The sequence below is a fragment of the Acinetobacter sp. BD54 genome, assembly GCF_044778325.1.
Classification (GTDB): Bacteria; Pseudomonadota; Gammaproteobacteria; order Pseudomonadales; family Moraxellaceae; genus Acinetobacter; species Acinetobacter baumannii.
The window spans coordinates 1-57,671 of sequence record NZ_JANJEP010000014.1; the positions used below are offsets into that span (position 1 = coordinate 1).

General features: G+C 39.7%; 49 protein-coding genes and 1 pseudogene (1 of these 50 running past the window's edge). 20 read left to right on the top strand and 30 right to left on the bottom strand.

What is annotated here, in order from left to right; genetic code table 11:
* The 4 genes from NQ782_RS17420 to NQ782_RS17435 form a co-directional block, all read right to left on the bottom strand.
* Positions 1-3,593: Ig-like domain-containing protein (locus tag NQ782_RS17420; RefSeq protein WP_267581271.1), on the bottom strand; the 3,593-nt coding region annotated here is incomplete at its 3' end.
* 458 nt (positions 3,594-4,051) lie between these two features.
* Positions 4,052-5,554: a sodium:proton antiporter gene (locus tag NQ782_RS17425; protein ID WP_000526259.1), complete on the bottom strand. Its 1,503-nt coding sequence runs from the start codon at positions 5,552-5,554 to the stop codon at positions 4,052-4,054.
* 237 nt (positions 5,555-5,791) lie between these two features.
* Entirely contained in the window at positions 5,792-6,691 is a 900-nt protein-coding gene (locus NQ782_RS17430; RefSeq protein WP_057094298.1) for a neutral zinc metallopeptidase, read from the bottom strand.
* Between the two features lie 29 nt (positions 6,692-6,720).
* Positions 6,721-7,644, bottom strand: coding sequence for a DUF808 domain-containing protein (locus NQ782_RS17435; RefSeq protein WP_000146247.1), 924 nt, complete (start codon positions 7,642-7,644; stop codon positions 6,721-6,723).
* A gap of 207 nt (positions 7,645-7,851) precedes the next feature.
* Here NQ782_RS17435 and trpS point away from each other — a divergent pair, with 207 nt between their 5' ends.
* Positions 7,852-8,865, top strand: a complete 1,014-nt coding sequence (gene trpS, locus NQ782_RS17440) for a tryptophan--tRNA ligase (protein WP_000072941.1) — start codon at positions 7,852-7,854, stop codon at positions 8,863-8,865.
* 411 nt (positions 8,866-9,276) lie between these two features.
* Here trpS and sucD read toward each other — a convergent pair whose 3' ends face one another.
* From sucD to sdhC, 10 genes and pseudogenes are all read right to left on the bottom strand, one after another.
* Positions 9,277-10,167: a succinate--CoA ligase subunit alpha gene (gene sucD, locus NQ782_RS17445; protein ID WP_000114637.1), complete on the bottom strand. Its 891-nt coding sequence runs from the start codon at positions 10,165-10,167 to the stop codon at positions 9,277-9,279.
* A gap of 14 nt (positions 10,168-10,181) precedes the next feature.
* On the bottom strand, positions 10,182-11,348 hold the full coding sequence (gene sucC, locus NQ782_RS17450) for an ADP-forming succinate--CoA ligase subunit beta (RefSeq protein WP_001048573.1): 1,167 nt from the start codon (positions 11,346-11,348) through the stop codon (positions 10,182-10,184).
* 147 nt (positions 11,349-11,495) lie between these two features.
* Positions 11,496-12,929 carry a dihydrolipoyl dehydrogenase gene (gene lpdA, locus NQ782_RS17455; RefSeq protein ID WP_000082610.1) on the bottom strand — a complete coding sequence of 478 codons (1,434 nt, stop codon included), beginning with the start codon at positions 12,927-12,929 and terminating at the stop codon, positions 11,496-11,498.
* 62 nt (positions 12,930-12,991) lie between these two features.
* On the bottom strand, positions 12,992-14,188 hold the full coding sequence (odhB, locus tag NQ782_RS17460) for a 2-oxoglutarate dehydrogenase complex dihydrolipoyllysine-residue succinyltransferase (RefSeq protein ID WP_000179879.1): 1,197 nt from the start codon (positions 14,186-14,188) through the stop codon (positions 12,992-12,994).
* Positions 14,188-17,028: a 2-oxoglutarate dehydrogenase E1 component gene (locus NQ782_RS17465; RefSeq protein WP_001984866.1), complete on the bottom strand. Its 2,841-nt coding sequence runs from the start codon at positions 17,026-17,028 to the stop codon at positions 14,188-14,190. The genes odhB and NQ782_RS17465 overlap by 1 nt, the downstream gene beginning before the upstream one ends.
* 157 nt (positions 17,029-17,185) lie before the next feature.
* Positions 17,186-17,315: pseudogene (locus NQ782_RS17470) on the bottom strand (hypothetical protein).
* Between the two features lie 283 nt (positions 17,316-17,598).
* Positions 17,599-18,309, bottom strand: a complete 711-nt coding sequence (locus NQ782_RS17475; protein WP_000086385.1) for a succinate dehydrogenase iron-sulfur subunit — start codon at positions 18,307-18,309, stop codon at positions 17,599-17,601.
* A gap of 14 nt (positions 18,310-18,323) precedes the next feature.
* The gene (sdhA, locus tag NQ782_RS17480; protein ID WP_000500957.1) at positions 18,324-20,159 is read right to left on the bottom strand and encodes a succinate dehydrogenase flavoprotein subunit; all 1,836 of its coding nucleotides are present in this window, start codon (positions 20,157-20,159) and stop codon (positions 18,324-18,326) included.
* A gap of 12 nt (positions 20,160-20,171) precedes the next feature.
* A complete protein-coding gene (gene sdhD / locus NQ782_RS17485) occupies positions 20,172-20,537 on the bottom strand; it encodes a succinate dehydrogenase, hydrophobic membrane anchor protein (RefSeq protein ID WP_000833672.1) in 366 nt (121 codons plus the stop codon).
* Positions 20,537-20,938 carry a succinate dehydrogenase, cytochrome b556 subunit gene (gene sdhC, locus NQ782_RS17490; RefSeq protein WP_001984863.1) on the bottom strand — a complete coding sequence of 134 codons (402 nt, stop codon included), beginning with the start codon at positions 20,936-20,938 and terminating at the stop codon, positions 20,537-20,539. Before sdhC ends, sdhD begins: the two co-directional genes overlap by 1 nt.
* Before the next feature lie 954 nt (positions 20,939-21,892).
* Between sdhC and gltA the strand changes: the two genes are divergently transcribed.
* Entirely contained in the window at positions 21,893-23,167 is a 1,275-nt protein-coding gene (gene gltA, locus NQ782_RS17495) for a citrate synthase (protein WP_057093412.1), read from the top strand.
* 70 nt (positions 23,168-23,237) lie between these two features.
* On the opposite strand, the gene NQ782_RS17500 is transcribed toward gltA, so the two are convergent.
* On the bottom strand, positions 23,238-23,723 hold the full coding sequence (locus tag NQ782_RS17500; RefSeq protein ID WP_001981983.1) for a DUF1289 domain-containing protein: 486 nt from the start codon (positions 23,721-23,723) through the stop codon (positions 23,238-23,240).
* A 111-nt stretch (positions 23,724-23,834) separates the two neighbouring features.
* On the opposite strand from NQ782_RS17500, the gene NQ782_RS17505 reads away from it, so the two are divergent.
* Entirely contained in the window at positions 23,835-24,767 is a 933-nt protein-coding gene (locus tag NQ782_RS17505; RefSeq protein WP_000994655.1) for a rhodanese-related sulfurtransferase, read from the top strand.
* Positions 24,768-24,806: 39 nt separating this feature from the next.
* On the opposite strand, the gene NQ782_RS17510 is transcribed toward NQ782_RS17505, so the two are convergent.
* The 3 genes from NQ782_RS17510 to NQ782_RS17520 form a co-directional block, all read right to left on the bottom strand.
* Positions 24,807-25,928, bottom strand: a complete 1,122-nt coding sequence (locus NQ782_RS17510; protein WP_057093414.1) for a hypothetical protein — start codon at positions 25,926-25,928, stop codon at positions 24,807-24,809.
* A gap of 224 nt (positions 25,929-26,152) precedes the next feature.
* Positions 26,153-26,677: a YecA family protein gene (locus NQ782_RS17515; RefSeq protein ID WP_001274941.1), complete on the bottom strand. Its 525-nt coding sequence runs from the start codon at positions 26,675-26,677 to the stop codon at positions 26,153-26,155.
* A 75-nt stretch (positions 26,678-26,752) separates the two neighbouring features.
* The gene (locus tag NQ782_RS17520; RefSeq protein WP_000099358.1) at positions 26,753-26,959 is read right to left on the bottom strand and encodes a PA3496 family putative envelope integrity protein; all 207 of its coding nucleotides are present in this window, start codon (positions 26,957-26,959) and stop codon (positions 26,753-26,755) included.
* 358 nt (positions 26,960-27,317) lie between these two features.
* Between NQ782_RS17520 and rpoD the strand changes: the two genes are divergently transcribed.
* The 6 genes from rpoD (at position 27,318) to NQ782_RS17550 (ending at position 33,878) form a co-directional block, all read left to right on the top strand.
* The gene (gene rpoD, locus NQ782_RS17525; RefSeq protein ID WP_001281941.1) at positions 27,318-29,204 is read left to right on the top strand and encodes an RNA polymerase sigma factor RpoD; all 1,887 of its coding nucleotides are present in this window, start codon (positions 27,318-27,320) and stop codon (positions 29,202-29,204) included.
* Positions 29,205-29,301: 97 nt separating this feature from the next.
* Positions 29,302-29,589: a YbeD family protein gene (locus NQ782_RS17530; RefSeq protein ID WP_000887099.1), complete on the top strand. Its 288-nt coding sequence runs from the start codon at positions 29,302-29,304 to the stop codon at positions 29,587-29,589.
* Between the two features lie 184 nt (positions 29,590-29,773).
* Positions 29,774-30,427 (top strand): lipoyl(octanoyl) transferase LipB, encoded by a 654-nt coding sequence (lipB, locus tag NQ782_RS17535; RefSeq protein ID WP_000050858.1) that lies wholly within the window; start codon positions 29,774-29,776, stop codon positions 30,425-30,427.
* A gap of 80 nt (positions 30,428-30,507) precedes the next feature.
* On the top strand, positions 30,508-31,041 hold the full coding sequence (locus NQ782_RS17540; RefSeq protein WP_000626048.1) for a hypothetical protein: 534 nt from the start codon (positions 30,508-30,510) through the stop codon (positions 31,039-31,041).
* Position 31,042: 1 nt separating this feature from the next.
* Complete coding sequence (locus tag NQ782_RS17545) at positions 31,043-32,227, top strand: iron-containing alcohol dehydrogenase (protein ID WP_001118410.1); 1,185 nt, start codon at positions 31,043-31,045, stop codon at positions 32,225-32,227.
* A gap of 265 nt (positions 32,228-32,492) precedes the next feature.
* On the top strand, positions 32,493-33,878 hold the full coding sequence (locus tag NQ782_RS17550; RefSeq protein WP_000183443.1) for an APC family permease: 1,386 nt from the start codon (positions 32,493-32,495) through the stop codon (positions 33,876-33,878).
* 38 nt (positions 33,879-33,916) lie between these two features.
* Here NQ782_RS17550 and NQ782_RS17555 read toward each other — a convergent pair whose 3' ends face one another.
* On the bottom strand, positions 33,917-34,477 hold the full coding sequence (locus tag NQ782_RS17555; protein ID WP_057092933.1) for a flavodoxin family protein: 561 nt from the start codon (positions 34,475-34,477) through the stop codon (positions 33,917-33,919).
* A gap of 117 nt (positions 34,478-34,594) precedes the next feature.
* Between NQ782_RS17555 and NQ782_RS17560 the strand changes: the two genes are divergently transcribed.
* Positions 34,595-34,975, top strand: coding sequence for a helix-turn-helix domain-containing protein (locus NQ782_RS17560; protein WP_001002019.1), 381 nt, complete (start codon positions 34,595-34,597; stop codon positions 34,973-34,975).
* Between the two features lie 49 nt (positions 34,976-35,024).
* Here the strand turns inward: NQ782_RS17560 and NQ782_RS17565 are convergent, their stop codons facing one another.
* The 7 genes from NQ782_RS17565 to rplU form a co-directional block, all read right to left on the bottom strand.
* A complete protein-coding gene (locus NQ782_RS17565) occupies positions 35,025-35,498 on the bottom strand; it encodes a tRNA (cytidine(34)-2'-O)-methyltransferase (protein ID WP_000582207.1) in 474 nt (157 codons plus the stop codon).
* A gap of 76 nt (positions 35,499-35,574) precedes the next feature.
* The gene (gene cysG, locus NQ782_RS17570; RefSeq protein ID WP_057092935.1) at positions 35,575-36,948 is read right to left on the bottom strand and encodes a siroheme synthase CysG; all 1,374 of its coding nucleotides are present in this window, start codon (positions 36,946-36,948) and stop codon (positions 35,575-35,577) included.
* Positions 36,949-37,015: 67 nt separating this feature from the next.
* Positions 37,016-38,287 carry a serine--tRNA ligase gene (gene serS / locus NQ782_RS17575; RefSeq protein WP_000566834.1) on the bottom strand — a complete coding sequence of 424 codons (1,272 nt, stop codon included), beginning with the start codon at positions 38,285-38,287 and terminating at the stop codon, positions 37,016-37,018.
* 118 nt (positions 38,288-38,405) lie between these two features.
* Positions 38,406-39,194, bottom strand: coding sequence for an RsiV family protein (locus NQ782_RS17580; protein WP_057092937.1), 789 nt, complete (start codon positions 39,192-39,194; stop codon positions 38,406-38,408).
* A gap of 127 nt (positions 39,195-39,321) precedes the next feature.
* Positions 39,322-40,017, bottom strand: a complete 696-nt coding sequence (gene lolA / locus NQ782_RS17585; RefSeq protein WP_001056757.1) for an outer membrane lipoprotein chaperone LolA — start codon at positions 40,015-40,017, stop codon at positions 39,322-39,324.
* A 240-nt stretch (positions 40,018-40,257) separates the two neighbouring features.
* Positions 40,258-40,515, bottom strand: coding sequence for a 50S ribosomal protein L27 (gene rpmA / locus NQ782_RS17590; protein ID WP_000201632.1), 258 nt, complete (start codon positions 40,513-40,515; stop codon positions 40,258-40,260).
* A gap of 18 nt (positions 40,516-40,533) precedes the next feature.
* Positions 40,534-40,845: a 50S ribosomal protein L21 gene (gene rplU / locus NQ782_RS17595; protein ID WP_000271409.1), complete on the bottom strand. Its 312-nt coding sequence runs from the start codon at positions 40,843-40,845 to the stop codon at positions 40,534-40,536.
* 96 nt (positions 40,846-40,941) lie between these two features.
* Between rplU and NQ782_RS17600 the strand changes: the two genes are divergently transcribed.
* The 9 genes from NQ782_RS17600 to NQ782_RS17640 all read left to right on the top strand — a co-directional run bounded on the left by NQ782_RS17600 (position 40,942) and on the right by NQ782_RS17640 (position 51,976).
* Positions 40,942-41,241, top strand: a complete 300-nt coding sequence (locus NQ782_RS17600) for a hypothetical protein (RefSeq protein WP_000667118.1) — start codon at positions 40,942-40,944, stop codon at positions 41,239-41,241.
* A 47-nt stretch (positions 41,242-41,288) separates the two neighbouring features.
* Complete coding sequence (gene sdsA / locus NQ782_RS17605; protein WP_000234081.1) at positions 41,289-42,266, top strand: All-trans-nonaprenyl-diphosphate synthase; 978 nt, start codon at positions 41,289-41,291, stop codon at positions 42,264-42,266.
* A gap of 14 nt (positions 42,267-42,280) precedes the next feature.
* The gene (locus NQ782_RS17610; RefSeq protein WP_000547894.1) at positions 42,281-44,341 is read left to right on the top strand and encodes a site-specific recombinase; all 2,061 of its coding nucleotides are present in this window, start codon (positions 42,281-42,283) and stop codon (positions 44,339-44,341) included.
* 184 nt (positions 44,342-44,525) lie between these two features.
* Complete coding sequence (locus NQ782_RS17615; protein ID WP_001982009.1) at positions 44,526-45,152, top strand: phosphatase PAP2 family protein; 627 nt, start codon at positions 44,526-44,528, stop codon at positions 45,150-45,152.
* A 24-nt stretch (positions 45,153-45,176) separates the two neighbouring features.
* Positions 45,177-46,427, top strand: coding sequence for a multidrug efflux RND transporter periplasmic adaptor subunit AdeI (gene adeI / locus NQ782_RS17620; RefSeq protein ID WP_000986589.1), 1,251 nt, complete (start codon positions 45,177-45,179; stop codon positions 46,425-46,427).
* 12 nt (positions 46,428-46,439) lie between these two features.
* Complete coding sequence (adeJ, locus tag NQ782_RS17625) at positions 46,440-49,616, top strand: multidrug efflux RND transporter permease subunit AdeJ (RefSeq protein ID WP_000046678.1); 3,177 nt, start codon at positions 46,440-46,442, stop codon at positions 49,614-49,616.
* Positions 49,616-51,070: a multidrug efflux RND transporter outer membrane channel subunit AdeK gene (gene adeK / locus NQ782_RS17630; RefSeq protein ID WP_001174793.1), complete on the top strand. Its 1,455-nt coding sequence runs from the start codon at positions 49,616-49,618 to the stop codon at positions 51,068-51,070. Before adeJ ends, adeK begins: the two co-directional genes overlap by 1 nt.
* Positions 51,071-51,183: 113 nt before the next feature.
* Positions 51,184-51,534 (top strand): YbjQ family protein, encoded by a 351-nt coding sequence (locus NQ782_RS17635; RefSeq protein WP_000927245.1) that lies wholly within the window; start codon positions 51,184-51,186, stop codon positions 51,532-51,534.
* Positions 51,535-51,541: 7 nt separating this feature from the next.
* Positions 51,542-51,976, top strand: coding sequence for a YbjQ family protein (locus tag NQ782_RS17640; protein WP_000369287.1), 435 nt, complete (start codon positions 51,542-51,544; stop codon positions 51,974-51,976).
* Here NQ782_RS17640 and NQ782_RS17645 read toward each other — a convergent pair.
* Genes NQ782_RS17645 through NQ782_RS17655 form a run of 3 tightly spaced genes read right to left on the bottom strand, consistent with a single transcriptional unit; the run spans position 51,973 to position 53,971 of the window.
* The gene (locus NQ782_RS17645; protein ID WP_000371755.1) at positions 51,973-52,407 is read right to left on the bottom strand and encodes a nuclear transport factor 2 family protein; all 435 of its coding nucleotides are present in this window, start codon (positions 52,405-52,407) and stop codon (positions 51,973-51,975) included. The two genes, NQ782_RS17640 and NQ782_RS17645, sit on opposite strands and share 4 nt — an antisense overlap.
* 54 nt (positions 52,408-52,461) lie before the next feature.
* Positions 52,462-53,268 (bottom strand): SDR family NAD(P)-dependent oxidoreductase, encoded by an 807-nt coding sequence (locus NQ782_RS17650; RefSeq protein ID WP_001086059.1) that lies wholly within the window; start codon positions 53,266-53,268, stop codon positions 52,462-52,464.
* Positions 53,269-53,293: 25 nt separating this feature from the next.
* Positions 53,294-53,971, bottom strand: a complete 678-nt coding sequence (locus NQ782_RS17655; protein ID WP_000120759.1) for a hypothetical protein — start codon at positions 53,969-53,971, stop codon at positions 53,294-53,296.
* Positions 53,972-54,167: 196 nt separating this feature from the next.
* Between NQ782_RS17655 and NQ782_RS17660 the strand changes: the two genes are divergently transcribed.
* A complete protein-coding gene (locus tag NQ782_RS17660; protein WP_057092939.1) occupies positions 54,168-57,047 on the top strand; it encodes a valine--tRNA ligase in 2,880 nt (959 codons plus the stop codon).
* A gap of 66 nt (positions 57,048-57,113) precedes the next feature.
* On the opposite strand, the gene NQ782_RS17665 is transcribed toward NQ782_RS17660, so the two are convergent.
* Positions 57,114-57,671 carry the 3' portion of a hypothetical protein gene (locus NQ782_RS17665; RefSeq protein WP_000512922.1) on the bottom strand. The gene runs 129 nt beyond the window's last position, so the window shows 558 of its 687 coding nt (coding positions 130-687); its start codon lies beyond the right edge, outside the window; it ends in the stop codon at positions 57,114-57,116.

A 57,671-nucleotide genomic window follows, 5' to 3' on the forward strand; every position in this document is an offset into this window, starting at 1 on the left:
ACCACTGTTGCAGTGGTGCCATCAGGGTAAGTCACAGTCACGGTTGAACCAGGCTCTGCCTGACCGCTTACTGGGTCTGTTGCATTGATCGGATCAAGCACCGGTGCATTTGGTGCAACCGTATCAACTGTATATGTGTGTGTATTGTTAACACTGCTGCTGTTACCTGCTGCATCTGTAAACGTTACTTTGGCATCAATCGTCTTATCTGCATCCGCAGTCAAGTCACTACCTGGTACGCTTACTGTCCACGTGCCTGCTGTGCTATCTACAGTTGCAGTATACGTCTGGCCATTGATCACAACAGTGACCACTGTATTTGCTGCATCTGCCGGAACATTTTTCAATACGCCTGTAACAGTAACGTTGCCTGATGCTTCTGATGCATTAATCACATTGTCAGATGTTACTGAATCAACCGTGAAGTTAACACCATCTGTATTTGGGCCAACTGCATCGACAATAGCTGTGCCTGGTAATGATGGGTTACCTGCTGGATCGGTAGCAATTGCTGTAACTTCATCACCATCAACCAGGTTACCTGGATTTGGTACTGTCCAAGTACCACCCGGTCCTGCAACAACTGTTGTTGTACTGCCGTCTGGATAAGTCACAGTTACTGTTGAACCAGGTTCTGCTGTACCTGTAATTGGATCTGTCCCATTAACCGGGTTAATTACTGGTGCATTTGGTGCAACCGTATCAACTGTATATGTGTGTGTATCGTTAACACTGCTGCTGTTACCTGCTGCATCTGTAAACGTTACTTTGGCATCAATCGTCTTATCTGCATCCGCAGTCAAGTCACTACCTGGTACGCTTACTGTCCATGTACCTGCTGTGCTATCTACAGTTGCAGTATACGTCTGGCCATTGATCACAACAGTGACCACTGTATTTGCTGCATCTGCCGGAACGTTTTTCAATACACCTGTAACAGTAACGTTGCCTGATGCTTCTGATGCATTAATCACATTGTCAGATGTTACTGAATCAACCGTGAAGTTAACACCATCGGTATTTGGGCCAACTGCATCGACAATAGCTGTACCCGGTAATGATGGGTTACCTGCTGGATCGGTAGCAATTGCTGTAACTTCATCACCATCATTAAGGCCAGGGTTTGGTACTGACCAACTGCCGTCCGGTCCTGCTACAACTGTTGCTGTGTCACCATTAGGATAGGTTACTGTTACGGTTGAACCAGGTTCTGCTGTACCTGTAATTGGATCTGTCCCATTAACCGGGTTAATTACTGGTGCATCAGGTGCAGTGGTATCGATTGTATATGTTTGTGTATCGTTAACACTGCTGCTGTTACCTGCTGCATCTGTAAACGTTACTTTGGCATCAATCGTCTTATCTGCATCCGCAGTCAAGTCACTGCCCGGTACACTTACTGTCCATGTGCCTGCTGTGCTATCTACAGTTGCAGTATACGTCTGGCCATTGATCACAACAGTGACCACTGTATTTGCTGCATCTGCCGGAACGTTTTTCAATATACCAGTAACAGTAACGTTGCCTGACGCTTCTGATGCATTAATCACATTGTCAGATGTTACTGAATCAACCGTGAAGTTAACGCCATCGGTATTTGGACCAACTGCATCAACAGTAGCTGTACCTGGTAAAGATGGGTTGCCTGCTGGATCTGTAGCAATTGCCTCAACTTCGTCACCATCATTAAGGCCAGGGTTTGGTACTGACCAACTGCCGTCCGGTCCTGCTACAACTGTTGCTGTGTCACCATTAGGATAGGTTACTGTTACGGTTGAACCAGGTTCTGCTGTACCTGTAATTGGGTCTGTCCCGTTAACTGGGTCGATTACTGGCGCTGCAGGAGCAGCTGTGTCTAATGTATAAATTTGCGTATCGTTAACAGTGCTGCTATTACCTGCTGCATCTGTAAACGTTACTTTAGCATCAATCGTCTTATCTGCATCCGCAACCAAACCACTACCCGGCACACTTACTGTCCACGTGCCTGCTGTTTTATCTACCGTTGCATTATAAGTTACCCCATTAATAACAACTGTAACGGCCGTGTTAGTCGCATCTGCTGGAATGTTTTTCAGAACACCAGTAATCGTGACATTACCTGCTGCTTCTGATGCATTAATCACATTGTCAGCTGTTACTGAGTCAATCGTAAAGGTAACGCCAGCTGTATTTGGAGCAGCTGTATCAACTGTCACAACACCTGTATCTGTACCTACGTTACCTGCTGCATCTGTTGCAGTCACGGTAATGGTGTGTGGACCATCAGTTAATGCAGGAAGTGTATTGTCTGCAAGCGTCCAGGTGCCGTCACCATTGTTCACTGCCGGATAGTCAACGCCATCCACATTGACAACTACAGTTGCTGTCGGATCGTTCACTGTACCAGTAAGTGCTGGTGTGCTGTCGTTAGTGAGTACATCATCAAGTGCTACTGTCGGCGCAACTGCATCAACCACTGCCGTTGCTGGGCCTGATGTATTGCCAGCAGGGTCTGTTGCTACAGCTGTAACTTCATCGCCATCATTCAAACCTGGGTTTGGCACAGTCCAAGTACCATCCGGTCCTGCTACAACAGTTTTCGTACTACCGTCCGGATAAGTCACAGTCACTGTTGAACCAGGTTCTGCTGTACCTGTAATCGGGTCTGTCCCGTTAACTGGGTCAATCACTGGTGCATTTGGTGCAGTGGTATCAAGTGTATAAGTTTGTGTATCGTTAACACTGCTGCTATTACCTGCTGCATCTGTAAACGTTACTTTGGCATCAATCGTCTTATCTGCATCCGCAACTAAACCACTGCCCGGTACACTTACTGTCCATGTACCTGCTGCTTTATCTACAGTCGCATTATAAGTTACCCCATTAATAACAACTGTAACGGCCGTGTTGGCCGCATCTGCTGGAATGTTTTTCAAAACACCTGTAATGGTGACATTACCGGATGCTTCTGATGCATTAATCACATTATCAGAAGTAACAGGGTCAACCGAGAAAGTTACGCCATCGGTACTTGGTGGAGTGGTATCAGCAGGTACTGAAGAATCATCATCACTATCATGATTTGATGCTGCAGCGATAATACCGCCTGCAACTAGTGGAATAGCAGCCCATAACCATGGGTTCACGCCTGCATCATGATAAAGTAGAGGCTCAATTGAAGAAATAGGCTGGTAAATAACATCAGATACCAACTCTTGTGGAGCTTCTGCTGGTAGAGCTGCTGGTAAATCTTCACCTAAAAGTGCTTGTGGTTCCACGTCACTGTCAGCATCTGCGTCCGCATCACTATCAGCATCTGCATCATTTTCAGCATCTTTGAATTTTGCCCAAATCAACTGTCCATTTTCATCTTGGAAAACCAGACTGTTATCTTTAGGCTCAGCTGTTCCACTAAAGAAGCCTTCAATAACAATAGTCTCGCCATTTTTCAGACGTATGACTGCATTGGTACCCTCCCTATTCACTACCAATACATCACTGGCAGCCACTTTCACCAACACAACTGACGCTTCTGAAAGTTTTGCAGAAGTTCCCTCTGTGGTTACCAAGGTTTTATGATTATCCTTGGCAATAATTTGTATCTCAGGCATATCTATATTCCTTTTATATTATTGATTTAAATGATTTTATGTATAATTCTTTTTACTTAATGTTTTCGAGTTTTTGACCTACAACTTAAAAACATTAAGTAATGTGATCATTTTTACATTAAAAACTTTAAAATAAAAAAAACAAATACTAAAGTACTCAAAGAAAAAAAATTAATTAATACAAATTTTATATAAATAAAAATCTGATTTTTCTACTTATAATTTATTCAACAAGCTTATTAAATGTTTTATATATAAAACAAAATTAGTTTCTTATTATTGAACATTCATTGAAAATTATTTTAATTTAAATTTTTATATAACAAGTTTTAATATCTCAATAAAATAAAATATATTAATAATGATATATATAGAAAAAAAATGGCCTTAGATAATATTTTACTATTACACTAAAGCCTCTTTTTTATATTCAAATAAAATTATTTTTTTATTTACTTTTAGAAATTATCGGGACTTTCGAAACGTTTTACTTCTTGTAACTTATTTGGATCATGCATAGTTGCGATCCCGTCTTCTGTTTTTTGATCAACAATAACATCTGGGTTAAAGATAGTAATTGTTTCTCTTCCTAATGCATCTTCTCCAACTATATATTGAAAGCCACGGCGATTCATTTTATGGCATAGCTTTTGATAAAAGCCTTTAAGCCCTTCCGTTTCTTCATTAGGATTGTAATAAAACGCATTCATTACCGCAGGAAGGCCAAGTCCACACACTACACCAGATAACAATACGCTAATAAAGGTATATCCAATCAGAATACTACTATAAGGACTCAGCGCCGGAATATTCGCGACCGCCAAAATTAAAGCGAGTGAAATCCCTCCTCGAACACCACCCCAAGATAAAATAGTTAAACTACCATTGTAACTTTTGGTCTTACGCATTGTTGGGAAGAAAGCAAAAGACATAAAGTTTGCTGCAAAACGAGAAATATGCAGAATAAAGAAAGCAACTATTCCACCTAAAATCAGGCTAAAGTTTAAGTCAAGAATAAATAACTCAAGGCCAATTAAGGTAAATAAGAATGAATTGATAATCCCTTCTACCGTATGCCAAAAATGGTTAACCTCTCTGATCTCACGCTCTTCGCGAATTTCTTTCCATTTATTGCCGACGATTAAACCACCAATGACGCAGGCAATCGGTGCGGATGCATGGGCAAATAGAGCCACCAAATATGCTCCACTTGCAAGTAATGCAGTTGTTAAAATCAGAGATTCCATTTCGTGTTTACCACGCAATAAGCGTAAAGTACCTATCCCAAATGCCCACCCAATACCAACAGCAACCACAATTTCATAAAGCAAAGCTTCTAATGTAGCAACCAATGAAAAATGTTCACCCTGTAAAACATTCAGTAATGTCATAAATAAGGCAATACACATCGCATCGTTAAATAAAGATTCTCCTTCTAATTTAACAATGAGATGATGAGGAGCACGAATTGAACTTAAAACACCTTTAATACCGATCGGGTCTGTTGCACCCAATGCTGCACCTAATAATAGAAGAACCAAAATTGGTACATGATGTCCAACTAACAATTGGAAACCGTAAAGTAAGCTACCAAACAATACAGCGCAGATTACCAAGGCAATAGTGGCTAAGATACTAATCTGTTTCCAATAGCTTCTTAGATCTGAAATTTTAAATTTAAGTGCTGAAGACGTCAGAATAAAGCAAATAACACCATTAATTAAAAAATCATAGAAATCGATGTGACGTACGGCTTCCTCAATATTATGAATATTGATAGTAATGAATTGATTACCATTTAAAAGACTGGCTCCCCATTGCAAAATGAAGACAAAAATCGCAGAAACAAGAGGTACACCGATAGCCTGAGGAAAGCCCAAAATACGCTTATTAAATATGGTGGTCGCAATTGATAAGGCAAATACAACCGTAAATGCTTGTAATAAGAAAAAATTACCCATGAACACCCTTCTTCTGGGTCAATGACCAAATAAAAAATCTAGACAGCAGAACTGAACAGAACGAGAAAATAGGCACCTCATGTGTGCCCAAGCAATTAAAAAGTTGGAATACAAGTTTAACGAATTACGTTAATCATTCTATCAATTAGTTAAATTTCTTAACATTAATTATGTTGGAGGGATGATTAAAAAGATGAGCCTACTTAAACACCTTGTAAACTCATCTTATTTATAGATTTAGATAGAATTATTAAAAGTATCGCATTGGCTAATATCACCAGTTTTTAAACCGACTTGGAACCAGTGCATTCGCTGTTCACTACTACCATGAGTAAAGCTATCCGGAACGACCTGTCCAGTTGCCCGTTTTTGTAAGTAGTCATCTCCAATTTTTTGCGCGGCATCCATTGCTTCCTCAACGTCTCCCTGCTCTAAAAACTGAGTACGCTGTTGATTATGATTGGCCCAGATACCCGCTAAACAGTCAGCTTGTAATTCTTGACGTACAGATAACTGATTACCTTCTCTTTGACTGACTTGTGCTCGAGCCTGTTGTACTTGAGATGAGATACCAAGCAAAGTTTGAACATGATGTCCTACTTCATGGGCAACTACATAAGCTTGGGCAAAGTCTCCTGCCTGATCTTGTCTCGATAATTCTGTCTGATTTTGTTCGCCAGATATTCCCATCTGCTCACGCATATCTTTGAAGAATTCTGTATCTATATAAACCTTCTGATCTGCCGGGCAATAAAAGGGACCCATTGCAGACTGAGCTGTACCACAGCCTGACTGACTCATCCCACTAAACAAGACTAATTTTGGTGGTGTATAAGTTTTACCTAACTGTTTAAAAATAGGTGTCCACGTATCCTCTGTATCGGCTAATACTGTTCCAACAAAATCAGAAGCTTCTTTTTGCTCGGCTGTTAAACTTTCGGGTGCAGTTGCATTTGATTGTTGCGAAGCAGTAACCTGCTGCGTTGCCTGATATGCTTGTTGGGGGTCAACGCCAAAAAATTTCCATGCAACAAATGCCACAACCAAACCAATAATACTAATACCACCTGCCCTAACACCGCCTCCGCCTCGACGGTCTTCAACATTGGTACTGACTCGACGATCTCTCCAACGCATAATTTCCCTCTTCTTTGTAGATGGCCTGATTAACTAGAAGCTTTTGGCCACATTTTTTGTATCAAGCTAACAACAAGCAATACTATTGCACCAGCAACAATTCCTATTGCAAAGTTAATAAGCGTTGGGGTTAAAGCACCAATGATGTTGCCTACAGCTGGTATAGTTTCCACATGATCAACTGTATTTTCAGTAACATGATGGAGTAAAGGAATCGTATGATTAATAATCCCTCCACCTACCAAAAACATCGCAATAGTGCCGACGATAGACAATAACTTCATTAAAAGTGGCGCAAATGCAAGCAGCCCGCGACCAATAGTTTGTTTAAAAGAAGCAGCCTGTTTTGTTAAATATAGACCTAAGTCATCAATCTTAACAATCATGCCAACCAAACCATAAACGCCGATCGTCATCACAACTGCAATAATGCTGAGGACACTAACTTTAGTCATTAAAGTTGCAGTTGCCACAGTACCTAAAGAAATAACCACAATTTCAGCTGACAAAATAAAGTCTGTACGAATAGCTCCTTTCACTTTATCTTTTTCAAAAGTCGCCAAGTCTAACTCTTCACTATCAAACTCTTTTTGTGCTTCTTCTGAGGTTGAGGCTTTTTTATGTGTAATGGTATGAAGAACTTTTTCTACACCCTCATAACATAAGAATAGCCCGCCAAGCATTAACAAAGGATTAATCAACCAAGGAGCAATCACGCTAATTAATAAAGCTAGAGGAACTAAAATGAGCTTATTAACAAAGGAGCCTTTAGCAACTTTCCACACAATCGGTAATTCTCGATCAGCACGGACACCTGTAACCTGTTGTGCATTTAAAGCCAAATCATCACCTAAAACACCAGCAGTTTTTTTTGCTGCCATTTTGCTCATTAAGGCGACGTCATCTAAAATTGTTGCAATATCATCTAGTAGTAAAAGTAAGCCACTTGCCATTTCTTATCCAGGTTTGTATTTATTAAACTATTGTAAGATGATTTTTTTCAATTTTTGTAATTTTACTGAATAAATTCACAATATTATTTTAAGAAAAGTTTAGCCAATTGCTGACGAAAAAACTTTATTTCCCGTACAATAATGCCAATCTTTTATATTGCAGGGCTTATTATCCCTGATTAAGCCAATACCATAGTGGAATAAATAATGAGTAATGTTGATCAGCGTCCAATTATTTTGACAGGCGACCGCCCAACCGGACAACTTCACCTCGGGCATTTTGTCGGTTCTTTGCGTTCTCGTGTAGGTCTACAGGATAGCCATCATCAACATCTCTTATTAGCAGATGCACAAGCGTTAACAGACAATGCCGATAACCCAGATAAAGTTCGCCGTAACATTTTAGAAGTTGCTCTAGACTATTTAGCGGTAGGCATTGATCCAACTAAAACCACAATTTGTGTACAGTCATGCTTGCCTGCACTGAATGAACTTACAATGTTATATCTTAACTTTGTAACTGTAGCTCGTTTGGAACGCAACCCAACCATCAAATCTGAAATTCAAATGCGTGGTTTTGAACGTGATATTCCTGCCGGTTTCCTTTGCTACCCTGTAGCACAGGCAGCTGATATTACGGCTTTTAAAGCGACTGTAGTACCAGTAGGTGAAGATCAAATTCCAATGATTGAGCAAACTAACGAAATCGTGCGTCGTGTAAACCGACAAATTGGTCAAGACCTTTTACCTGAATGTAAAGCTTTGCTTTCTAATATGGCTCGTTTACCTGGTTTTGATGGTAAAGCGAAAATGTCTAAGTCATTAGGCAATACCATTGTTTTAAATGCTTCTGACAAAGACATCAAAAAAGCTGTAAATGCGATGTATACCGATCCAAATCATCTTCGCATCGAAGATCCGGGCCAAGTTGAAGGAAACATTGTATTTACTTATTTAGATGCATTTGATCCAAATAAAGAAGAAGTTGAAGAGCTGAAAGCACACTACCGCCGTGGTGGTCTTGGTGATGGTACAGTTAAAAAACGTCTTGAAGGTGTACTAAAAGAATTAATTACACCTATACGTGAACGTCGTGAAGAACTTGCTAAAGATCCTGACTACATTATGGATGTTTTACGCCAAGGTACTGATAAATGTCGAATCATTACTCAGCAGACTTTGGACGAAGTTAAAGATGGATTAGGCTTATTTAAGTTCTAATTTTTATATTAGAGATATAAATCGAAAAAGCCCTACGGGGCTTTTTTTTATAATTATATTTAGATTCAATAATTTAACTCTTTAGAATTTCTATATATTTATTATGATTCACACGCTTTTACCCTTTTAACGTGAAGTAACACTAATTAACGTGAACCTTAATGAACAAATAAGAATGCGTCACTAATATAACATGAGTAGGTTGATATGAACCTCACGACATTTCTCCTTAAGCCGAAACTGTTTTTAACAGATTCGTTGTTCTACGCAATGATCACCCCAATCATTGCGTATTTTTTTGTCTTTTTTAGCCAGATTATTTCTTACATCATTTTATTTAGCTTTCAATAATACAAAAAAATACCGCATCATTTTTCAGATGCGGTATTTTTTAAAGATTCAAGGAAACAATTAAGCTAAACCTTTCTCTTTTAATACTTGCAACATAGTTGAACCAAGCTCAGCTGGGCTACGAGTGTAAGCCATACCTGCTTTTTCAAATGCAGCGAATTTCTCTTCAGCAGTACCTTGACCACCAGAAATGATCGCACCAGCGTGACCCATACGCTTACCTTTAGGCGCAGTTACACCAGCGATGTAACCTACTACAGGTTTAGTCACGTTAGATTTGATGAATTCAGCAGCTTCTTCTTCCGCTGTACCACCGATCTCACCGATCATGATGATTGCATCAGTATCTGGATCGTCTTGGAACAATTGAAGAGCTTCAATTTGGTTCATACCTGGGATTGGGTCACCACCGATACCGATACAAGTAGACTGACCTAAACCAAGCTTAGTTGTTTGAGCAACAGCTTCATAAGTCAATGTACCTGAACGTGAGATGATACCAATACGACCTGGTTGGTGGATGTGACCAGGCATAATACCGATCTTACATTCACCCGGAGTGATCACGCCTGGGCAGTTAGGACCAACTAAACGAGTACCGTTACCGTTAGTTTCTAAATAACGTTTTGCTTTAAGCATGTCGATTGTTGGAACACCTTCAGTGATCACAACGATTAGGCCAACACCTGAATCAACCGCTTCAACGATTGAGTCTAAAACGAATGGAGCTGGTACATAGATTACAGATGCATCTGCATTTGTTTCACGTACAGCTTCTTTCATTGTGTTGAATACTGGTAAGTCAAGGTGAGTTGTACCACCTTTACCTGGAGTAACACCACCAACAACTTTTGTACCGTAGTCTAAAGCTTGTGCAGAGTGGAAAGTACCGTTTTTACCAGTAAAACCTTGTACCAATACTTTAGTGTCTTTATTAATTAATACGCTCATGATTGATACTCCCCTTACGCTTTAACTGCAGCTACAACTTTTTCTGCGGCATCAGACAAACCGTTCGCAGAAATTAATTTCAAACCAGATTCATCAAGTAATTTCGCACCTAACTCAGCGTTGTTACCTTCTAAACGAACAACAACTGGAACAGTTACATTTACTTCTTGAACCGCTGCAATAATTGCTTCAGCAATCATGTCACAACGCACGATACCACCGAAGATGTTGATTAAAACACCTTGTACAGACGTATCAGCAAGAATGATTTTGAACGCTTCGATTACACGCTCTTTAGTTGCGCCGCCACCAACGTCAAGGAAGTTTGCAGGCTGACCACCATAAAGTTTAATGATGTCCATAGTTGCCATTGCAAGACCAGCACCGTTAACCATACAACCGATGTTACCTTCTAAAGCAACATAGTTAAGATCAAATTCAGATGCTTTTAACTCACGCTCATTCTCTTGAGATTTATCACGTAAAGCAGCAACTTTAGGTAAACGGTAAAGCGCGTTAGAGTCGATACCTACTTTCGCATCTACACATAAAATTTCGCCATTTTCACGAACTGAAAGTGGGTTAATTTCAAATAAAGCGAAATCATTTTCAACAAATGCTTGATAAGCAGCTGTCATGATTTTCACGAATTGACCGATTTGTTTGTCTTTCAAACCTAAAGCAAACGCAACTTCACGTGCTTGGAATGGTTGTAAACCAACTAATGGATCAACTTCAACTTTGATAATTTTTTCTGGAGTTTCTTCCGCAACTTTCTCGATTTCTACACCACCTTCTGTAGAAGCCATGAAAGTAATACGACGGCTAGAACGGTCTACAACCGCGCCCAAGTAAAGCTCACGCTCAACTGGATATACGTCTTCAGCAACAATGATGCTGTTTACTGGTTGACCATTTGCATCTGTTTGATACGTTACAAGACGAGTACCAATGATATTGTTTGCAAATTCGATAACATCTTCTTTAGATTTTGCAACTTTAACGCCACCAGCCTTACCACGACCACCAGCATGAACTTGCGCCTTCATTACAGCGAATTTACCACCAAGCTGTTCAAATGCAGCAACTGCTTCGTCTGCATTGGTTGCCAAGATACCTTCTTGTACCGGCATACCATATTCTTTCAATAACGCTTTAGCTTGATACTCATGTAAGTTCATTTAGTTACCTACTTAACTTTGTTTGTTGTCTTCAATTTGCGCAACATTCTCATGTTGTATAAGCAAATTGCTGTCTACGTCTATCAACTTGATGATTTTTTAATCACACCATCGAATGTGAAAAAGAGCGGAGGACCGCTCTTTATTTTATTTACGCTTACGTTGAATCGCGTGAATTGCACGACCATCTACAGCAAGTGCAGCTTCATGAACAACTTCAGAGAATGTTGGGTGACCAAAAGTCATCAACTGAAGATCTTCAACAGAAGATACAAATTCAAGTGCAATCATACCTTGGTGAACGATATCAGATGCCGCAGGCCCAATCACATGCATACCTAATAAACGGTCAGTTTTTGCATCAGCAACAAACTTAACAAAACCTGCACCTTCACCAGCAGCTAAAGCACGACCATTTACAGCAAAACCGAATTGACCAGTTTTTACTTCATGACCTTTTTCTTTAGCTTGCTCTTCAGTTAAACCAACCCACGCCGCTTCAGGGTGTGTATAGATAACAGAAATGATTGTGTCATAGTTTACTTGAGCTGCATGACCATGAATACGTTCAACAGCCATTACGCCCTCTTCCATTGCTTTATGAGCAAGCATTGGACCGCGTACTAAGTCACCAATCGCATATACACCTTCTACAGAAGTTGCACAGTGATCATTTACTTCAACTAAACCACGTTCAGTTAATTTAATACCTGAATCTTCAGCCAATAAACCTTCAGCATAAGCTTTACGGCCCACACAAACGATTAACTTATCAAACGTTTGTTCTTTGTCTTCACCAGCTTGAGTGTATTTAACAGTCACTTCACGACCGTTTACTTCAGTACCAGATACTTTTGCACCAATGCGGATATCTAAACCTTGTTTAGTCAAGATTTTTTGATATTCCTTAGAAAGTGCTTTATCAGCCATTGGCAAGAATGCATCCATTGCTTCAAATACAACAACTTCTGCACCAAGACGACGCCATACTGAACCAAGTTCTAAACCGATTACACCTGCACCAATTACACCTAAACGCTTAGGTACTTCAGGGAAGTTTAATGCGCCAGTTGAATCAACAATAATATCTTGATCTACAGGAGCTACAGGAATATTTACAGGTACAGAACCAGACGCAAGAATTACGTATTTAGGTTCTAAAATTTGAGTTTCACCTTCATGTGGAACAAACTCAACTTTTTTACCAGCAAGTAATTTACCTGTACCTTTTAACCACTCGATACCGTTGCCTTTAAGCAATTGATCAATACCGCCAGTTAATTGGTCAACAATTTTGTCTTTACGAGCAAGAAGTTTTGCAAGATCGAAATTCACTTCACCAGTTGTAATACCGTGATCAGCTAAATGATGCACTGTATCTTCATAACGATGAGAAGAATCAAGCAAAGCTTTAGAAGGGATACAACCTACGTTTAAGCAAGTACCACCTAAAGAAGGCTTACCGTTGTGAATACGTTTTTCAATACAAGCGACTTTGAAGCCTAGTTGAGCAGCGCGAATCGCAGCTTCATAACCACCAGGACCACCGCCAATGACAACAAGATCAAATTGTTGAGACATTTTTATCTCCATAAACCAGAATAGAGGATTACTCTACCCTGGTAGGTATTTATTCGAAGAAATTAAAGATCAAGAATGAGTTTAGCTGGTTCTTCTAACAATTCTTTGATTGCAACTAAGAAACCTACAGCTTCTTTACCATCGATCATACGGTGGTCATAAGAAAGCGCTAAGTACATCATTGGCAAGATTTCAACTTGACCATTTACCGCCATAGGACGTTCTTGGATTTTATGCATCCCCAAGATACCAGTTTGCGGCTGGTTCAAAATTGGAGTTGAAAGTAATGAACCGAAAGTACCACCGTTAGTGATTGTGAAAGTACCGCCAGTCATTTCTTCGATAGATAATTTACCATCACGTGCTTTAGCAGCGTAAGCAGCAATACCTGCTTCAACTTCTGCATAGCTCATACGGTCAGTATCACGTAATACTGGTACAACAAGACCACGATCAGAAGATACTGCAACACCGATGTCGTAGTAACCGTGATAAACGATATCATCGCCATCAATTGAAGCATTTACAGCTGGGTAGCGTTTAAGCGCTTCAGTTGCTGCTTTAACGAAGAATGACATGAAGCCTAAACGAGCACCATGACGTTTTTCGAAAGCATCTTTATATTGCTTACGTAATTCCATGATTGGCTTCATGTTAACTTCGTTAAATGTAGTTAACATTGCTGTTTCTTGAGTAGCTGCAAGAAGACGCTCAGCTACACGTTTACGTAAACGAGTCATTGGAACGCGTTTTTCGATACGTTCGCCAACAGCAACGCTTAATGGAGTAACGTTAGCAGCTGGTTTAGCTTGATGGTTTGCAACATCTTCTTTAGTGATACGACCACCACGACCAGTACCTTGTACGTCAGAAGCAGCAATACCAGATTCAGTTAACGCTTTACGTACTGCAGGAGCTTGATCAGATACAGTTTCATTACGCTCAACAACAGGAGCAGCACCAGCTTGAGTCTGAGCAACTGCTTGTTCTACTGCCGCAGGAGCAGCAGCCGCTGCGCCAGCACCAGCTTCGAATTGAGCAATAACTTCGTCAGAAAGAACTGTATCGCCTTCACCTTTAATGATTGCAACCAAGCTACCATCTGCAGGAGCAACAACTTCTAAAACAACTTTGTCGGTTTCAATATCACAGATTACTTCATCACGTGATACAGGTTCACCCACCTTTTTATGCCAAGTTGCGATGGTTCCATCTGCAACAGACTCTGGGAATACCGGTGCTTTAATTTCGGTTGCCATTATTGAGAATCTCCTGATTGTTCAGCTTCGATTGCCAATGCATCATTAATTAGCTGAGCTTGTTGTTTTGCATGCAAGTACGGTGAGCCACAAGCTGGTGCAGCAGAAGCTTCACGACCTGCAAAACTGATACGGATTTGTTTGCCAGATTTTAAGATATCGTCATATAAACGCGGTGCGATAAACAACCAAGCACCTTGGTTCTTCGGCTCTTCTTGCGCCCAAACGAGTTCTTTCACATTTGGATAAGCAGCCAAGATTTCCGCAAGACGTTGCTCTGGGTATGGATACAACTGTTCAATACGTACAATTGCAACATTAGTTAAGTTTTGTTCACGACGTTTTTCGAGTAAGTCGTAATAAACTTTACCGCCACAAAGTACAAGACGAGTTACATCTGACTTGTTAATTTGATCGATTTCGTCAATTACAGTTTGGAATGAACCATGTGCTAGCTCTTCTAAAGTAGAAGTCGCAAGTTTATGACGAAGTAAAGATTTCGGTGACATTACGATTAATGGCTTACGAATTGGGCGTACAGCCTGACGACGTAATGCATGGAAAATCTGTGCAGGTGTCGTTGGAGTGATCACTTGCATGTTGTCTTCAGCACATAACTGTAAGAAACGTTCTAAACGAGCTGAAGAGTGCTCTGGACCTTGACCTTCGAAACCGTGTGGTAACAACATTGTTAAACCACAAACACGCTCCCACTTAGTCTCACCAGAAGCAATAAACTGGTCAATCACAACTTGAGCACAGTTTACGAAGTCACCAAATTGTGCTTCCCAAATAATCAAGCTCTTAGGAATTGTAGTTGCGTAACCATATTCGAACGCAAGAACTGCTTCTTCAGATAAAAGAGAATCGTAAATCGCAAAACGTGGTTGGTTCTCTTTCACATGGCAAAGAGGAATGTAAGTTGAACCATCAACTTGGTTATGCAATTTTGCATGACGGTGTGAGAAGGTACCACGACCCACGTCTTCACCAGTAATACGAACTAGATAGTCTTCATCTAATAAAGTTGCATAAGCTAAAGTTTCTGCTGCACCCCAGTTCAATGGAGTTTCACCAGTTTGCATTTTCACGCGGTCTTCAATTACTTTTTGAACCTGACGCTGCATTACAAACCCTTCAGGAAGCTTGCTCATGCCCTCGCCTAATTCTTTAAGGCGGTTTATGTCAAATGAAGTATCCCAATCGTCTGTATATTCATGGCCCAAATATGGAGTCCAATCTACAAACATTTTAGTGTTCGGTTCAAGAATCAAAGCATTCGCTACATGATTACCCGCTTCTAAATCAGCACGATAATCTTCAACCATTTGGTCAGCTTCAGCACGGTCAAGTACTTTCTCTTGTACCAATTGATCAGCATAAAGTGTACGAGTAGTTGCTTTCTTAGCAATCACTTGATACATCAATGGTTGTGTACCAGATGGCTCATCTGCTTCGTTATGGCCGCGACGACGGTAACAGAACAAATCGATGACTACATCTTTACGGAATTCGTGACGGAAATCATGTGCTAATTGAGTAGCAAAGATAACAGCTTCAGGATCATCACCATTTACATGGAAGATAGGAGCCTGAATCATTTTAGCAACGTCTGTACAGTATTCTGTCGAACGCGCATCACGTGGATCAGAAGTTGTGAAACCAACTTGGTTGTTCACAATAATATGAACTGTACCACCAACCGTATAGCCACGAGTTTGTGACATCTGGAAGGTTTCCATGTTCACGCCCTGACCTGCAAATGCAGCATCACCATGAACAATAACTGGTAATACGTCATCACCGCCGATGTCTCTACGACGTACTTGACGCGCACGTACAGAACCTTCGACTACAGGACCAACGATTTCTAAGTGAGATGGGTTAAATGCCAATGCCAAGTGAACTTCACCACCTGGAGTCATTACATTACTTGAGAAACCTTGGTGGTATTTAACGTCACCAGAGCCTTTCTTATGAAGTGCTTTACCTTCGAACTCACCAAATAAGTCCGCAGGGTTTTTACCCATAATGTTAACAAGAAGGTTCAAACGACCACGGTGTGGCATACCGATAACAACTTCTTTACAACCTACGGCACCAGCACGCTGGATAATCTCATTTACCATAGGAATAAAAGATTCGCCGCCTTCAACACCAAAACGTTTAGCGCCGACGTATTTATTACCGAGATATTTTTCTAAGCCTTCAGCAGCGGTTAAACGCTCTAAGAAGCCTTTCTTTTGTTCATTTGAGAAATTGAATTTACCACGGGCACTTTCAAGACGTTGTTGAATCCAACGTTTCTCTTTTGTGTCCACGATATGCATATATTCAACACCGATCGAACCACAATAGATTGCTTCCATTGCTTCAATCATCTCAGCAAGCGTTGCTTCGCTTTTACCGATCTCAAGATTGCCTGTGTTGAATACTGTGTCTAAATCTGATTTGGTTAAACCGTGTGCTGAAAGATCTAAATCAGGAATATCTTCACGCTTAGCAAGACCTAACGGATCTAACTTAGCTTTTTGATGTCCGCGATTGCGATAAGCAGCAATGAGTTGTAAAACGCCAATTTGACGACGCTCATGTTCAGTACTTACAGTACTTTGTACAACAGGTTGAACACGATTAGCATTACGTCCTAGTAATAGGAATTGCTCACGCACAGCGCTGTGTGGTTGGTCACCCTTTGGATATTTATCGAAATATTGGCGCCAGTCCTCAGCGACGGAGGTTGGGGAAGTCAGGTACTGCTCGTAAAGTTCTTCAATATACGCTGCACTATCAGCGGAAAGTTCAGTGTCAAGACGCAATGCGTCAGCAACTTCTTGCATTTGTGGACCCATTTCCTATTGCAAAAAATATTACAGGCTGCCTTTTAAGCATACCCATGATGCATAATGTCAAATTGGTAAAAATGACACTACTTACCCAACAGGTCTTCAAGACCATGGGGCGTCATACTACCTAGAGAGAAAACTCCATAGGTAATTAATGAATCACAACGCCCTCAATGGCATCATCACTCACCTTATACTCGATAAAAAACCGAGCAATTTTTTGCAAATCTTTTTAGAAAAATTAACTTTAAAATTAACTTTTCTAAAATGACTTTAACCATAAAAATTAAGCACAGATCTAAGATCGTGCCACTTAATTTAATTTCACTAGTATACGCTTTTTTCACCTATAACTTTGTGGCAAATCGTATCATGTTCTTAACGAACGATTGATTTTTTTGACACATACCATCTATAAATTGGCGAAATACATATCCAATTTTATCTATTAATATATGGTGCTTTATATAAAAACCCTTCTTTTACCGACTAAAGTATAAGACACGTATTATAAAATTAAAAAAAAACGCACATCAAGGATGTGCGTTCTCTATTTGCGCAGAATTAACCCGCTTGATCTAACAACATATTACGGATATGACCGATTGCTTTTGTTGGATTCAAACCTTTAGGACATACTGACACACAGTTCATAATACCTTTACAACGGAACAAACTGAACGGATCGTCAAGACGAGCCAAACGTTCTGCAGTTGCAGTATCACGAGAGTCGATAATAAAACGATATGCATTCAACAACGCTGAAGGACCCAAGAATTTATCAGGGTTCCACCAGAATGATGGGCATGAAGTTGAACAACATGCACAAAGAATACACTCATACAAACCATTTAAGTGTTCACGCTCTTCAGGAGATTGCAAACGCTCTTTAGGTGGAGCAGGTTGGTTATTGATCAAGAATGGCTGAATTTTGTCATACTGATCATAGAATTGGTTCATATCAACAACCAAATCTTTAACAACCGGCAAACCAGGTAATGGACGAATTACGATTTTCTCTGGTAAATCGTTAAGGTTTTGCAAGCAAGCCAAACCATTTTTACCATTGATATTCACACCATCAGAACCACAAATACCTTCACGGCAAGAACGACGGAATGTTAACGTTTCGTCTTGAACCTTCAAAGCAAGCAATGCATCAAGCAACATACGGTGCTTATCAGTCAATTCAAGCTTGAAAGTTTGCATGTACGGCGCTTTATCCTTATCAGGATCATAGCGGTAGATTTCGAATGTACGAGTACCTCTACTCATCTTTATACTCCCGATTAGAATGTACGTGGTGCTGGTGGAATTGGATCAACAGTTAACGGCTTGAAGCGCACTGGCTTATATTCCAAACGGTTATCTGATGAATACCATAAAGTATGTTTCATCCACTCATCATCACGGCGACCGTATGAATAAGTTGGGTGATCAGCTGGTAATTCATAATCAACTACCGTATGCGCACCACGACATTCTTTACGCGCAGCAGCTGAAATTAATGTAGCTTTTGCAACTTCATATAAGTTTTCAACTTCAAGCGCTTCAACACGTGCAGTGTTAAATACTTTAGATTTATCTTTCAAGTGGATGTTACGCACGCGTGGTTCAAGAGCAAGAATCTCTTTAACACCCTTATCAAGCAATGCTTGAGTACGGAATACACCTGCGTGGTCTTGAACGATATCACGAATTGCATCAGCAACTTCTTGAGCATTTTCGCCAGAAGTTGATTCATCCAATTTACGTACACGAGCTAAAGTTTGCTCTAATACATTTGTTGGAAGCGGCGCATATTCATCACCATGATGCTTAGTTACGTAATCGATAATGTGCTCACCAGCAGCCTTACCAAATACAACCAAGTCAAGAAGTGAGTTAGTACCTAAACGGTTCGCACCATGTACTGATACGCATGAACACTCACCGATTGCATAGAAACCTTTTACAGGTTTAGTGTAGTTGTCTGTACCAGGCTCTGGTAAGCACACTTGACCATGCATATTCGTAGGAATACCACCCATTTGATAATGGATTGTTGGTACTACTGGAATTGGTTCTTTAGTGATGTCCACGTTTGCGAATTTTTTACCAATCTCAAATACAGATGGTAAACGCTTCATAATTGTGTCAGCACCCAAGTGAGTCATATCAAGCAAGATATAATCACCTTTTGGACCACAACCACGACCTTCTTTAATCTCTTGGTCCATAGAACGTGATACGAAGTCACGCGGAGCCAAGTCTTTTAAAGTTGGTGCATAACGTTCCATGAAAGGTTCGCCGTCTTTGTTACGAAGGATCGCACCTTCACCACGACAACCTTCAGTCAACAATACGCCTGCGCCCGCAACACCTGTAGGGTGGAATTGCCAGAATTCCATATCTTGTAATGGAATACCAGCACGAGCAGCCATACCAAGACCGTCACCAGTGTTGATATAAGCATTTGTTGATGCACGGTAAACACGACCAGCACCACCAGTTGCAAATAATGTTGCTTTTGCTTGGAATACTGCAATGTTACCAGTTTCTTGGTCAATTGCAGTTACACCGAGTACATCACCCGCTTCGTTACGGATCAAATCAAGAGCGATCCACTCAACGAAGAATTGAGTACCCATTTTCACGTTGCTTTGATAAAGCGTGTGCAATAAAGCGTGACCAGTACGGTCGGCAGCAGCACAAGCACGTGGAACTGGCTTATCACCATAGTTTGCAGAGTGACCACCGAACGGACGTTGGTAAATTGTACCATCAGCGTTACGGTCGAACGGCATACCTAAGTGTTCAAGTTCATAAACAACTTTTGGCGCCTCACGACACATAAATTCGATTGCGTCTTGGTCACCTAACCAGTCAGAACCTTTTACTGTATCGTAAAAGTGGAAATGCCAGTTATCTTCTTGCATGTTACCTAACGACGCACCAATACCGCCCTGAGCAGCAACTGTATGTGAACGTGTTGGGAAAACTTTAGTAAGTACTGCAACTTTCAAACCTGCTTGAGCAAGTTGGTAAGATGCACGCATACCAGAACCACCACCACCAACGATAACAGCATCGAAAGTGAGGTTTTGAATATTTGAATAATCTTCTTTAGGGTTTATCGCGCCCATGATATCTTCCTATCAATTCGCCCAGAAAATCTGGATACCCCAGATTGCGTACACAAACACTGCAATAATGACAGCCGTAGTCAGTACAAGGCGTAAACCTTTCGCTGAAGGACCCATTTGACGAGTAGTGACATAGTCAGTAAAAACCTGCCACATACCAATCCATGCGTGTGCGATAAGCGACAAAATTGCCAATAAAGAGAAAATCTTCATTGGTAATGTCATCATGAAGCCAGCCCATTGTTGATAGTCAAATCCGCCTTTGCAGAGGATCCAACCAAAAAGAACAACAGTATAAGCTGCCAATACCACAGCACTTACACGCTGGATAAACCAATCACGAGAACCTGAACCTGTTAAACCTGTAGCACTTTTCATTAGAACATAATCCATACAAAGGCTGCGATAATGGCTACCACAGATAAGATCAATGAAATTGTCGCTGCAATACGACCGCTTTGCAGTTCTTCAGCAAAACCTAGATCTGCAAGCAAATGCTTAACCCCAGCAATGAAGTGGAAAATCAAGCCGGCTACAAATACCCACACAACAAAACGTACGAGGATATTTCCAAAAACGACATTTTTAACGTAGTCAAATCCTTCTGGTGAAGATAATGATTTATCTAGAATCCATAAGAGAACTGGTACTAATAAGAAAACGATGACACCTGATAAACGGTGTAAAATTGATGCAATAGCCACGGGTGAGCGTAAATTTACCGCTAACACCTGACCCATGGACAAATTGACAGGTCTGTTGCTTTTCACAGCGGGCATCCTGTAGGTAGAAACTCCGACCGGAGTTTGTTGAATTAATTCCAAGGAAAGCTGGCATTGTTAGGCAAGCACAGCTCATGCCTAACCTATAAACGACACTGAATTATAAAACGCGAAATATCAAAATACAAACAATCGACTTTGGCTTTTCCGCAAAAACTCATCAAATAAGAATCATTCACATAGCCAAACAGCATCCTTTCCTATCCCGAAGTTAAGATTAAACAAAACATGTGCTTGTTTAATCTCATCTTTTATAAAAAATTGCTTTTCTACAGTTTTATTTAAAATAAGTGCATTTTAGACTAAAGATAAAGTTAATAAATCATCAACTCAAGACAAAAATATAAATAAAACTGCTTCTTACCTGCTAATTTTATTCAGTTTTATCTATAAAGAGGGATTATCCGTATTTATATCAAAAGAAATAAAGTGCTACTTGACTGTTAACAATGATCACTATTTTTACAAAAAATGAGTTTTAATTTTTTCTAGACTGTTCAATGAGCTATTTTTTAAACAATTAAACTTAAAAAAAAGACAACTTTTGGAATTATCAAATAGTGATAATGTGGCGATTTTTGAATCACAATTTAAAATTACAGCCTGAGTTTTATGATTTTTTTAATCGGATTGGCATTTTATAACGTTACCCTATTCTTAATTTTTATTTAAAAATTTGCTTACAATTGTACTCACGCTTCATTTTTTTTCTGCACGTTCTTCTTGAATTGACTTATGATACCATCCCGATGCAGTGATTTTACTGACTTTTTTTGCTCGGGTCTTGATGACTAACTCTCTGTGGGAACGTCATTTTTTATCCATAAGTATAATTGACAAAATTTCAGTACTCACTAATCTTATAGCAAATTTTGACACCGTCTGATTCGCACATGAGAAAATTAGGATTTCGAGTCAGATAATCATTCACCAGGACAGGAGATCTATTGAATGTCTGAAGCAACTGGCAAAAAAGCCGTATTACATCTTGATGGCAAAGAAATTGAATTACCAATTTACAGTGGCACATTAGGTCCCGATGTAATCGACGTTAAAGATGTATTGGCCTCAGGTCACTTTACTTTTGATCCTGGTTTTATGGCGACAGCTTCATGCGAGTCTAAAATCACATTTATCGATGGTGACAAAGGTATTTTATTACACCGCGGTTACCCGATTGACCAGTTAGCGACTCAAGCAGACTACCTTGAAACTTGTTATTTATTATTAAATGGCGAGTTACCAACTGCTGAACAAAAAGTTGAGTTCGATGCGAAAGTTCGTGCTCATACTATGGTTCATGATCAAGTTAGCCGTTTCTTCAATGGTTTCCGTCGTGATGCTCACCCTATGGCAATCATGGTTGGTGTAGTAGGCGCATTATCTGCTTTCTATCACAACAACCTTGACATTGAAGACATCAACCACCGCGAAATTACTGCGATTCGTTTGATTGCTAAAATTCCAACGCTTGCTGCTTGGAGCTACAAATATACTGTAGGTCAGCCATTCATCTATCCACGTAATGACTTAAATTACGCGGAAAACTTCTTACACATGATGTTTGCAACTCCTGCAGACCGTGACTATAAAGTAAACCCTGTTCTTGCACGTGCAATGGATCGTATCTTTACGCTTCATGCTGACCACGAACAAAACGCGTCTACTTCTACAGTTCGTCTTGCTGGTTCTACTGGTGCGAATCCATATGCATGTATCTCTGCTGGTATCTCTGCTCTTTGGGGTCCTGCACACGGTGGCGCGAACGAAGCAGTTCTTAAAATGCTTGATGAAATCGGTAGCGTTGAAAATGTTGCTGAGTTCATGGAAAAAGTTAAACGCAAAGAAGTTAAACTTATGGGCTTCGGTCACCGCGTTTACAAAAACTTCGATCCACGTGCTAAAGTGATGAAGCAAACTTGTGACGAAGTTCTTGAAGCATTAGGTATCAATGATCCTCAATTAGCGCTTGCTATGGAACTTGAACGTATTGCATTGAACGACCCGTACTTTGTTGAACGTAAACTTTACCCTAACGTAGACTTCTACTCTGGTATCATCCTTAAAGCGATTGGTATCCCAACAGAAATGTTTACTGTTATCTTCGCTCTTGCACGTACAGTTGGCTGGATCAGTCACTGGTTAGAAATGCACAGCGGTCCTTACAAAATTGGTCGTCCTCGTCAGCTTTACACTGGTGAAATGCAACGTGACATCAAGCGTTAATATTCGAAAGAACATTAATGTAAAAAAGCTGCCTAATGGCAGCTTTTTTTTATAAATAAGTTTTTAAAAGTTATTCTTCTTCAAACATATTTAACAAGTGATGACTAATACCATCAGCTCTTAGCCAAGCCAACTCATAACTTGCTTTAGCCAAAGCTAAAATACGTCTTTCAAACTCAGTCCATACTTCTTTAACTTGTGCTTCTGAAATCCCCAAACCACTCTCATGAGCTAAATGCTTATTCTTTTCACATATTTTTAAGGCATGGTAGAGTTTACGCCCTTTACTCGCCCCTTCCATTAACCTGACACGTTTACCTAATATAAATCCTTCTACATGCTGTAGATTCGCCTGCGGCAACATAGGTACTAAAATCTGGTCTAATTGATCATCTAAACGCTTCCAGACAGCTAAACGCTGCTCTGCCGTATAGGTATTCCATTGAATCACTTCATGGTTAAAGCGGCGACAACCACGACACACCTGATCACCAAAAACTGTTGAACAACGCCCTGCACATGGGGTGAGAGAGAGCATTCGATGATCACTACTCAAAACAGACTCCTTAAATAAACCATATACTTTTTATGGTTTTCTCGCTTATTACGAATTTTCGCGCTAAAATATGCGCCTTAAATTTCTATCTTAATACATTTGGAGTTTTCCATGAACGCTACTGTAGAACAGCTTGCACCTGTAGAACAGCAAGCGACCGCGGGTTGGGTTGTTGCAGCACTATATCAATTTAAAGAAGTTCAAGATCCAGCTGATCTTCAACAACGTCTTTTAGACTTAGTGAAAACAATTAACCTTTGCGGAACTCTGATTGTAGCAGGTGAAGGAATTAATGGTACCGTTGCTGGGGACCGTGAAGCAATTGATACGATTCATCAATTTCTGTTAAACGAAGGTTTTAACGCTATGGAATATAAAGAATCCCATAGTTCTGACAAACCTTTCCGTAAAATGAAAATCAAGCTTAAAAAAGAAATCGTGACTTTAGGCGTTGAAGTAAAACCTCGTGATTTAGTGGGTCACTATCTTGATCCTAAAGAATGGAATGAGCTTATTGCACGTGATGATGTGATTCTAATCGACACACGTAATGACTATGAATATAAAGCCGGAACTTTCAAGGGGGCGATTGACCCAAAAACAGAAACTTTCCGCGAATTTCCTGAATATGTAAAAAAAGAGTTAGAACAACATAAAGATAAGAAAATCGCGATGTTCTGTACGGGTGGTATTCGCTGCGAAAAATCAACTTCTTTACTTCTTCAAGAAGGCTTTAAAGAGGTTTACCACCTTAAAGGCGGTATTCTTAAATATTTAGAAGAAACTCCTCCTGATGAAAGCCTTTGGGAAGGTGAATGTTTCGTATTTGATGGACGTACTGCTGTAACTCATGGTGTTGAAGAAGGTGCAAATATTAAATGTCATGCTTGTGGCTGGCCTTTAACTCCTGAAGAGTCTGCGCTACCAAGCTATGAACATGGTGTTTCTTGCTTGTACTGTATTGATAAAACCACTGAAAAACAAAAAGCTGGTTTCCGTATGCGCCAATCACAAATTGCTGCCGCTAAACGTAAACGTTTATAATTAAAAGAGGGCATCATTTGATGCCCTCTTTTTTCTATTTTATTTATAAAGCTCCATAAGCTTTTTAAACTCTGGGCTAGCACAATTCATTGAAGACACTATTGGAGATTTTCCAACAACAGCCCTCAATTTCCCATCACTAGAAAAGCTTAATCCAATCTGACTATAGGTATTTATATCTGTGTAAGGTCCTGTATTAATTATAAGATCTATAATTTCTAATTCACCTTCATCAAAAGTGAAGTCCATGCCATCCTCTTGTTCTTTATCCAATAATGCCGATATTGTTTGATTCCCTTTAGTGAAACTTACTTTATTCCCTTGTTTGACCAAAATACATTTTTCATCAGAATCAGTAGCAACTAAATTACTTTCCGAAAAATCATTAATAACCTTATCAGAGCATTTATTATATTGTTCGGTATTTTCTGTTTTCGGAAGTACTTGGCAAGCATCTTTATTAAAGCCAAAAACTTTTGCTACACTATTATTTAAAAACTCTATTTTCTCAGGTACTTGAGATAAATTCCCATCTTTAATTAACATTAACAGTGAATCATAATCTTTAACATTTCTATTATTCTGAATAGCTTCCAACAACTCTTGAATAGCTTGATGAATAGGGTTATTTGCTTTCATCTCAGCAGTAAATAGATCCATATCATTATTAATACCGTACCCCTTTTTAATAAGTTCAGCGACCAAAGCAGAATTTGCCGAATTTAGCTTTTCTGTAGTCATACTTCCAGATTGATACCACGTTACAGGAACCTGATTACTTGCATAAGCAATAACCATATCTGTAAGCGGGTTAATATTTACCCTTCCCTCATGGTCGATATAACTATGATAAGTTTGCCCCTCAGCTTTTGCCTCTAAACGACAAGGAAATTTACCGGTGTCTATTTCCCCTTGCCATTGCCCTTGTGCATTAACAATTACTTTATTTTTAAAACCAAGCCCATCTTTACAAATTGCTGTTACATTTGCACCATTTAAAGTAGAAGTTGAAAATGCAGTACCAGAGATTAGTTTATAAGTAATTTGATTTTGGGTAGATTGTGCAATTTTTTCTTCACTGACACTGTTGCTATTTTCATCACCGCAGGCTACAAGTAATATTACTGAGAGTACGCTAGTAATTTTAAAAATTATATTCATATTAAATCACGTTGTTAACATATTAAAGATTTTCATGACGCCAATAAAATATTCATGGCGAGATAAATTAATTTTTTGATTAAGAGAGTAATATCAAAAAATTTTGTTGGTAATTATATAGAAATAAAATTAATGTAAAAATATTATATTTAATTATGTATCAAAATACTAAAAACATAAAAAACGCCCTAGAAAGGACGTTATTTATTAATTTTTCTAATAAATTAATTTGGAGTATGGTACATCAAATATAACTCATTCAAATTATCTGGGATTTCTTCTGCCAGTTCATCCATTAACTGTCCATTGCGACGGAAAGATTCCATCTGTGGATCTTCTTCATCAATTCCGCTAAAAACCATGATCGGTAAAGTCAAATCAACCAATTGTTCTTCATACTCAGGGGCAAACCAAGCCTCTTCGTTTAAGAACATTGCATCAACAAACCCTACACTCCAATCGCCTAGGCTTGATTCAACGTCAGCTTCTTCAACTTCAAATGGAAATTCAATCCCATTTTCATTTGCTAAATCTTGACGAATCGACTCTAGCCAAACCTTGATTTGTTGAATAATTTCAGCCGGAACCTTTTTCTGGTTACCTTCGAACAATTCATCTAACCAACGGTCAAACTGAGGGCCTACTGCAATTGCACACAAAAATCCATGAGTTGCAGCAAAGTCTAGACCATACTCATTGTGGTCTCCATCTAGATATTCACTTAATTGGTCTAAATCTAATGCACTCATTGTGTGTTACCTGACTTTAAAAAGAAATTGACGATAGCATAGCACTTAAGCTGACGATGCCCTATTTAGTTTTGATTAGTCTTCGTCATCAAGATCATCATCGTCTAAATCATAATCGAAATCTTTTAACTCACGCTCTAAACGGCGCTGTGCCAATAGATCATCAATTAATCTACGTTTTTCCAACGATTCTTTTGCACTGATTTTGCCTGATGACTCATCAAAACCGACATCATCATCATCGCCGTAGTTATCATCTAGTTCAAAATCTGTAGAAGACACTAAAACTACCTCATAATGAAAAAATGTGAATGGGTCTAGCCGCTATTTATCTGTCTTACTTTTCCTTGTCAAGTTTTATTTATATTTTTTTCATTTAATTGCTCATTTGTACTTTTTTTCACCCAAAAAATTGTGTATTTATAAAACAGAACAGTCTTTTGATAATCGAAGATTTCTACAAATTTTTCTATGATTTAACCTTGAAAAAAATGATTTTAGCCCAATATTCAAAAAATAGTCGTGAATTCAAAGATATTTTTTATTTAACGGTCACCGATCAAAGCCCAAACATTTCAAGCAAATTGTGCTATCATGCACGGTTTTTCACTGCCACAGATTCAACAAAGAGTAAGCAAAGATGAGCGATATGCATTCCCCTACTTCTCAAGTAGCGGCTCTGATTAGCCGAGGCAAAGAACAAGGTTACTTAACTTACGCTGAGGTTAACGATCATCTGCCGGACTCGATTACTGAAAGCGAACAGATTGAAGACATCATCCAGATGCTTCAAGACGTTGGTATTCCTGTACACGAGCGTGCACCTGAATCTGACGATACCATGTTCGGCGAATCAGCTGATGCAACTGATGAAGTTGCTGAAGAAGAAGCTGCTGCCGTACTTGCATCTGTTGAAAATGAGCCTGGACGTACGACAGACCCTGTACGTATGTACATGCGTGAAATGGGTACAGTAGAACTGTTAACCCGTGAAGGTGAAATCAGCATTGCTAAACGTATTGAAGAAGGCATTCGTGATGTCTTGAACTCAATCGCTTACTGGCCAAATGCTGTTGAAGTTGTATTAAAAGAATATAATGATTTTTTAACTGGCGAACGCCGTCTTGCCGATATCTTATCTGGTTATTTAGACCCTGAAACTGACGAAGATATTCCGGAAGTTTTAGAAGATGTTGAAGAGCTTGAGGAAGAAGACGAATCATCTACAAAGTCAACGAAAGAAGTTAAGCTTGATGATGACGATGAAGAAGAAGAGTCTGAAGGTGATGATGATTCTGAAGGTGATTCAGGTCCAGATCCTGAAGTTGCAAAAGTTCGTTTTGCTGAATTAGAAGCTGCATGGGCTCAAACTAAAGCTGTCATTGAAAAACATGGCCGTAATAGCCCTGAAGCAAATGAAGCTCTTGAGTCTTTAGCAACTGTATTTATGATGTTTAAATTTACTCCACGTTTATTTGACATCATTTCAGAAATGATTCGCGGAACTCATGAACAAATTCGTGCCAATGAACGTGAAATTATGCGTTATGCAGTACGTCGTGGCCGTATGGACCGTAACCAGTTCCGTACATCTTTCCCGAAACAGGAATCTAATCCTGCTTGGTTAGATGAACAAATTGCTAAAGCTCCAGCTGAAATCAAGGCTCACTTGGAAAAAGTTCGTCCTGATGTTTTAGCCTTCCAGCAAAAAATTGCAGATATCGAAAAAGAGCTTGGCCTAAACGTTAGTGAAATTAAAGATATTTCTAAACGTATGGCAATTGGTGAAGCCAAAGCTCGTCGTGCGAAAAAAGAAATGGTAGAGGCCAACCTTCGTTTGGTAATTTCGATTGCGAAAAAATATACCAACCGTGGTTTACAGTTCCTTGACTTGATTCAAGAAGGGAACATTGGTTTGATGAAAGCCGTAGACAAGTTTGAATATCGTCGTGGTTATAAATTCTCGACTTATGCGACTTGGTGGATTCGTCAGGCAATTACCCGTTCTATTGCCGATCAGGCCCGTACAATTCGTATTCCTGTACACATGATTGAAACGATTAACAAAATTAACCGTGTATCGCGTCAATTATTACAGGAAATGGGCCGTGAACCTACTCCTGAAGAGTTAGGCGAACGCTTAGAAATGGATGAGGTTAAAGTTCGTAAGGTTCTTAAAATTGCGAAAGAGCCAATTTCAATGGAAACTCCAATCGGTGATGATGAAGATTCGCATCTTGGGGATTTTATTGAGGACCAGAACATCACTTCTCCAATTGATGCTGCGACTTCAGAAGGCTTAAAAGAAGCAACTCGTGAAGTTTTAGAAAACTTAACTGAACGTGAAGCAAAAGTATTGAAGATGCGTTTTGGTATTGATATGCCAACCGATCATACTTTAGAAGAAGTAGGTAAGCAGTTTGATGTAACACGTGAGCGTATTCGTCAGATTGAAGCGAAAGCATTGCGTAAATTACGTCACCCTTCTCGTTCTGAACACTTGCGTTCTTTCCTAGAGAATGACTAATTTTTGAAATCTTGAAATTTCGAGACTAGTCCCCATTTAATAGAAAGAGCTATAAACGCCTGCGATGATGCAGGCGTTTCACATGATGAGGTTACTTATGTTAGACCGCACTCCATCTCGCGAACTCCGTGAAGACCTTTGGGTATTTCCAATGGACTATCCAATTAAACTCATTGGCGATGCGGGTGAAGAATTACGTATAGCTGTCGTTGATATTCTAGTGAAACATTTTCCTGACTTTGACCAAACAACGTTAAAAGTACAAGAATCACGTACAGGCAAATACCATTCATTAACCGCGCAATTACGCTTTGATGAATTGGAACAAGTGCATGCTTTGTATGCAGACTTGGCTGCTTGTCCGCAAATAAGAACTGCGCTTTAATTTTAAAATGCCATGACAAATTTAATGTCATGGCATTTTTATTTATACCAATCTTTATAGAAATAATTACAAATATTTAGAACCGCTTAGGCAAAATACTTTAAACTCATCAAAAGCATACTCTCATAATTTAAAAGTTGAGAGACTTCCCTTCTGTTAAGTACCATGCACAGGAAAATGTTTAATGAGCCTTGATAAACCCACTTTGATTATTCGTCAGTGGAACGATTTACAAGATTATCAAAGCAAATTCGAATCGATGAAGAACCTGACCAATCAACGTGATGAAAATACAGCAGACGAGCTGTGGTTACTCCAGCATCATGAAGTACTAACTCAAGGTCAGGCTGGAAAACCAGAACATATTCTGATTCCATCAAACATTCCTGTGGTACAAACTGACCGTGGTGGACAAGTGACATGGCATGGTCCTGGTCAACTCGTCGCTTACTTTATGTTTGACCTTAATCGACTGAAATGGAATGTACGCACATTGGTCAGTTTTGCTGAACAATTTATGATAGATGTTTTAAAGAAATATAACATTGAAGCATATGCAAAGCCTGATGCACCAGGCGTTTATGTGGATGGCAGAAAGATTGGTTCATTAGGCTTCAAAATTCGCCGTGGACGTAGTTATCACGGTTTAGCCCTAAACTTGGACTGTGCTCTAACTGGTTTTCAAACCATCAACCCATGTGGTTATGCAGGGCTAGAAATGGTCCGCATACAAGATTTAGTGACTCCATATCCATCATTTGAACAACTTTGTCAGGACTTTATTGAGTATATTAAAGCGACTGGGTACTTTAATGACCCAGAAGTCAAAATTGAATAAATGATTTTGAGATGGAATAAAAATATATTAGAGTAATTACTCTAAATTTGCTTTTGCATAATTTTAAGAAGGGATAGCAAGTGATTTCGACAAAAGCTGTAAAGCCCACTCTGCAACTTGCCTACGTTAAGCTCATGATGGACGTTGTTGGTCGAGGCTTAGTCATGGCGAGTCAAGTAGATAGTGAAATACAAGAGGAAGTGTCTAAATTTCCTGTTCACTTTGTACTTTCAATGAATGTCTTCCCAAATGGACCAGCATTTTTTGCACGAGTGACAGAAGATAAACAATTAGAACTGCTAAAAAGAGCGGAAAAAAAGCCTGACTTAACCATTACGTTTAAGCATGTAACTCATGCTTTTTTGGTTTTCTCTTTTCAGGAAAGTACTGCTCAAGCCTTTGCAAATGACCGCATGATTGCTGATGGCGATGTATCCGCAGCAATTCGTTTAGTCCGCTGCCTCAATAAAATGGAGTCTCTCATTTTACCGAAATTGGTGGCTTCACTCGCTGTTAAAGAATACCCAACTGAACTTACCCTAAAAGAAAAATTCAACCAAGCTGCAAATATTTATTTAAAAGTAGCTAAGTCTTACTTCAAGCGGAGCGCATAACATGGCTAAACCATATTACGAATTCTTTTGTCCTGTAAAAGTCATTGCCGGTAATGCTGCTTTAGAACATATTCCGTTTGAACTTGCGACTTTAGGTGCAAAACGCCCTCTTATCATTACCGATAAAGGTGTTCGTGCAAATGGCTTGTTAAACCCTATTGAAGCTGCTTTTAGCACAACTGATGCAGTCATTGGTCATGTTTTTGATGATGTTCCACCAGACTCAAGCCTTGAAGTTGTTCGACTTGCCGCGGAAGCTTATCGCACAAATAAATGTGATGCGATTATTGCTGTGGGTGGTGGTTCTGTTATCGATACCTCTAAAGCAACTAACATTTTAGTATCAGAAGGTGGAGATGATCTTCTTCAATATTCTGGTGCACACAACCTACCAAAACCATTAAAACCATTTTTCGTCATCCCGACTACATCAGGTACGGGCTCTGAAGTGACCATGGTTGCTGTTGTGTCTGATACACAAAAGAATGTTAAATTGGCATTTGCTTCATATTACTTAATGCCACATGCTGCGATTTTAGATCCACGCATGACATTAACGTTACCACCTCACTTAACTGCAATGACGGGCATGGATGCATTAACACATTGTGTTGAAGCATACACCTGTATGGCAGCTAACCCGCTTAGCGATGCCTATGCAAGTGCAGGTATTAAAAAAATTAGCGAAAATCTATTTAATGTCTTAGAAAATCCAAATGACTCACAAGGTCGTTTAGAACTTGCACAAGCTTCTACAATGGCAGGTATCGCATTCTCTAACTCGATGGTAGGCCTTGTACACTCATTAGGACATGCATTAGGTGCAGTTGCTCACCTGCCCCACGGGCTGTGCATGAACTTATTCTTACCTTATGTGCTTGAGTACAATAAACAAGTCAATGGTCAGAAAATTGGCGAGTTGCTATTACCACTTGCAGGTGCGGATATTTATGCCCAGACTCCTGCTACTCAGCGTGCAGACAGAGCAATCGCAACTATTTTAGCAATGCGTGATCGTTTATTTAGCTTAACCAAATTACCACGTACCTTACGTGAAACAGGTAAAGTTACTGAAGCACAGCTTGATGAAGTGGCAGAAAAAGCACTAAATGATGGCTCAATTATTTATAATCCTAAAGAAGCAAGCTTAAAAGATCTACGAGAGATCTTACAAAAAGCTTGGTAAGTTAAGATTTAGATATCTAAAGCAAAAAGCTAAAGGTCTGATTTTTATGACAAATCAGACCTTTTTTATATCTATGAATTTTTATTCATCATTTTCTTTGGAAATATGGCAAAAAATTTGCTAAAAAATCCACGAAAGTACTGACAATTTGCATCAATTTAGGATAGATTGGCGCACTTTATCTTTTATGTAGGGGGGATCGTTCGTCTCAAACGATCCTTAACACCAAGCTGATCCTTGATCAACGATTATGAGGATAACGCCGTTGACAAACTTATCTGGGACTAAACCAACAGCTAAACTTCAAAAGAATCTTGTGCTTTGGCACATCATTATTATTGGTTTAGCTTATATTCAGCCATTAACTTTATTTGATACTTTTGGTTTAGTATCAGAACGAAGTGGTGGACATGTACCTACTTCTTATATCTTTGCCTTAGTTGCAATTTTATTGACGTCGATCAGTTATGGACACATGATCAAACGCTATCCTTCTTCAGGATCAGCATATACCTACGCCCAAAAGTCAATTCACCCTAATGTTGGTTTTATGGTGGGTTGGTCATCTTGGCTAGACTATCTACTTTCACCACTCGTCAATATCATTTTGGCCGATATTTATTTAAGAGCTTTGTTTCCAGAAGTAAATAATTGGCTATGGGTTATTGGTCTAACTGCATTAATGACTGTAATTAACTTATTTGGCGCACGCTTTGTCGCGCGTTTTAACAGTACAATTGTGGTTATTCAACTTGGTGTTATTTTTTACTTTGTTTATCAAGTATATATTCTCCTTACCCAAGGCGTATATGCTGATGGTACGCTTAATCCCGATAAAGCCGAATTATGGTCATTAACTCCTTTTTGGAATGATATGACTTCTATTAGTGCTTTGATTGGTGGTGCAACAGTACTGTGCTTTTCTTTTACAGGTTTTGATGCTTTATCTTCACTTGCAGAAGAAACTAAAGATGCTGAAAAAACGCTTCCAAAAGCGATTTTCTCAACAGCATTGCTTGCAGGTATTATTTTTATCGTAAGCACTTACTTTATCCAGTTGTATTTCCCTAGCAACCCAAACATCTATTTTAAACCGTTAGATGAATCACAACCTGTTATGGTTGCAGCAATTGGCAGCATTGCATTTAAAACATTAGTTTTATATTTTGCTGTAGTTGCAGTAATGGCATCCGGTATTTCAGCACATGCTGGTGTATCTCGCTTAATGTATGTAATGGGCCGTGATGGGGTTATCAATAAAAAGCTGTTTGGTCATATTAGCCCAAGATTGCATACTCCGACTTACAATATTCTTATTGTTGGTGTAGTTGCATTATCTGCTGGCTTTTTAGACCTTGAACATATTGTTAACTTAATTAGTTTCGGGGCCTTAACTGCTTTTAGTTTTGTAAACTTCTCGGTGATTTCGCGCTACGCGCTGAGAGATGGTAAAAACAAATCTATCAAAGATATTATTAATTACATTATTGTACCAACGCTTGGCTTTGCTAGTGTGTTCTTAATGTGGTTAGAAATTGACAAGCTTGCTTTGCAAATTGGCTTAGCTTGGGCAGTGTTTGGGGTAGGTTATCTTGCCTATAAAACCAAAGGCTTTAAATATAATGCTCCTCAACATAATGAGCATGAATAATAAAAAAGGCGCTTAAAAGCGCCTTTTTTATGGACTCATTAACCATATAGTTTATTTACAATGGCTTGTACACGTTTTGCATAAACTTTAGCTGTTTCCAAATCCCCTGTTGGGACTTCATCTACACTTGCATCCGAAGGCGATTGAACTAAAAGCCCTACCGAACCGCCTAAGTTATTTACATCTTCACGTGTTGCATCTTTGGTATTCGCTGGCAATAAGCCCAGACTCACCCAAATGCCACCATGCTGTGATGCTAAAGTTTGCAGCTGGATAAGCGTAACTTGTTTATCCCCATTTAAACTTGCACTATTCGTAAAGCCTGCAAATACTTTATCTTGCCAACCACGTGTGAACCAAACCTTTGAAGTTGCATCAGCAAATTTTTTAAATTGCCATGGTGCTGTACCCATATAGGTCGGCGCACCAAACACAATACCTTTTGCATTATTCAATGTTTCCCAATCTTGCTCAGTGATATTACCTTCCTGATTAATCTGGATAAGTTGAGCATTAATTTCATTAGCAAAAGTTTCAGCCACTACTTTAGTGTGGCCATAACCTGAGAAATATACAACCGCAATATTAGAATTAGACATGGAAGAAAACCTATGTTTTATTAAATTCCATTTAATGATATATTTTAGATACTAGGTGTCAATTAGTTACTAACTGGTAACTATGGTAATTTTTTAAGAAATTAGCAGGTAAAAAGTATGAATGAAGGTCTAAAATATAATGTTTTTCAACAACATTGCCCTGCTCGTTTATTTTTTGAAAAAATTGCAGATAAATGGGTTTTATTGATTTTAAATGTGCTTGAAGAGGAAACTCAGCACTTCAATTTGCTCAAAAAGAATATACAAGGCATCTCTCCTAAAGTCTTATCACAAAAACTAAAGATGCTAGAAAGAGATGGTTTTATTGAGCGTAAAATTCAGAATACGTCTCCTATTCGTGTTGATTACTCACTCACTTCTCTGGGGCAAAATGTCGCTTCAATGGCGTTCCAATTAAAGGAATGGGCCGAAACCAATATTGAACAGGTTTTAGCAGCCCAAATGACTTATGATGAAAAAGTGCTAGAGCAAGCTTGAATAAAAATAAGGCCACTAAGGGCCTTATTTTTATTTAGTACTTAAGAAATTAACCTAATTTTTTAAAGCCTTGCTGACGCCATGCTTCATATACAATTACGGCAGTTGCATTAGATAAGTTTAAACTTCTTGAGTTTTCTGCCATTGGTAAACGAATCCATTGTTCTTGAGGGAACATCAGACGAACATGTTCAGGCAAGCCGCGTGTTTCTGGCCCCATCAATAAAGCCACAGGTCTATTTAAATCAACTGTATGAGGCGTAGCAGAACCTTTCGTAGTTAAAGGAAAAACATGCTCAACACCTTTTGCTTTTAAGTCCGCAAGACAAAGCTCTATGTTGTCCCAAATTTGCATTCTTGCCCATTCATGATAATCAAGCCCTGCACGTTTAAGCTTTTTATCATCAAGTTCAAAGCCTAAAGGCTTAACTAAATGCAATTGAGCGCCTGTATTCGCGCATAGACGAATAATATTACCTGTATTAGCAGGAATCTCAGGCTCGTATAGAACAACATGAATCACTTAATTACTCACTTAAATTACTTATTGGTTAGCTCAGGCAATAATTACATCTCTTTTGCAGATATCAATAAGCCGACTAATTCCACTGTAACTGTTCACGCAAACGTACAACCTCACCAATAATTGTGAGTGTCGGCGCATGAATTTGATGTTCTGTCACTTTAGATGCAATATCAGCAAGTGACCCCATCACAACCTTCTGTTCAGGTGTCGTACCCTTTGAAATTAATGCGACTGGCATATCTGGACGTTGTCCATGCGCAATCAGCTGCTCACAAATACGCTCTAATCCCACTAACCCCATATACAGTACTAATGTCTGGTTTTCGTATACCAGTTCATCCCACGGTAACTCAGGAGAACCTTCTTTTAGATGGCCTGTAAGAAAGCGGACACTCTGAGCATAATCACGATGGGTAAGCGGAATACCTGCATAAGCTGAACACCCTGACGCAGCAGTAATACCGGGAACAACTTGAAATGGGACGCCAGCTTGAAATAACTCTTGGATCTCTTCGCCACCACGGCCAAAAATAAAAGGGTCTCCCCCTTTTAAACGGCAAACACGTTTACCTTTTTTTGCGTAATCAACCAATAATGCATTAATACCTTCTTGAGGAACACTGTGGTTAGAACGTGCTTTACCAACATATATTTTTGTTGCGTCTCGACGACACAATTCTAAAATAGGTACAGAAACAAGGCGGTCATAAATGACCACATCAGCTTGCTGCATTAAACGTAAAGCTTTTAAAGTAATGAGTTCAGGATCACCAGGACCTGCCCCCACCAAATAAACCTCGCCTTTAGGTGCTTTCCACTCCTGCAATGCTTGTTCAAGCATGCTATCGGCAACATCTAGATTGTCATTAAAAACTTGTTCCTTTAAGGGGCTTGCATACAAGTTTTCCCAAAAAATACGGCGCTCATCTGGATTAGAAATTTTTTCTTTAACCTGATTGCGCCATTTTCCTGAAAACTCAGCTAACTTGCCCATGCCGTGTGGAATAGAGGTTTCTAACTGCGTACGGATTTGACGAGATAGAACAGGAGATGTTCCATTTGAAGCCACTGAAACAATTAATGGAGATCGATCAATAATCGCAGGCACCATAAAACGGCAATGTGGAATATCATCGACGCTATTTACAAGTAAATTGCGCGCTTCACACTGCTCAAAAACTGTTTTATTTACTTCTGCATTATTGGTCGCTGCAATAACTAAACGATAGGGTGTACTTAAAAATTTTTCAGCAAAAGCTTCAATAAACGGCTCGCCGCCTGTTGTTTTAATTAATTGCAGAAGCTGATCTTCAATTGCAGGAGCAACAACATCAATTATTGCTCCTGCCTTAGCCAATAAGGTTGCCTTGCGTAAAGCAATATGCCCTCCGCCCACAATCAGACAACGTTGCTGTTGCAACTTCAAAGAGATTGGAAAAATATCCACCTTAAACCTCTACATCAATCATCTGACTATGTTTAAGCAAAAACCGTGCACAATTTAGATGCAAAGCTTAATCAATAAACGTTGCACCACCCATATATGGGCGTAATACTTCTGGAATCTCAATTGAACCGTCTTCGCGTTGGTAGTTTTCCATTACTGCAAGTAAAGTACGCCCAACAGCAAGGCCTGAACCATTTAGAGTGTGCACCAATTCGGTCTTCTTCTGATCCATACGGTAGCGTGCTTTCATACGACGTGCCTGAAAATCACCCATATTAGAGCAGCTTGAAATTTCACGGTAAGTATTTTGACTTGGAACCCAAACTTCTAAATCATAAGTTTTAGTCGCACCGAAGCCCATATCACCACCACAGAGCAAAATTTTGCGGTAAGGCAAACCAAGCGCCTGTAAAATGCCCTCAGCATGTGCAGTAAGCTCTTCAAGTGCCTGCATAGATGTTTCAGGCTTAACGATTTGCACCATTTCAACTTTATCAAATTGGTGCTGACGAATTAAACCACGTGTATCACGACCATAAGAACCTGCTTCACTACGGAAACATGGTGTATGGGCCGCATATTTTAATGGTAAGCGATCTGCATCAATAATTTCATCACGGACAAAGTTAGTGACTGGAACTTCTGCTGTAGGGATGAGGTAGTATTCTTTTTCACCTTGAAGTTTAAATAGATCTTCTTCAAATTTTGGTAACTGACCTGTCCCACGTAATGAATCAGCATTTACCAAATAAGGCACATAAGCTTCGGTATAACCATTCTTTAAAGTATGGGTATCGAGCATGAACTGAGTTAAAGCACGTTGTAGACGAGCTAAAGGTCCCTTCAACACACTAAAACGTGAGCCTGTGAGTTTAGTGGCAGTTTCAAACTCTAGTCCGCCCATCCACTCACCTAAATCAGTATGATCTTTGATTTCAAAATCGAACTGACGAGGTGTACCCCATTTTGAGATTTCAACGTTATCATTTTCATCTTTACCAGCTGGTACAGATTCGTCCGGCAAATTAGGAATGCTAAGCGCTTTTTGCTCAATCTCGTTTTGTAGCTCTGATAAAGCAACTTCGGCAGCTTTAATTTCATCACCAATGGCTTGCATACGTGCCATGATTTCAGAAGCATCGCCACCGGATTTTTTAATCTGACCCACTTGTTTAGCACCGGCATTTCGCTCTGCCTGTAACTTTTCAGTTTTTGATTGCAAGTCTTTACGGCGAGTCTCTAAAGATGCCCATTCTTGAACATCTAACTGAACACCACGTTTTGCCAAAGCTGCATTAACGACTTCAATATTATTTCTGAGTAACTTAGGGTCGATCATAATCAATCATAATATGGGTAAAAAACTGGCTATAGTGTAAGCCCTTAACACTAAAAAATATAGTGATCATCTTCATAACGAATAGCTTTCACACAATTCTTAGAATAGATCTTATATTTTATAAGTTATAGTTCGGTACACTCGGTAAATACTCAGGTTTAATATATTTAGCTGCTTCAAAATATGGCAAGGTTAATTCAGACATACCTTCTGCATAAGAAGCTAATTCATAAATTGGATAGACAAAAACAATCCCATTTGCACCATAGTAGAAATTATCACTTAATTGCAGTTTTTCGCGGCTAATATTGTGCTCTTGAAGCCAATTAGTATTTGCATTAAAAAGTGCATCAACCAACTGTTTTTCAACATCTGGCTTAATAAGTTCTTCAACGGTAATGTGCTTTTTATTTAGCAAGTCAAAATTTACAAACTCTTGATGTGACATACCATGTGCTGCCCCCGCAGAGTATGAATATGTCTGGAATACAAAGGTTGCAAGGTTATAATTTTGCCCTAAATAACGGACATAGATGGCACTCTGACTTGAGCTCGGTTCCCCTTCCGGTACCTCAACAGGTTTATCAGCCAAATTTGCAAAAGCATTCGGGTCTGCTTTCTTTATACGGTTCGTAAAATAATCATTAATCCATTTTTGATTGGTTTGTACGGTCTGAAAATCATATTCAGTGCAGCCGTCTTCAAGACAAACTTTAGGTTTTGGCAGCTTTACAGGAACAACTTTTGCTTGAATGACAGGGACTTCAGCTTGCTTTTGCTCTTTTACTGAAGCACTAGAAGCCGGTTGTTCATCTTTAGCCGTAGATTTTGGCTGACAACCGCTCACCGCAACCATGGCAGCTAACATTGGAAGAATGAAAATAGTTTTTTTATCGTAAAGTTGCATGTTAATCCCCGTAAACTCACTCCTACCACTATACAAAGCGTAAGTTTAAGACGGGGTTAAAAAATGTATCTAGGCTTGATATATAAAAAGAAAGCCATCGTAAAGATGGCTTTCTAAATAATGAGGCTTATTGATCAATAATATCGGTACCTTTCGGAGGCGTAAAATTGAAAGTTGAAGCCGGAATTGAGGCATTTACTTTAACATTCTTGAAACGAACATAAGTCGTTTGACCTAAAGAATCTTGCAATACCATGAGTGTAGGTGCTTTGTTGGCACCAAAACTAATCGTTAAGCTTTGGAAAGCTCCATCTTCTTTTTTAGGGAATAAAGTGAAATATAACTTAGATTTATCTGGCTGAGTTACTCGGTAAGACTTCATGATTTGGTTAGTATTACCAGAAAGTAATAAAGCCGGTGTATCAGCGACCTGATCATCTAGGCTTTGGCGCACAGCCTGTTGTAGATCAGGGTCATAAATCCAGACTGTTTTTCCACTTGTTACAATAGTTTGCTTAGAGGGACTTACAGTTTCCCAATAAAATTTCCCCGGACGTTCAACTTTCATTGAACCTTTAAATGTCTGGTTCATATGCTGAGCACTTAAGCCTTTTTTCTGTGCTACAGTTTTTGTATTCGCTTTCGTTGTCTGTTCAAAATCGGCAGTCAAACGCTGTAAGCCTGATAACTGATTTACCAGGTTCCCAATTGCCTGTTGCTCCGGTGCTGCTACGGGTGCAGCGAACGCTGTAGTACTCATTACAGGAGCAAGCACTGAGGCGCTGAGTGTAATAGCACACATGGTTTTACGAAGCATATTCATGTCATCACCTTTTTAGTTGCTGTAAGATAACTTGCTAGCCTTTCAATTAATCCAGCTAAACAAGCTCTTCATTCAAGACTTATATTAACCGACAAACTTTGTGCTAATCATTGAGAAAATAAGATATTTTGTTATGTTATTCATGTTGTTTGTAGAATTTCATTCATCATCATGAAGACAATATTGATGTATTTCCATAAAAAAAGCCCACAAAATGTGGGCTTTTTCTTAAGCTAAAACTTAAACAGTTTCAACTTTTACGTAGCGACGGCCAAATTGACCTTTCACTTCGAATTTTACTACGCCGTCAGCAGTAGCAAATAAAGTATGGTCACGGCCCATACCAACATTTGCACCAGCGTGGAATTCAGTACCACGTTGACGAACGATGATGTTACCAGCAGTTACAGTTTGACCACCGTAAACTTTAACACCTAACATTTTTGGGTTTGAATCACGACCGTTCTTCGTCGATCCACCGGCTTTTTTAGTTGCCATGTCTCTTACTCCTCGTGATTAGCCTGAAATACCAGTAATTTTCAACTCAGTGAACCATTGACGGTGACCTTGTTGTTTACGGTAGTGTTTACGACGACGCATTTTGATGATGCGGATTTTGTCGTGACGACCATGACCAATCACTTCTGCAGTTACTTTAGCGCCAGCTACAACTGGAGCACCGATTTGAATGTTGTCACCGTTTACAACCATTAATACATCATCAAATGTAATAGTTGCGCCAGATTCAGCCTTCAATAATTCAACTTTAAGGGTTTCACCCTCAACTACACGGTGCTGTTTACCACCGCTTTGGATTACTGCGTACATAACGTACTCCAATCAGCCCGTGTCGTCGTGCCGATAAAGGGATATATCGATCTTAAAACGAACGCCACTGGGGTTATACAAGGCGACAGATTTTAAGTGAAATTTGATCAAACGACAAGTGCTTTATCTTTAACTAAGCAACAGAAGCCATCATTCTTACATAATAAAAATAGCTTCAATTTGATTTTAGTACTTTTCATTGATTCTGAATGGAATTTAAAATACAGTTCCAAACACAACTTGCAACAAGAACAAGCTGTATTCATGTTGACGTTATTAAAATTTATTGTTTTGTCGGAAACACATCGTTTTGCAGAAATAAAGAACAAAGAACTCTTCATGAACATACAAATGATTAATATCAATTGCTTGTTTCCCTGTTTAATGCACTTTTAATTGATACACTAACGCCACTTATCTACCAATACGGGGTTTTTCTTCATATGGTCATCGATTTTAAGCAAGACATTCTCGCTCCTGTTGCTACAGACTTTGCTGCGATGGATCACTTGATTAATGAAGGAATTAGCTCAAAAGTCGGCTTGGTCATGTCAGTGAGTAAACATGTAGTTGAAGCTGGCGGCAAACGTATGCGCCCAATCATGTGTTTACTTGCAGCACGCGCTTGCGGCCTCGACAATATGCAAAATGCACAGCGTCTGGCAGCTATTATTGAAATGCTTCATACCGCAACTTTAGTGCATGATGATGTAGTTGATGAATCTGGACTTCGCCGTGGTCGCCCTACTGCAAATGCAACATGGAACAATCAAACGGCCGTATTGGTTGGTGACTTCCTTATTGCCCGCGCTTTTGACCTTTTGGTTGATTTAAACAACATGACCTTATTAAAAGACTTCTCAACAGGTACATGTGAAATTGCTGAAGGTGAGGTATTACAGCTCCAATCTCAGCATCAACCGGATACAACCGAAGAAACATATTTAAAAATTATTCACGGGAAAACTTCTCGTTTATTTGAACTTGCAACCGAAGGTGCGGCTATTTTGGCAGGACAAGAAGCTTACCGCGAACCTTTAAGATTATTTGCAGGTCATTTCGGAAATGCATTCCAGATTATTGACGATATTTTAGACTACACTTCAGATGCTGAAACATTAGGTAAAAATATTGGTGATGATTTAATGGAAGGTAAACCGACTTTACCGTTAATTTCAGCATTAGCACATTCAACCGGTGAAGAGCATGCCATTATCAGACGCAGTATTGCGACTGGTGGTGTTGACCAATTACCTAAAGTGATTGAAATTGTGCAAAAGTCTGGTGCTTTAGACTATTGCCAGCGTCGTGCCCAAGAAGAAACAGAAGCAGCACTGCAAGCCTTATCAATCTTGCCTGATACACCTTATCGTCAAGCATTGATTAATTTAACTCGGCTTGCATTACATCGAATACAGTAGATATTATTTTGCCTATGCATATAAATTTTTCAGAACATTTTTTTAAAATCCAGAAACAGCTTGAAAGCCCTCAAGCTGTTATTGACGAAAATATTCTCATTGACCTAGTCAATGCTTTACGGCCATCCGATCCCCAAGATACGGATGAAATAGAGCAAAAAATACAAGCTTTTATTGATAGTCTATTACTTACTCCTACCGCTCCAGCTCTTTTACAAACCTTTTTATTACGCCTCATTAATCAATATAAGCAAGTCAGCTTATATGCAGATAGTGGTATTTTGTCTTTAGATGGCTTCTGGAACCAGCTTGGGCAAAGACTTGGCGGTCACTTTCTGCCACTTATTGAAGATGCAAGCCAGCTAAAAATTCTGATTGGAAAAATTTTCTATTTAGAAAGTGATTCAATCTGGTTAAACAATGTCGATGACAAGGATTGGGCAACTTTGTTCGGACTTATTGGGCAAAGTAACAGTAATGTCGATGAAAAGCATGCCATTCAGCGAGAAATGATTAAGGCAATTACTGTCTTATCTTACCGTATTAGTGGTATCGGTCTTTATCCTGAATTTATTAACGCTCAACCTGAATTAACCGAATATGAATCGCCATTTTTGGTACAAAACCGTGAAATTATTGAGTTTATAGAGAAGTACAAAAAACAGGATATTTCTAGCAACGACATTGCTGTGCTTCCACCTCCTGATGCCTCTCAAGCATTTGTAATGCTAGAGCAGTGTCGAGACGTCGTTTTAAAAATACGCCGAGCGACCAAAAGAATCGGTGTAAGTTTAAGTTTGACCTATCTTTTGTCTTTACTTGAACAGTGTTTAGATCGGATTGAATTATTACTCTATCTAGTTGTAGATGATAGCGAGGGACGCTACGTTTCTTTAGGAAACTTAATTTCAGACTTAACTAAAGCACATTATAGTGAAAAAAGTGTTCGCTCGTTACTCAGCACGACCAGTGAGCTTATTGCCTTTCAAGTCACAGAGAATGCAAGCCGTACTGGCGAACACTATGTAAGTACAGACACCAAAGGCTTTTGGGGCATGTATAAAGCCGCTGCTGGTGCAGGTGTGATTATTGCCTGTATGGCCTCATTAAAAATTCTTGCTGCACGTATGACGATGGCTCCGCTCATGCAAGCCTTTACGTTCAGTATGAACTATTCACTGGGCTTTATTCTGATTCATGTATTGCACTTTACTGTTGCAACAAAACAACCCGCAATGACAGCTGCCGCACTTGCAGCCACAGTTCAGCAACGGAAAGGCTCTAAAACGGCACAAATTGCAGAATTAGCCGCACTTATTATCAATATTATTCGAACTCAGTTTATTGCTATTTTGGGTAATATCTCGATTGCAATTCCTACTGCTGCTCTTATTACCTTTGCTTGGCAGTTCTATCTTGATGAGCCTTTATTAACTCATACCAAGGCAACTTATCTATTACATAGCCTAAACCCTTTTACCTCATTAGCCGTTCCGCATGCAGCGATTGCTGGGGTGTGTTTGTTTTTATCTGGCCTAATTGCGGGCTACTTCGACAACATGGCAGTTTATAGAAAAGTAGGACCACGTTTAAAAGCACATCGACGTTTAAGAAACTTATTTGGACAAGAACGCCTGAACCGTTTTGCAGAATATATTGAACGTAATTTAGGGGCGCTCGCAGGTAATTTCTTATTTGGCGTAATGTTAGGAAGTATGGGAACAATTGGCTTTATTTTGGGCCTACCTCTAGATATTCGTCACATTGCCTTTGCGTCAGCGAACTTCATTCAAGGTTTAATGACTATTAATGGTAGTCCTGATATTGGCTTGATTATAGTTTCATTTTTAGGCGTACTCTGTATTGGTCTCACCAACTTATTTGTGAGTTTCACACTCACTATTATTGTGGCATTACGTGCACGTCGAGTTCGCTTTGAACAATGGAAGCCATTAGCTAAACTGGTCATGACCCATTTTCTTACCCGACCAAGTGACTTCTTCTGGCCACCGAAACAGCCTCTAGAATTAGAAGAAAATGCCCAAGCCAATAGCGGAAAAAAAGCGGAACATTAAATGTTTTGCTTTGTACACAAAATGTGATGTCCGTCAATTTTGTTGTGATTGTTTTTCCAAATGTTAAAAAAATTTCAAAATGAATTTACGATGATCTATCAGGCTTGAAAAAAAGTGTACTGGCAAGTACACTTTCAACGGCATTCAATAGTGAAAAACTATATGAATAAGCAAAGGTGTGTTTATGCCCTATCTATTGCTTTGTATTGGTTGCGTTTTTTTAGGATTAGGTGTTCTTGGTCTTTTTGTACCAAGTCTTCAATCTTTGGACTTGCTCACCGTTCAAACATTGAGTCACCATCGTTTAGATTATCTTAATAGTATAACCACCTTTCTTGCACGCGTAGGCGGCATGCCTTTTGTATGTTTTTTATCCTTTCTAGTATGTATATATTTAGCATGGTATAAAAAATATATTACTGTTATTTTCATTAGCTTGGGAGTTATTGGCAGTATCACCATGGGTTGGCTGCTCAAGTGGTGTGTTAACCGGCCTAGACCTCCTGAGGCATATCATATTGTTGAAAGTTACGGTGCATCGTTCCCAAGTGCACATAGTGTTTATGCATCAACACTGGCTTGTCTGGCAATGATTATGTTATGCCATAAGCACAACATTAACTCTCCTTATATTGTTTTGATCTCCTGTCTTTGGTTTGTGTGTATGGGGCTTTCAAGAATATATGCAGGAGTTCATTTCCCAACAGACGTACTCGCTGGTTGGGGCATTGGTTTTATTTGGATTGCACTGCTTTGGCTCTGGTTATTACAAACACAAAGTAGGTTAAGTAGAAAACAAATATATTTTTAGATTTTATCTAAACGAGGTGGAACAATGATGTCGGCTAAGCTTTGGGCACCAGCCCTTACTGCTTGCGCATTAGCAACAAGTATCGCGCTTGTTGGTTGTAGCAAAGGCTCCGATGAGAAACAGCAAGCTGCTGCTGCTCAGAAAATGCCGCCTGCAGAAGTAGGTGTTATTGTTGCTCAACCACAAAGTGTTGAACAAAGCGTTGAGCTTTCAGGCCGTACTTCAGCATATCAAATTTCTGAAGTTCGTCCTCAAACAAGTGGCGTGATTTTAAAACGTTTATTTGCTGAAGGAAGCTATGTTCGTGAAGGTCAGGCGCTTTATGAGCTCGACTCTAGAACGAACCGTGCAACGTTAGAAAATGCAAAAGCATCACTCCTACAACAACAGGCAAATCTAGCTTCACTACGTACCAAGTTAAATCGTTATAAACAACTTGTTTCTAGTAATGCTGTGTCTAAACAGGAATATGATGACTTACTTGGTCAAGTCAATGTTGCAGAAGCACAAGTTGCAGCAGCTAAGGCTCAAGTAACAAATGCAAATGTAGATCTTGGTTATTCTACAATTCGCTCTCCTATTTCTGGCCAATCTGGTCGTTCTTCAGTAACGGCTGGTGCTTTGGTTACTGCAAACCAGACTGACCCGTTGGTAACGATTCAACAGTTAGATCCTATCTATGTTGATATTAATCAGTCTAGTGCTGAGTTATTGCGTTTACGTCAACAACTAAGCAAAGGCAGTTTAAATAACAGTAACAACACGAAAGTAAAATTAAAGCTTGAAGATGGTTCTACCTATCCAATCGAAGGGCAACTTGCTTTCTCTGACGCTTCTGTAAACCAAGATACAGGAACAATTACATTACGTGCCGTATTCTCTAACCCGAATCATTTATTGCTTCCGGGTATGTATACCACTGCGCAAATTGTTCAGGGCGTTGTTCCAAATGCTTACCTGATTCCTCAAGCTGCCATTACTCGTTTACCTACAGGACAAGCTGTAGCGATGCTTGTTAATGCTAAAGGGGTTGTTGAGAGCCGTCCTGTTGAAACCTCTGGTGTTCAAGGACAAAACTGGATTGTGACTAACGGCTTAAAAGCCGGCGATAAAGTCATTGTTGATGGTGTTGCCAAAGTTAAAGAAGGGCAAGAAGTATCAGCAAAACCTTATCAAGCTCAACCAGCAAACTCTCAAGGTGCAGCACCAAATGCTGCGAAACCGGCTCAATCAGGTAAACCTCAAGCAGAACAGAAAGCAGCTTCAAATGCATAAGGGGTAGATTGAATGGCACAATTTTTTATTCATCGCCCCATATTTGCGTGGGTGATTGCATTAGTCATTATGTTGGCGGGTATTCTTACGCTAACAAAAATGCCTATTGCACAATATCCAACGATTGCACCACCAACCGTAACGATTGCTGCGACTTATCCTGGTGCATCGGCTGAAACAGTTGAAAATACTGTAACCCAGATCATTGAACAACAAATGAATGGTCTTGATGGCTTACGTTATATTTCATCTAACAGTGCTGGTAATGGTCAGGCATCTATTCAATTAAACTTTGAACAAGGTGTTGACCCTGATATTGCACAGGTTCAAGTTCAAAACAAATTGCAATCTGCAACTGCGCTTTTACCTGAAGATGTACAACGTCAAGGTGTAACAGTTACTAAATCTGGTGCGAGCTTCTTGCAAGTTATTGCATTCTATTCACCAGATAACAACCTGTCAGACTCTGACATTAAAGACTACGTAAACTCGTCAATTAAAGAACCGCTTAGCCGTGTTGCCGGTGTTGGTGAGGTACAGGTCTTCGGTGGCTCATACGCAATGCGTATCTGGCTTGATCCAGCTAAATTAACAAGCTACCAACTTACTCCTAGTGATATTGCAACTGCCTTACAAGCGCAGAACTCGCAAGTTGCTGTAGGTCAGTTAGGTGGTGCTCCGGCTGTACAAGGTCAAGTTCTTAACGCAACAGTAAATGCACAAAGCTTATTGCAGACTCCTGAACAGTTTAAAAATATCTTCTTAAAGAACACAGCATCAGGTGCTGAGGTTCGATTAAAAGATGTTGCTCGCGTAGAATTAGGTTCGGATAACTATCAATTTGACTCGAAGTTTAACGGTAAACCGGCAGCTGGTCTTGCAATTAAAATTGCAACAGGTGCTAACGCACTCGACACAGCCGAAGCAGTTGAACAACGTTTATCTGAACTACGTAAGAACTATCCAACAGGTCTTGCAGATAAACTGGCTTATGACACGACTCCATTTATCCGTCTTTCAATTGAAAGTGTAGTACACACATTAATTGAAGCCGTGATTTTGGTATTCATTGTCATGTTCCTATTCTTACAAAACTGGCGTGCAACGATTATTCCAACGCTTGCAGTTCCAGTAGTTGTATTAGGTACATTTGCGGTCATTAATATCTTTGGCTTCTCAATTAACACCTTAACCATGTTCGCTATGGTATTGGCAATCGGTCTTCTGGTCGACGACGCCATTGTTGTAGTCGAAAACGTTGAACGTGTGATGAGTGAAGACCATACCGATCCGGTTACCGCCACTTCTCGCTCAATGCAGCAGATTTCTGGTGCGTTAGTAGGTATTACCAGCGTATTGACAGCGGTATTCGTACCAATGGCTTTCTTTGGTGGTACAACAGGTGTAATTTACCGCCAGTTCTCGATTACCCTTGTAACTGCAATGGTACTGTCGTTAATTGTAGCGTTGACGTTCACACCGGCACTTTGTGCAACTATCTTGAAACAGCATGATCCTAATAAAGAACCAAGCAATAATATCTTTGCGCGTTTCTTTAGAAGCTTTAACAATGGTTTTGACCGCATGTCGCATAGCTACCAAAATGGTGTTAGCCGCATGCTTAAAGGCAAAATCTTCTCTGGCGTGCTCTATGCTGTTGTAGTTGCCCTTTTAGTCTTCTTGTTCCAAAAACTCCCGTCTTCATTCTTACCAGAAGAAGATCAGGGTGTGGTCATGACACTTGTACAATTACCACCAAATGCAACGCTTGACCGTACCGGTAAAGTGATTGACACCATGACTAACTTCTTTATGAATGAAAAAGATACCGTGGAATCTATTTTCACTGTTTCTGGTTTCTCATTCACAGGTGTTGGTCAAAACGCGGGTATTGGCTTCGTTAAGTTGAAAGACTGGAGCAAACGTACGACACCAGAAACTCAAATTGGTTCATTGATTCAGCGTGGTATGGCATTAAATATGATCATTAAAGATGCATCATACGTTATGCCGTTACAGCTTCCAGCAATGCCTGAACTTGGTGTAACTGCCGGATTTAACTTGCAGCTTAAAGATTCAAGTGGTCAAGGCCATGAGAAACTGATTGCAGCTCGTAACACAATTTTAGGTTTGGCATCACAAGATAAACGTCTTGTAGGTGTGCGTCCAAATGGTCAGGAAGATACTCCTCAGTATCAAATTAATGTAGATCAGGCTCAAGCTGGTGCTATGGGCGTTAGTATTGCCGAAATCAACAATACAATGCGTATTGCATGGGGTGGCTCATACATTAACGATTTCGTTGACCGTGGTCGTGTGAAAAAAGTTTATGTTCAAGGTGATGCGGGCAGCCGTATGATGCCTGAAGACTTAAACAAATGGTATGTACGTAATAACAAAGGTGAGATGGTTCCATTCTCGGCGTTTGCTACAGGCGAATGGACGTATGGTTCTCCACGTCTCGAACGTTATAACGGCGTGTCATCAGTTAACATTCAAGGTACACCTGCACCTGGCGTGAGCTCTGGTGATGCCATGAAAGCAATGGAAGAAATTATTGGTAAGTTACCATCTATGGGCTTACAAGGTTTCGACTATGAATGGACAGGCTTATCACTTGAAGAACGTGAGTCTGGTGCTCAAGCGCCGTTCTTATACGCACTTTCATTGTTAATCGTATTCCTTTGCTTGGCTGCACTATATGAAAGCTGGTCAATTCCGTTCTCGGTTTTACTTGTGGTACCACTTGGTGTCATTGGTGCAATCGTATTGACCTACTTGGGCATGATTATTAAAGGAGATCCAAATCTCTCAAATAACATTTACTTCCAGGTAGCGATTATTGCGGTTATCGGTCTTTCTGCAAAAAATGCGATCTTGATTGTTGAATTCGCAAAAGAATTGCAGGAAAAAGGTGAAGATCTACTTGATGCAACCTTACATGCTGCAAAAATGCGTTTACGTCCAATTATCATGACCACCCTTGCCTTCGGTTTCGGTGTACTTCCACTTGCACTTTCAACAGGTGCCGGTGCAGGAAGTCAGCACTCTGTAGGCTTTGGTGTACTTGGTGGCGTACTCAGCGCGACGTTCTTAGGTATCTTCTTTATCCCTGTATTCTATGTGTGGATTCGTAGTATCTTTAAGTACAAACCAAAAACCATAAACACTCAGGAGCATAAATCGTGATGCAAAAAGTATGGTCTATTTCAGGTCGTAGCATTGCGGTATCTGCACTTGCGCTTGCTTTGGCAGCTTGTCAAAGCATGCGCGGCCCAGAACCAGTCGTGAAAACCGATATACCACAAAGCTATGCATATAACAGCGCTTCTGGTACGTCTATTGCTGAACAGGGTTATAAACAGTTCTTTGCTGACCCGCGTTTGCTTGAAGTGATTGATTTGGCTCTTGCCAATAACCGTGACTTACGTACAGCAACGCTCAATATTGAACGTGCTCAACAGCAATATCAGATTACACAGAACAACCAGCTTCCAACAATCGGTGCAAGTGGTAGTGCAATTCGTCAGGTTTCTCAAAGCCGTGATCCGAATAACCCCTACTCTACTTATCAAGTAGGTTTGGGTGTAACTGCTTATGAGCTAGATTTCTGGGGTCGTGTTCGTAGCCTCAAAGATGCTGCTTTAGATAGTTATCTTGCAACACAAAGTGCTCGTGATTCGACTCAAATCAGTCTGATTAGCCAAGTTGCTCAAGCATGGTTAAATTATTCGTTTGCAACAGCAAACTTAAGACTGGCAGAGCAAACGCTTAAAGCACAGTTAGATTCTTACAATCTCAACAAAAAACGTTTTGATGTAGGTATCGACAGTGAAGTTCCATTACGTCAAGCACAGATTTCCGTAGAAACTGCGCGCAATGATGTAGCGAACTACAAAACTCAAATTGCTCAAGCACAAAACTTGTTGAACTTGCTTGTAGGCCAACCTGTTCCACAAAACTTGTTACCTACACAACCTGTAAAACGCATTGCTCAACAAAATGTGTTTACTGCCGGTTTACCAAGTGACTTGTTAAATAACCGTCCGGATGTAAAAGCTGCTGAATACAACTTAAGCGCTGCGGGTGCGAATATTGGTGCTGCAAAAGCACGTTTATTCCCAACCATTAGCTTAACGGGCTCGGCTGGTTATGCATCAACTGACTTAAGTGATCTATTTAAGTCTGGTGGTTTTGTCTGGTCAGTTGGTCCAAGCTTAGATTTACCAATCTTTGACTGGGGTACACGCCGTGCCAATGTAAAAATTTCTGAAACCGATCAGAAAATTGCATTGTCTGATTATGAAAAATCAGTTCAGTCGGCTTTCCGTGAAGTTAATGATGCACTTGCAACTCGTGCTAACATTGGTGAGCGTTTAACCGCTCAGCAACGTCTAGTAGAAGCAACTAACCGCAACTACACACTTTCTAATGCCCGCTTCCGTGCTGGTATTGATAGTTACTTGACAGTTCTTGATGCACAGCGTTCTTCATATGCAGCTGAACAAGGTTTGTTATTGCTTCAACAAGCAAACTTAAACAACCAAATCGAGTTATACAAAACTCTAGGTGGTGGTTTAAAAGCAAATACTTCAGATACAGTGGTACACCAACCATCTAGTGCTGAACTTAAAAAGCAATAAGTTTTAAATCACTTTCTTACTTATAAAAGCTCACTTCGGTGGGCTTTTTTATTGCAACTCATCTGAATATTTTTTATCTTGAAAGCTTAATAAATTTAGTTTGATAAAAAACAATGTTATTAAGTAATTTAGAAAGTGTTCCAGGCCATCAAATTTTAAAGCAGCTGGATGTCGTTTACGGAAGTACCGTCCGTAGTAAGCATGTGGGTCGCGACTTGATGGCAAGTTTAAAAAATATTGTAGGTGGTGAACTTACGGGTTATACCGAATTATTAGAAGAATCTCGCCAAGAGGCCATGCAACGTATGATTGTAAAAGCCCAGCAACTTGGTGCCAATGCAATTGTGGGTATTCGTTTTTCTACCTCAAATATTGCCCAAGGTGCTTCTGAGTTATTCGTATATGGCACAGCAGTGGTTGTGCAGCCTCAAGCACCTCATCTGCCCGATCCATTTAATGCATAGGTAGAAAATGGACAATCTTATTTTTCAGCTTGTTATTTTTCTCATTCTTTTCAGTATTGGTTGGGCTTTTGGCCGCCATATTGAACGAAAACATTTAAATGAGCTTCTAGAAAAAGAGCAACAATTTGCCCATATCAGAATTGATACCAATCGTTTTGCCACAAGCGACCAGTTGGGACATTTTATTAGCAGTAATGTGGTTATTTCGCATGACTACTTTAAATATGTACTGGCCTCTATAAAAAATATTTTAGGTGGCCGGCTGACCAGTTATGAAAGTATTGTTGAACGTGCTCGCCGCGAGGCTATCGTACGACTAAAACAACAAGCTCAAAGTGTCGGTGCCAATCACATTATGGGAGTTCGGCTGAGTACAACCGAACTGGGTATGCAAGGTGGAATGGTAGAGGTATTTGCCTACGGAACAGCAGTCAAAGATTAACACTGCCCCATAGCAGAAAAATGTATACGCGGATTGCCAATATTTTTGGTTAAGTGTTGGCAAATTCCGGTAATTTTCCATATGCCCTGTTGTTTTGCCAAAGTAAAATAATAGCGACCAAAAGAATGAAAATAATCATTTTCCGAAAAACGATAAATTTGATAATTACATTCTAACCATGCTTGGTCTTGTTCAATCCGAATAAGAGGATTGCTTAAATTGTGCTGTAGCCGCAAATGTGACAAAGCTTGTTGCCGTGAACCTTTATATTCATGACAAGACACCACGCATAAAGGCTCCCCTCTAAACTGCAAATAGTCCACCTCAAGTTGATCGGCCAACAACTCATCAAACGCATCCCAATTTTTCTGGTCAAAAACCAATTGAAAACGCGTAATGACCTCTAAAATACGATGGTAGTCTTGATCCATTGTGAACCTTCTATGCGGGTTTTTCCATCAATTTAGCACGGCGAAATCTTTTTTTTATTTCACTTTTGTTTTCCGGATCATTTTATAAAGTAGTTTCGGTGACATACGGGAAACCATCACGCCTAATTTTTCTTTAGTACCACCCACTACAATATATTCCTGTCCTTGCATTAATGCCTTAACTGACTGTTCTGCAAAAACATCGGCTTCTAGTCCATTTTCGATTGCTTCGTCTTGGTGGCCTTGAGGTTGCCCTGCACCATTTAGTGCATTAAACGAAACATTAGTTTTTACAAAGCCCGGGAAAATAACCGAAACTTCAACACCCTGATCGGCAACCTCAGCACGTAAACTGTTGGCCCACATATGAATAGCAGCTTTAGCAGCCGAATAACTCGCACGGTACTGCGTACCTAAAAGCCCTGCCACGCTAGAGACAAATACAACTCGGCCAGACTTTTGTTTAAGCATGGTCGGTAACACAGTTTTGGTTAATGCGACTTGTGAGAAATAATCGACTTCCATAATGGCCCGTTCTGTTGCCATTGTGGTGTCTTGAATCAAAGCACGTTGACTTAAACCCGCATTATTAATAAGCCAGTCAATTCGTCCTTTTGCTTTTAAAATCTGCTCATAAGCCTCTTGAACTTGCTCTTGATTGGTAATGTCTGCAACTACCGACAAGTGCTGATCCGGATGGAGTAAACCAACGCGAACTTCTTCTAACTCTTCAAAGCGACGCGAAGTTAAAATCACTTGAGCACCTTGCAAAGCAAACTCACCAGCTAAAGCTTTACCTAAACCGGAAGATGCTCCCGTAATCCACACCACTTTATTTTGCAAAGTATCAAGTTTGGCCATTTTAACTTCCTATTATCTTTTTAAATTATGCTGCTTGATGCATGAAGGCCAAAAAGTGGTTGATATAGTGAGTTGCGGTCGTTTGATCAACCTGCGTCCCCAATTTTTCCAAACGTTTATAGCCCAAATGCGTTGTCATATTAATGACCCCATTTAGGGTTTTATCGACAACTAAATTAAATTTTAAACGTTTTTTAGGTTCACGTACTAGGCTTGTTACACCTAAATCCACAATTTGAATTAAGGTCTGAAAAGCTTTTTCTACGCTTTGCATATTGCCCTCACGTATTTGTTCCGTCAGTGTTTGGGCCTGTTGTACAAGTTGAGGGGTGATCGGGTATGTAATATAAACATCTTGCTCACGTTCTTTCATGAGTGAGGTCATATAATCAACTAAAGGTAATAGTCGTTCATTACCGAAAAAAGAGACTGACCAAGGCATATATTTTCGGAAAGTATCTAAAATTTGCTGAAGAACTTTCTCGGACTCATACCGCTGTTTTTGAGTCATAGTAGAGTTGTCTTGCTCATCCTTTAACAATACAGAGAAAACTTGCTCAATAATTTCACAAGACAAATCGGAAAGAACATCCCCCAATACTTTCGACTGGCTTTCTCTTACCCCAGCATGTAATTTCTCTCGAATTGAAGCAAATTGGGTATAGGTTGAATCGGAAATCTTTAAAAAAACTTTGTAGCTCATGTGTCGCATCCCTTTTCAATTCTTTTGTAATTTTTCTGCCGTGCCGCTACACGATTAAATTGTGATCCATGCTTCATAAATCTACCGTTTTTTGAAAAAAATACAAAACCGTTTATCTATTTTCAGCACATTAATTTCGAGGCAATTTTTTGCTACAATAGATGCAATTTTTTATGCATATTCGATCTAAGCTACTATGACTGACGCTCAAACCGCTCAAAATATTGCCACCACCTACGATCCAACCGAGATCGAAAAGAAGTGGTACAAAACGTGGGAAGAACAAGGTTACTTCAAACCTTCTGGTCACGGTGAATCATTCTGTATCATGATTCCACCACCAAACGTCACTGGTAGTTTGCACATGGGCCATGGCTTTAACAATGCCATTATGGATGCCCTCACCCGTTATAACCGTATGATGGGTAAAAACACTTTGTGGCAACCGGGTACCGACCATGCTGGTATTGCAACTCAAATGGTTGTTGAGCGTCAACTTGGCTTACAAGGTATCACTCGTCACGACTTAGGCCGTGAAAAGTTCATCGAAAAAGTTTGGGAATGGAAAGAACAATCTGGCGGCACAATTACCAAACAAATTCGTCGCTTAGGTTCGTCTGTAGACTGGTCACGTGAACGCTTCACGATGGATGAAGGTTTATCAAACGCCGTTAAAGAAGTATTCGTTCGTTTACACGAAGACGGTTTAATTTACCGTGGTAAGCGCCTTGTAAACTGGGACCCTAAACTTCAAACTGCTCTTTCTGACCTTGAAGTAGAAAGCAAAGAAGAAAAAGGCTCACTTTGGCACTTTAAATATTTCTTTGAAGATAAATCAGTTAAAACTCAAGATGGCAAAGACTATCTCGTAGTTGCAACGACTCGTCCTGAAACTTTACTTGGTGATACTGCTGTGGCTGTTCACCCTGAAGATGAGCGTTATGCGCATCTTGTTGGTAAAAATATTGTATTGCCAATTACTGGTCGTTTAATTCCAATCGTTGCTGACGACTACGTTGAAAAAGACTTCGGTACTGGCTGTGTAAAAATCACCCCTGCTCATGACTTTAACGACTATGAGTTAGGTAAACGCAATAGCTTGCCAATCATCAATATCTTCAACAAAAACGCCGAAGTTTTAGGTGAGTTTGAATATATTGCTAAAGCTGGCGAACAAATTTCTAAAACTATTACTGCCCCTGCAGATTATGCTGGTTTAGAGCGCTTCGAAGCACGTAAAAAACTAGTTGCTCAAGCGGAAGCTGAAGGCTGGTTAGACCAAATCCAACCGTATGACTTAAAAGCGCCACGCGGTGACCGTTCAGGCGTGATTATTGAGCCATTATTAACTGACCAATGGTACGTAAAAATTGCGCCTCTTGCAGAGCCTGCAATTGAAGCGGTTCAAGATGGTCGTATTAAGTTTGTTCCAGAGCAGTACAGCAACATGTACATGGCATGGATGCGTGACATTCAAGACTGGTGTATTTCACGTCAGCTTTGGTGGGGTCACCGTATTCCAGCTTGGTACGATGCTGATGGCAACATCTATGTTGGCCGTAGCGAAGAAGAAGTTCGCGCGAAAAATAACATCGCGGCTGATATTGAGCTTAAACAAGACGAAGACGTACTTGATACATGGTTCTCATCTGCACTTTGGACATTCTCAACCTTAGGTTGGCCAGAACAAACGCCTGAACTCAAAACTTTCCACCCGACTGATGTGTTGGTGACTGGTTTTGACATTATCTTCTTCTGGGTTGCCCGCATGATCATGATGACCATGCACTTCATGAAAAATGAAGATGGTTCATCTCAAATTCCATTTAAGACGGTTTACGTTCACGGCTTGGTACGTGATGGTGAAGGTCAAAAAATGTCGAAGTCTAAAGGTAACGTTCTTGACCCATTAGACTTGATTGACGGTATTGATTTAGAAAGCTTAGTTGCAAAACGTACGACTGGCCTCATGAATCCGAAAGATGCTGCGAAGATTGAAAAATCAACGCGCAAAGAGTTCCCAGAAGGCATTAATGCTTACGGTACTGACGCAGTTCGTTTCACGTTCTGTGCCCTTGCAAACACTGGTCGTGACATCAAGTTCGACTTAAAACGTGTTGAAGGTTACCGTAACTTCTGTAACAAAATCTGGAATGCAACACGTTTCGTTCTGATGAATGTTGAAGGCCAAACTGTTGGTCAACAAGCCCGTCCTGATCTTTGGGAACTTCCAGAACAATGGATTATCAGCCGTCTGCAAAAAGCTGAAGCTGCTGTACACCAAGCGTTTGCAACTTACCGTTTAGACCTTGCTGCTCAAGCGATTTATGACTTTATCTGGAATGAATACTGCGACTGGTACGTTGAGTTAACTAAACCAGTTCTAAACGATGCAGAAGTTTCAGAAGAGCGTAAAGCTGAAGTACGCCGTGTATTACTTGCTGTGATGGAAGCCTCTTTACGTTTGGCTCATCCATTAATGCCATATTTGACAGAAGAAATCTGGCAAACACTTGCACCAATGCTTGGTCAAGGCGGCCCAACAATTATGACTGCCCAATACCCTATTCCTGAGCAAGCAAAAATCAACGAACAAGCTGAAGCAGATATGCAATGGCTTCAAGGTTTGATTGGTGCGGTACGTAACATTCGCGGTGAAATGGGCTTAGGTAATGCGCGCTTGTTGCCAGTATTACTTCAAAACACTTCTGACGCTGAACGTGAACAAATCATTCGTATTGAAGCATTGTTCAAAGCATTGGCTAAAGTTGAAAGCATTGAGTTCTTGAATAAAGATCAAGAACCACCTTTATCTTGCTCTAGCGTTGTTAGCCATGCATCAGTATTTGTACCAATGAAAGGCTTAATTGACCCTAAAGCTGAGCTTGCTCGTTTGCAAAAAGACTTGGATAAAATCCAAAAGCAACACGACCAAATCGCGGGCAAACTTGCAAATGAAGGCTTTGTTTCTAAAGCACCAGCAGCGGTTGTTGAAGGTGAAAAAGCGAAGCTTGCTGAGTTTGCTGCTCAGTTAGAGAAAGTTAAAGCGAATATGGAGCAAATTGCTGCGCTTTAATCTTTAAAGTTCACAATTTAATTGTAATATAAAGGGCTGATTATTCAGCCCTTTATTTTTCATAGTTTAATAATCTTGAATAACTTCTAAATAGATTTGGTCGTACTCAGTATCGTAAAAAAAATCACATCCTACATATTCGGTTACCATTTCGGATAAAAATCTAGAAGCTAAGTCATGCTCAGCAACATATTCATCCTCAAAATAATAACATTTATAACAATCTGCCCATTCTTGAATATCACCGTTCGCATCTAATAAATCATTAGCTTTAAGTCCTTCAAGATCTAAATATTCTGATTCATCTTCCTCATTAAAATATTCAAAAAATACAGGTGAGTTTATAATTTTTTGCTCTAATTCAGATAACCTACCTTCTATTTTAAAATCATCGACCATCTGAAAAACCGAGCGTACAAACTTCCCATACTGAAAAAATGAATATCCATATGTACCACCACTATCATAAGCAGCAAAAAATAATACCCATTCTGTTAAATTACTTTCTTTAAATCGCTTTGCCCATAATGAGTGATCATCCATTGCAGAAAATAAAAAATCTGCATGATAAATTATCAATACATTATTAAAAATCTTTAAACTTATACAATTATCATATCGCGT

What these genes read in the sequence shown, in the direction of transcription:
- NQ782_RS17425 (WP_000526259.1), bottom strand. Translation starts at nt 5,554, where the DNA reads ATGGGTAATTTTTTCTTATTACAAGCATTTACGGTTGTATTTGCCTTA.
- NQ782_RS17430 (WP_057094298.1), bottom strand. Translation starts at nt 6,691, where the DNA reads ATGCGTTGGAGAGATCGTCGAGTCAGTACCAATGTTGAAGACCGTCGA.
- NQ782_RS17435 (WP_000146247.1), bottom strand. Translation starts at nt 7,644, where the DNA reads ATGGCAAGTGGCTTACTTTTACTACTAGATGATATTGCAACAATTTTA.
- trpS (WP_000072941.1), top strand. Translation starts at nt 7,852, where the DNA reads ATGAGTAATGTTGATCAGCGTCCAATTATTTTGACAGGCGACCGCCCA.
- sucD (WP_000114637.1), bottom strand. Translation starts at nt 10,167, where the DNA reads ATGAGCGTATTAATTAATAAAGACACTAAAGTATTGGTACAAGGTTTT.
- sucC (WP_001048573.1), bottom strand. Translation starts at nt 11,348, where the DNA reads ATGAACTTACATGAGTATCAAGCTAAAGCGTTATTGAAAGAATATGGT.
- lpdA (WP_000082610.1), bottom strand. Translation starts at nt 12,929, where the DNA reads ATGTCTCAACAATTTGATCTTGTTGTCATTGGCGGTGGTCCTGGTGGT.
- odhB (WP_000179879.1), bottom strand. Translation starts at nt 14,188, where the DNA reads ATGGCAACCGAAATTAAAGCACCGGTATTCCCAGAGTCTGTTGCAGAT.
- NQ782_RS17465 (WP_001984866.1), bottom strand. Translation starts at nt 17,028, where the DNA reads ATGCAAGAAGTTGCTGACGCATTGCGTCTTGACACTGAACTTTCCGCT.
- NQ782_RS17475 (WP_000086385.1), bottom strand. Translation starts at nt 18,309, where the DNA reads ATGAGTAGAGGTACTCGTACATTCGAAATCTACCGCTATGATCCTGAT.
- sdhA (WP_000500957.1), bottom strand. Translation starts at nt 20,159, where the DNA reads ATGGGCGCGATAAACCCTAAAGAAGATTATTCAAATATTCAAAACCTC.
- sdhD (WP_000833672.1), bottom strand. Translation starts at nt 20,537, where the DNA reads ATGAAAAGTGCTACAGGTTTAACAGGTTCAGGTTCTCGTGATTGGTTT.
- sdhC (WP_001984863.1), bottom strand. Translation starts at nt 20,938, where the DNA reads ATGCCCGCTGTGAAAAGCAACAGACCTGTCAATTTGTCCATGGGTCAG.
- gltA (WP_057093412.1), top strand. Translation starts at nt 21,893, where the DNA reads ATGTCTGAAGCAACTGGCAAAAAAGCCGTATTACATCTTGATGGCAAA.
- NQ782_RS17505 (WP_000994655.1), top strand. Translation starts at nt 23,835, where the DNA reads ATGAACGCTACTGTAGAACAGCTTGCACCTGTAGAACAGCAAGCGACC.
- NQ782_RS17510 (WP_057093414.1), bottom strand. Translation starts at nt 25,928, where the DNA reads ATGAATATAATTTTTAAAATTACTAGCGTACTCTCAGTAATATTACTT.
- NQ782_RS17515 (WP_001274941.1), bottom strand. Translation starts at nt 26,677, where the DNA reads ATGAGTGCATTAGATTTAGACCAATTAAGTGAATATCTAGATGGAGAC.
- rpoD (WP_001281941.1), top strand. Translation starts at nt 27,318, where the DNA reads ATGAGCGATATGCATTCCCCTACTTCTCAAGTAGCGGCTCTGATTAGC.
- NQ782_RS17530 (WP_000887099.1), top strand. Translation starts at nt 29,302, where the DNA reads ATGTTAGACCGCACTCCATCTCGCGAACTCCGTGAAGACCTTTGGGTA.
- lipB (WP_000050858.1), top strand. Translation starts at nt 29,774, where the DNA reads ATGAGCCTTGATAAACCCACTTTGATTATTCGTCAGTGGAACGATTTA.
- NQ782_RS17545 (WP_001118410.1), top strand. Translation starts at nt 31,043, where the DNA reads ATGGCTAAACCATATTACGAATTCTTTTGTCCTGTAAAAGTCATTGCC.
- NQ782_RS17555 (WP_057092933.1), bottom strand. Translation starts at nt 34,477, where the DNA reads ATGTCTAATTCTAATATTGCGGTTGTATATTTCTCAGGTTATGGCCAC.
- NQ782_RS17560 (WP_001002019.1), top strand. Translation starts at nt 34,595, where the DNA reads ATGAATGAAGGTCTAAAATATAATGTTTTTCAACAACATTGCCCTGCT.
- serS (WP_000566834.1), bottom strand. Translation starts at nt 38,287, where the DNA reads ATGATCGACCCTAAGTTACTCAGAAATAATATTGAAGTCGTTAATGCA.
- NQ782_RS17580 (WP_057092937.1), bottom strand. Translation starts at nt 39,194, where the DNA reads ATGCAACTTTACGATAAAAAAACTATTTTCATTCTTCCAATGTTAGCT.
- lolA (WP_001056757.1), bottom strand. Translation starts at nt 40,017, where the DNA reads ATGAATATGCTTCGTAAAACCATGTGTGCTATTACACTCAGCGCCTCA.
- rpmA (WP_000201632.1), bottom strand. Translation starts at nt 40,515, where the DNA reads ATGGCAACTAAAAAAGCCGGTGGATCGACGAAGAACGGTCGTGATTCA.
- rplU (WP_000271409.1), bottom strand. Translation starts at nt 40,845, where the DNA reads ATGTACGCAGTAATCCAAAGCGGTGGTAAACAGCACCGTGTAGTTGAG.
- sdsA (WP_000234081.1), top strand. Translation starts at nt 41,289, where the DNA reads ATGGTCATCGATTTTAAGCAAGACATTCTCGCTCCTGTTGCTACAGAC.
- NQ782_RS17610 (WP_000547894.1), top strand. Translation starts at nt 42,281, where the DNA reads ATGCATATAAATTTTTCAGAACATTTTTTTAAAATCCAGAAACAGCTT.
- NQ782_RS17615 (WP_001982009.1), top strand. Translation starts at nt 44,526, where the DNA reads ATGCCCTATCTATTGCTTTGTATTGGTTGCGTTTTTTTAGGATTAGGT.
- adeI (WP_000986589.1), top strand. Translation starts at nt 45,177, where the DNA reads ATGATGTCGGCTAAGCTTTGGGCACCAGCCCTTACTGCTTGCGCATTA.
- adeJ (WP_000046678.1), top strand. Translation starts at nt 46,440, where the DNA reads ATGGCACAATTTTTTATTCATCGCCCCATATTTGCGTGGGTGATTGCA.
- adeK (WP_001174793.1), top strand. Translation starts at nt 49,616, where the DNA reads ATGCAAAAAGTATGGTCTATTTCAGGTCGTAGCATTGCGGTATCTGCA.
- NQ782_RS17635 (WP_000927245.1), top strand. Translation starts at nt 51,184, where the DNA reads ATGTTATTAAGTAATTTAGAAAGTGTTCCAGGCCATCAAATTTTAAAG.
- NQ782_RS17640 (WP_000369287.1), top strand. Translation starts at nt 51,542, where the DNA reads ATGGACAATCTTATTTTTCAGCTTGTTATTTTTCTCATTCTTTTCAGT.
- NQ782_RS17645 (WP_000371755.1), bottom strand. Translation starts at nt 52,407, where the DNA reads ATGGATCAAGACTACCATCGTATTTTAGAGGTCATTACGCGTTTTCAA.
- NQ782_RS17650 (WP_001086059.1), bottom strand. Translation starts at nt 53,268, where the DNA reads ATGGCCAAACTTGATACTTTGCAAAATAAAGTGGTGTGGATTACGGGA.
- NQ782_RS17655 (WP_000120759.1), bottom strand. Translation starts at nt 53,971, where the DNA reads ATGAGCTACAAAGTTTTTTTAAAGATTTCCGATTCAACCTATACCCAA.
- NQ782_RS17660 (WP_057092939.1), top strand. Translation starts at nt 54,168, where the DNA reads ATGACTGACGCTCAAACCGCTCAAAATATTGCCACCACCTACGATCCA.